The organism is Bacillus sp. RK1064 (genome assembly GCF_051488405.1).
GTDB lineage: Bacteria > Bacillota > Bacilli > Bacillales > Bacillaceae > Bacillus.
In genome coordinates this window covers 1,721,267-1,775,926 of record NZ_JBPSCZ010000001.1, presented here as the reverse complement: position 1 = coordinate 1,775,926, position 54,660 = coordinate 1,721,267, and the positions used below count along the sequence as shown (strand labels likewise).

Below are 54,660 nucleotides of genomic sequence, written 5' to 3'. Positions count from 1 at the left end.
GCAGCAGATACTAATCGAGTTGACTTCATCAGTTTGTAGATCATATCAATATATGTACGGTTATTCTAAAATCACAGCTCTCTTGCAGAAAGAAATGAAAATGAATCATAAGACAGTACAACGTATTATGCAAACCTACGGTTTACAATATCGTGTGAAAGTGAAAAAGCGTAAACAGACCGGTCAATCCTATTACATTGCAGATAATCAATTAAAACAAGATTTTTCTGCCTTGGCCTTTGAAGTTATTCTCTCTTTTGAGCTTAATCATAAAGCTGTTCCAGTTGGATCGGTGATGCGGTTTTCTTTAGATGTGTTCGACTTTGTTTTCAAAAATAAATCTTCTGGTAGTGAGAAAAGATTTTATTTTTGAATTTTTGTTCTGAAAAGAGAACTGCGGTATTTGGAGGAATTACCCTCAATCTACTATATAATGACCATTTAAAAGCTCTTTGCAGGTGTTAAAGAAAATTTTTCGTTCTGGAGGAGACGGGAAAGTTTTTAAAGACTATAGAGGAAAAGTTAGCAATGTTCTTATGAATATGACCTTCATATCTAAAATTGATTAATGACACAACCAAAAGATATAGAATTTTTAGTGATTTAATAATCCGTCGAAGAAAAGATTTAATTCTTTCGACTGTATTTTTATTTCAAATAAAGAAAATACAGTTCAAAAACACTCACTGATTAGGTGAGTGTTTTAAATATAAATACATCAAGACTAATAGCATGTTTAATTCAAAAGCTCTATTTTATATTTTTCATTATCTAAAATTTTATAACCGATAAAGTTAGTGTAATCTTCATTCTCAAAAAGGAATTCAATTCCTAAAAATATGGATGAGCTTTTTACAGGTTTATCAACTAATAAAAAATAATAGGAACCATCTATTTGTTTATACATTTGAGAAATATCACTATTTTTAATATAAATAGCTTCTTCCCCAAAAATTTCTAAACCAACTATCTTATTTTCTTTATCAATATCTAAAGCTATTAACTCATTAGCTTCTAACTCTTCTGTTTCCTTAATTTTATATTTATATTTTTTATTAAAGACATATATATATCCAAAGTTAGCTGCTTTATCAAAAGTTATCCTATTCTTCATAATCTTCATTATCTTCATTTTTTCCACCTCTTTTTAACTCCACTTTTATATGTTGTAGTCAAAGTATTGCCCTGTTTAGCTACAGCTACACCCTTATAATGATATACTGTAGAATTATATTTTGGATCATAATACTTTTTACCGTATTTCACCGCATCAAAGACTTGTTTAGGAGTAATTTGACGTTGAATCATTCTTAAACCTACATGCCAACTGACAGTTAAAACCCTAATGCCTGCTTTTCTTAATAAGAATACTGTTGCTGAAATAGCGCCTCTAATAAGTATAGGAGCTATTAAAGCGTCAACTTCACTTTCTAATGCTAGTTCTTCTTTAATTTGTTCTTCTTGGTCAATTAATAGTTGCACATCAATATCTGGATTAATGTTATCAATATAAGAGAGTGTCTCATCATCTAATTTAAAAGCACTTTCTTTTAAATTAGAAAACTTTTCTTGATACTGTTCTTTTTCTTTATCTGACATATTATGATCAATATCTTTTGCATCATTTATAATATTTTGATCATTAATCAAAAGAGAAATATCCTGTTTGAGTAACTTTTCGTCAGTGAAACTAGTGTTGTTTTGCGGTTCGGTAGTTTCTTCATACTCTGATTCTTGTGCGGTTACTGTTGTAATGGTCGGCCCTATAATAGTAAATAACATAATTAAGGCGATAGTACAACTAATTTCTTTTAAATTCTTCAAAAAATTCCCTCCTGTTAAATAAAATCATGTATATTATAATATGATAATAAAGTAATATCAACAATAATATGGAGGTAAAGGTAATAATGAACAAAAGGTGTTTTTGTACTATTTTAGTCACATTTATTTTTTTTGCGAATATGCCTATAGTTTCAGCAGATGATCCTCAGCATAGAATTAAAGCAATCGCTGATAAATACGGATTAACTGGAAAAGGAGTATCAATAGCTATATTAGATACTGGTTATAGTGGAAGTAATATTAATATTATAAAGAAGTACAATGTAGTTTATGAAGGGGATGATATAGAAGATAAGAACGGTCATGGCTCATTAACAGCGAATATCATTGGATCTAAAGAATTTGGTATCGCACCTGAAGCTGAATTCTATATTATTAAAGTTATGGAAAAAAATATTTCTGGTAAATATGATGCTGTTATTAAAGGTATTGAGAAAGCGATCCGGTATGATGTAGATATTATATTAATGAGCTTAGGAGGTACAAAGTATTCTGAAAAAATGGAAAGTATTATTAAAAAAGCACTAGAAAAGGATATTGTCTTAATATCTGCGGTGGGAAATGATGGTCTATCCAAAAAAGATACAATTAGATATCCTGCAAAATTAGATGGGGTAATAGGAGTTGGAGCAGTTAATCAAAGTGGGCGTAGGTGGTTTCAATCTAGTAAGGGAAGAGGTATTGATATTATGGCTCCAGGTGAAAATTTAAAAAGTGTTGATCAAAATAAGAATGAAACGAGAATAAGTGGAACTTCTGTAGCAGCTGCTTATTTAGCGGGTTTTTTATCACTGATGTTGCAAGAGAATAAAAATATAACTAATGAACAAATTCTTAATATGTTATCTAATTATAGTAAAAAAGAAAAAGACGTTATATCATATGGAAATGGTGTTCTTAATGAAAAGGAAACCTTAAAACACTTAAGGAGAGCTAATATATACTCCATTGTATTAAAAACTGTAATTATTCTATTTGTTTTATTGATTATTTACTTTTTGATATATAAGTTTAAAGGGAAGAGACGTTTCTAATATTAAGAGAATTTATTATTTTTAAGTGTAAGATAAAATTTAATCAAGATAAATCAGATTGATGATAATCCTTTTCTTCTTAACTAAATTTGTGAGGGAGAGAAGAACAAAATCATGCTCTTTTAAATCCTAAATTGCAATTATTTCCGATTCATGTTACAATAAGAATAATTATTTTTGTTCGGCGTAAAGGATAGCATGAAGAAAGACTTTTCGTCTTGAGGATACTTTGGGCAAGGATAGTATAATACATTGTGTGGTAACGCACTAGGAGGCAACAAACATGGAACAAGGTACAGTAAAATGGTTTAACGCAGAAAAAGGTTTTGGATTTATCGAACGTGAAGAAGGCGACGATGTATTCGTACATTTCTCAGCTATCCAAGGTGACGGATTCAAATCTTTAGACGAAGGTCAAAAAGTAACATTTGACGTAGAGCAAGGTTCTCGTGGAGCTCAAGCTGCTAACGTTCAAAAAACTGCTTAATCTTCATTTTTAAAAACAGGTTCTCTGTAGAGAGCCTGTTTTTTTGTGTTTCCAATTATTTCTTCAATAAAAAACCCTACTCAGCGTACAAGTAGGGAGATGTTACAAGGTAATCGTAAAAAAATTCATGCTTCAAAGGTTTATCAACAGTATAGCATATTGGATTTACAATATGCGGAATTTGCCTAAATAAATTCTTTTTTCTTTCATAAGTTGAAGGGTGGATAGGTTCTTAGAGAACATGTATTCAAAAATGGTGAGGGATGCCCAAAAGAGCGGCAGAGTTCTTAACAGAAACTTTTTATTTGCTTTTCTGTAATCCCTTTGATGACTTCTAATTCACTTAGCAAAAATTCATGGGCATCATCTAGCATTTTCTTTTCACTTGCATTTAGTGCTTTCTCTTTCTTCATACGCATCAGGTCACGTACAACTTCAGCACCGTCTTGGATGCTACCCGTTTTTATTTTGTTTGTATTAATTGTATGCCGTTCTTTCCATGTCAGTATTTGATCTGATTTGCCATGCTGGAAAATGTGTATCACACTGTTTAATGCCAGTATATCTGTAACAGGTCTAATACGTGAACCCGACATTTTCCGTGTTGGAATCATCACTTTCATATGACTGATTGACATATTAATCACATAATACTGTTGTTTTTCATCAGAAAATTCTTTTTCTTCTATGGCTTCAATTATACCTGCTCCATGCATTGGATACACAATGTTATCACCAATTTGAAACATATCATCCACCTCCATATTAAGTACCTACTATAAGGGTACCACAAATCGATCCGAAATAATCAAATTTTTAATAATAACATGTTTATTTATTTTTTGTCAATAAATTTAGTTCTAAAAAAGAGAGATTATTTTGAAGGAATTTTGGGTGTGATTTTTTTTTATTATCCATGATTTTTGAACATATCCTCTAGAATCCTCGCTATAAGAAAAACAGGATATCCACCATTAAAAAAGACCAGCCATTGAGCTAGTCTTTCAAAATAGAATCCGATCATAATGTCGAAATATCAATGACAAACCGATAACGCACATCACTTTTCAGCACACGTTCATACGCTTCATCAACTTGACTTGCGTTGATCACTTCAATTTGTGGTGCGATATTGTGAGCAGCTGCGAAATCGAGCATTTCTTGTGTTTCTTGTATGCCTCCAACGAGTGAACCGGCAATGCTGCGGCGGCCAGTAATCAATGAAAAGACGTGGAATTGATCTGGCTCAGGTGGTGCACCGACGTTCACCAAGGTTCCATCCACACGAAGTAGGGACAAATAGGCGTCTATATTGATATTGGCAGAAACTGTGTTGAGAATGAGGTCATACTGACCGGCTAGTGACTGAAAGGTATGAGGATCACTTGTAGCAAAATAATCTTTTGCACCAAATGACAGCGCCTCTTCTTTTTTATTCAAAGAGCGGCTCAATACCGTGACTTCAGCGCCAAGTGCACGTGCGAATTGAATGGCCACGTGACCGAGTCCGCCCATCCCGACGATGGCAACTTTTTTACCTGGCCCTGCTTTCCAGTGCTTTAACGGTGAATAAGTTGTGATTCCAGCGCAGAGAAGAGGACTTGCGGCATCAAGGGATAGTTGATCTGGAATGCTGACGACAAAGCGCTCTGTCACGACAATCTTCTGACTATAGCCGCCGTAAGTCGGTTCCCCGTCATAATCGAGGTTATTATAGGTTTGGACGACCCCTTTCGTGCAATATTGCTCGTCTCCATTTTGGCAATATTCACAGGTGCCGCAGGAATCAACAAAGCAGCCAACACCTACACGGTCTCCGATCTGAAATTTCGTCACATCATCACCAACAGCGGCAACGACTCCAGTGATCTCATGACCCGGAACCATTGGGAAAATACCGCCGCCCCATTCATCAAAGGCACTGTGGATATCTGAATGACAGATCCCGCTAAATTGAATATCGATTAAAATATCATGTGGACGAAGCGCTCTTCGTTCAATGGTTGTCCGTTCAAAGCTCGCTTTTGCATGTGAAACACTTAAAACGTTTGAATGGTGCGTCTGACACATTCTTGATCATCCTTTCAAAAGTAAGATTCTTTACTTCTATACTGTACGTCTTAAAGTGAACTCTAAGTCAATAGAGAACCCTCTTCAAGCTTTTCAACATCCTTAAATAAAGAATTGAGCCAAAAGCATCTTGCGTTCTCTATCAAATTGGAGATGATGAGAAGAAGGAATTTCATTTTTCATAAGGTGAGAGAAGAAGAGAAGGGTGAAAACAATGAAAATAGCACAAGCCGCCAAGCAGCTCGATTTATCTACTGCCACGCTCAGATACTACGAGAATATTGGTTTAATTCGACCGATCCGGCGTGATGAAAACGGTGTTCGTGATTATGCAGAAGAAGATATTCAGTGGATTGAATTTATCAAATGTATGAGAAATGCGGGTCTCTCAATTGATGCACTTAGAGAATATACGGCTTTATTTATCGAGGGCGAGGATCGTACCCTGTCCTCGCGGAAAAGTATTTTGGTCAATGAGAGAGAAAGACTTGTAGAAAAACAAAAGGAAATCGAAGAGACGATTAAGCGGTTAGATTACAAGATAGAAAGTTATGAAGATATTATCCACAGCTATGAACAAAAGCTGGTTCATCAACTAAAAACCAGCTTAATTTAAATGAAGAAAAACCTGTGACTTTTCACAGGTTTTGTGATGTGGTTATCTTTTTGTGTAACGCACCCAGTTATAATGTGCGTGGAGCGGTGTAACACCGTTATAGGAGCCGAGCCATTCATCGACACCTGCACCATTCCAGAGGTTCATCATAATCTTTCCTGGAGTTTGAGGGATTTGAGTAGTGGCAGTATGTTTTAATTGTCCATCTACATACCATTTAATCGAGTTAGGCTGCCAGTCAAATGCATACGTGTGATAAGAGTTTGCTGCATCAAAACCAAGGTTGACGATCTTTTCATGATTTCCTACACCATTGGTATAGTAGTTAAACTGAACCTTTGTCGTATCTTTTCCTAGAAATTCGATATCAATTTCATCCCAAGGCGTACCATCAGTCGGTCCCGTATAAGTAAAGAACGAAGACACGATCCCTACATTTTTGGCTGGTTTCATGCTGACTTCATATAGACCGTAGCCATATGTTTGAGTGGAGCGGTTTTCTCCGCAGTCAAACTTATTATAGGAGGGACTTGTGAGCGATAATCGCATTTCACCTAATGACGTCATGGAGACATTATTTGCACGCCACGTACAGTTAAACATGTTTCCATTCGAGTACCCATCGGCTTTTTGCCATAACCCCGTATTATAGTTGTTAAAAGGCTCGTAAAACGACCCGCCTGTTTGTGCCGAGGCACCCGCAGTAAATGTGGACAAACTCAAGACTATTCCAGTGACAAGCAGCATCAACATTCGTTTCACACGGTAAGACATGTAGGCATTCCCCTCTCCTTTTTTGAAAGCGTTTTCTTAATTGATCATACATGATTCTCTCAAAATGGAAAATCGGTCTAATATATGATATTAAAGAGGATTTTTTGCTAGATTCTTCTCTTATTTCATAGGAAGTTACTAAAGAAAATGGTATAAACAGCAAAAGGTCATCAAAAACTCATTCGTTAAAATTGAGTTTTTGATATTTTTCATGCCATTTAATAAAGAATGATTGACAAAGCGGACAGTTGTCCGTAAGATAATATCGGGACAATTGTCCTAATGAGAATCAAAAGAGATGAGATTTAACACATAGAGATAAGTGCAATATGGATGAAGGTAAAGAAGGTGAGGCATCATGGAAAAGGATATTGGAAAGGAAATTGAAGAGGTCGCTTTTTCTTTGTTTCAGGAATTTGGCGTGGAAAATGTCAGCATGCATAAAATTGCCAAAACAGCTGGTGTTGGGCAGGGCACTCTTTACCGCCGCTATGCCAATAAAAGTGATTTGTGCCTTTCTATCCTTGGAGAAAGATTTGAACAGCTGATCCCTGCTTTGCATCTTTACTTGAGCAAAATCAGTGACCAGCCGGTTCGTGAACGTTTGCGTTATGTGCTCGAAGAAATTCATCTCATCGTCGGTCATCATTTAGACTGGATTCGGATGCTTACAATCTCTGGGAATTTAGAACAGACAAGTAAAGTGTATGATTGTCATTACAGTCAATCGCTTAAACAAATCATTCGTGATTTGCTGGAGGAAGCAGAAGAAAAAGGGGAAGCGAACATACAGGATATTGAGCTGACGACATTATGTATGTCCTCTCCGATGACGCCTGAACTGATGTTTTATATTTGTGAATCTGGTTATTCAATCGAAAAAATCGCTCAATTCGCTGCAGAGAAACAGATTTTATCTGTTTTCAATAGACATTGAAGTGGCTCATTTCTGACCAGCCTGACTTCCTATGATTGATCTAAATTGAAAAAGAAAAGGAGCCAACCTACTATGAACAAACAGCAAGCAGCAGCTTCTCATATTCGAACGCTGCCCATTATTATCTCATTTATCACAGCTGGTTTTATTGGCCTGTTCAGTGAAACGGCACTAAATATGGCGCTGAGAAGCTTAACGTTAGACTTTGGTATTGAAGCAACGACAGCTCAGTGGCTGACAACAGGATATTTATTAACACTTGGTATTCTCGTACCAATTTCAGGACTCATTCTTCAATGGTTTACAACAAGACAGCTTTTCATTACGTCGCTCATCTTTTCGATCATTGGAACATTTATTGCGGCGGTTGCGCCAGTCTTTAGTATTTTAATGGTGGCACGTGTCGTGCAGGCAGTCGGTACAGCATTGCTTCTTCCATTGATGTTCAATACGATTTTGGTGATCATCCCGCCTCATAAACGAGGCAGATCAATGGGGATTATAGGTCTTGTGATCATGTTTGCACCAGCTGTTGGTCCAACAGTCTCTGGTCTTATTTTGAAATCGCTGACTTGGCATTGGATTTTCTGGATTTCACTTCCGTTATTAATAGCTGCACTCGTCTTTGGTTTTATCTTTATGCAAAATATTACGGAGCCAACAAGACCAAAAATCGACATTTTATCGATTGTGCTTTCAACCATTGGTTTCGGAGGAATTGTGTATGGCTTTAGCAGTGCCGGTGAAGGCGGCGGCTGGAGCAGTATGCATGTGATCGTTGCAATTGTAGTAGGTGTCATTGGGATTCTTGTATTCTCTCTCAGACAGTTGAATATGAAGGAACCGATGTTGAACTTAAGCCCGTTTAAATATCCGATGTTTGTCATTGGGTTACTGCTGATCTTAGTGTGTATGATGGTGATGCTGTCTGCTATGATGATTTTGCCATTGTATCTGCAAACATCCTTGGCACTAACTACATTTACAGCAGGTTTAATGCTATTGCCTGGTGGAATTATCAACGGTCTGCTATCTCCAATCATGGGTGGGCTATTTGATAAGTTTGGGCCAAAATGGCTTGTGATTCCAGGGCTTGTCATTGTCGCAGCGACGATGTTTGGCTTCACGAATTTAAGTGTGAATACATCGATTGGATACATTGTGACCCTTCATATTACGTTAATGGTCGGAATCGCGATGATCATGATGCCTGCACAAACAAATGGATTAAATCAGCTGCCGCCAGAGCTATATCCGCATGGTACAGCGATTATGAATACATTGCAGCAGGTGTCAGGAGCTATTGGCACTGCGGTCGGTATTTCGATCCTTTCATCAGGGACCCGCAGCTTTATGGAAAATGTGGCTGATCCCGCAAATCCGATGAACCAGCTGCTCGCCTTTACAAATGGCGTCCAGCATGCATTTATCTTTGCTGTGATCATGACCGTCATTGGTTTGATCATCGCTTTCTTCATTAAACGAGTGAAAGTAGAACAGCAAGTTTCATAAAATAGATTAAAAGCACTGAGGACCTAGCGCCGCAGTGCTTTTTTTATTTGCCCAATGCTTGTTTCAAAGAGAGCGAAAATGGGGAGATAGATAAAAAGTGAACCAATGAGAATGTGCTGCTGATTCAGTAGAAGGAAAAGAGGAAAAAGGAACGAATGAGTTAGAAGAAATGAATAAGATAGGAGACTGAGATCATGAACTTAGAAGAACAAATCAAAATCGCTGCGTCATTACGTCAACCAGCTGAAGGTTCATTACCGAGTCAATCGGAACTAAAACCAGTCCATCCTCCTGAAGTAAACAAAATGGAATATGACATTCCAACAAGTGCTGGCGAAACAAAGGTATGGGTATTTAAGCCGGTCAACACATCAAAGCAGCCGCTTCCTGTTTTTGTGAATTTACATGGCGGAGGATTTATCCTAGGCAGTGCTGAAATGGATAACCATTGGTGTCCGGTCATTGCAGACCGAGCGCAATGTATCGTCGTCAATGTGGAGTATCAGCTTGCCCCAGAGCACCCTTTCCCGGCCGCTCTTCATGAATGCTACGATGTGCTGAAGTGGCTGTATGAACACCCTGATGAGCTTCAAATAGATCCCAAAGCAATAGCCATTGGCGGACATAGCGCAGGAGGAAACTTGGCAACGGCTGCTTGTCTCTTAAATATTCAAAAAGGGCACCAACTTCCTATTGTCTATCAAGTGCTTGATTATCCGCCGCTTGATTTAGCCACTGATCCAGCACAAAAGCCAGCGTTTGAAGAAGCGATCCCAGTTGAAATGGCGAGACTCTTTAATGCCTTCTATCTGCAAGGCCAAGATCCGCACAATCCGCTCGTTTCTCCGATCTTTGCTGATCGTTCATCCTTGGCACAAATGCCACCAGCTCTCGTCATCACAGCTGAGAGAGATTCGCTAGCTCAAGAAGCCGAACAATATGCGGACAAGTTAAAAGAAGCAGGGGTAGACGTCACATACAGACAGTTTAAAGGAGTTCCTCACGCCTTCACGCATGCCGGAGATTTAGCAATAGCTGAAGAGGCTTGGCATCTGATGAGTGATCAATTGAAGAAGGCATTTGAATAAGAAAGGAACAGTGATGTTAAAGCACAGAGCCCAGCGGGACTGTGCTTTTATTGTTGCTTAAGAAAGAAGTGGGTTACAAAAGATCAGATATCTGCCTTCATTGTCGATATAATAGAAAGAATAGAAGACGACTTAAAAAAGGAGCGAATCTAATGGAAAAAGAGAAACTACAGGCATTTTGTCTTTCTTTAAAAGGAGTAACCCATGATTATCAGCCAGAATGGCAGGCAGATCGTTATCATATTGGTGGAAAGATGTTTGCTATGATGGGCGGAGATGCGAATCGAAAACCTGTCATCACTTTAAAATGTGACCCTCAACATGCTGAAGAACTAAGAGAGGCGCATGAGGGGATTATTCCGGGCTATTATATGAATAAGACTCATTGGAATTCGATTTACCTTGATGCGGACATTCCATCTTCATTTGTAGAGGAGTTAATCGAACATTCCTACCAATTGGTTTTTCACAAATTAACAAAAAAAACTCAACATGACATCCTCCAACATGATGAATGAAGTGAGACAAGTTAATAAACCCTGTGATTCTCTTCAAAATTGACTAGAGCGAAGTGCTGTCGTTATAATTTAACCAGTTAGAAGACGTTAATAGGGGGATATAATTGAGCTATACAGTCATTACAGGAGCAAGTTCAGGTATTGGGTATGAGGCGGCGCTAGCCTTTGCGGCACGAGGCAAAAACCTTATTTTAGCTGCACGACGGCTCGAGAAACTCCAAGAACTGAAGAAAGAGATTCTTGATCAATATCCCGAGATCAAAGTAAACATACAGTCTGTCGATTTAACCGACATGGAGCAAGTGTATTCATTTTATGAATCGTTGGCTGAATATGAGCTTGACACCTTCATTAATAATGCAGGGTTTGGCCATTTCGGTTCAATAGGAGAACAGGATGTAAGTAAAATTGGGGATATGCTTCATCTGAATATCGAAGCCTTAACGATTTTATCCACTTTATTTGTTCGTGATTATGAGCAAGTAGAAGGGGCTCAGCTGATCAACATTTCTTCAAGAGCGGGCTATACAGTCGTCGGCAATGCCGTCACCTATTCAGCCACGAAGTTTTACGTGAGTGCCTTTACAGAAGGACTGGCACTAGAGTTGAAAGAAAAAGGAGCTAACTTACAGGCAAAAGTATTAGCGCCTTCCGCGACAGAATCAGAATTTGCAAAGCGTTCATTAGATGTAGACCAATTTGAATATAAAGGCAATATCAAGAAATATCATACATCAAAAGAAATGGCAGGTTGTCTGCTCGAGCTTTATGATCATGAAAAAACAGTCGGTATTGTTGACGGCAAGACATTCGACTTTGAATTGAAAGACCCGATTTTTTCACATGCTGGTCCAAGTATGAAATAGAAATGACACATCACTGAGGGCAGATTTCCTCGGTGATTTTTTTATGGCATGATTGACTGTGTGGTAACCACATGGTTTAGAATGTGTACACAAGGAAGGAATCTAGTGACGTATGTAACAAGTGGAGAAGTATGTAAGCTATTAAACATCACAAAGTATACGCTTCGTCATTATATAGAACAGGATCTCGTACGCCCTGCGAAGGTCGCTCAAAATGGATACCAATTATTTGATGAAAAAGAGATTTACACCCTTTATCAAATCCTCTTCTTAAAAAAGGCGGGCTTCTCTTTAAAAGATATAAGCGAGACCTTTTCGAATGAACAAAGTATCACTCTGTCCTACCAAGAAATGCTGGATCAGGTCGAGAAGCAAATACAGGAACTAAGCGAAGTGAAACAGCGTCTGGAGCATATGCTGTCGATTCAAAACAGCCTTCACCTTAATAAAACAACCATCCAAGATCGGCCAATTCGGTATTTAAAACAGATCCCGCATCATCTTCTAAAGGGTGAAACAGAGCTGGACTTTAAACAAATCGTTCATCAAAAGGAGCTGGATCTGTCTCTTTTTGAGGAGAGATATTATGTGATCAATCTGCAAGATGACACAACAATTTCTTATTATGTATCAAATGAACGTGATTATGATGTGAGACTGGATGCAGGTTCTTACGCGGTCAAAAGCTTTTTAGCTGGAGATGAAGAGAAGGTCATTGAAGAAATTGAGGCTTTTCTACATGAAGTATCTTTTACACAAGAGAGTGCACAACCTTCGTCTATCATCTTATATGAGAATGTACCAGTCTCTGTCGCGTACCAAAATTCAATGGTGTACACAGTTGAACAAGGAGCGGGGAATAGAAGATGAAAAAAAGGATTTGGCTGATCATCGCAGCAGCAGTACTCATTTTCATCGCAGCATTTATATTTTATGAAAACAGCTTTGCTATGAATGAAAAGGAAGTCGTCATGAAGACTGAGAATGGGGCATTATCAGGTATCGTGACCACGCCTAAGAAAGCGCCAATCAAAGGAGTTGTGCTTTTTGTACACGGGGATGGTCCACAAAATGCCACATATGACGGAGGATACAGACCCTTAATGGAACGCTTTGCAAAGCAAGGCTATGTGTCTATATCATGGGATAAGCCCGGGGTGGGTCAATCAGAAGGAAACTGGCTGCAGACAATGTGATCAAATGGGCGAAAAAAGAGCCTGATCTTCAATCAAAACAAATCATCTTATGGGGAGCAAGCCAAGCAGGCTGGGTGATCCCAAAAGTAATGGCAGATCGAACAGATATCACAGCCTCCATTCTTGTCGGGCCTGCTGTCAATTGGATGAGACAGGGAAGGTATTATACACTTCAAACATTAAAAGAAGCGGATGCATCTAAAGAACAAATTCAAAAAACACTCAAAAAAGAAGATGAGCAAAACAAATTATTAGTAGAAGGCGCAGCATTTCGCACCTATCAAAAGAAAACGGACGTTCAAGAGATGACAAAAGATCGATTTGAATTCATTCAAAAGAACATGAAAGCCGATGCCACTTCAGATATCAAGCGCATCCAATCACCGACCTATTTGGTTTTGGCGCAGAATGATCGAAATGTAGATTCTGCTGAAACAAAAAGGATCTACGAAAAAGAAGTAGCACCTAAATGGTTGCATGTTCAAACAATTAGAGGCGTAGAGCATTCAATGCTGAATCCGCTCATTCATCATTCAAACACCCTGATCACATTAGCAGCGATCGCCGCAAAGAAAGACTTCCTGCTTAGCCAAGCGTACTTGGATCACTGTGAACACATACTAGAGGAGCTAAAAACACCTTCACATTAGGTGTTTTTTTCATGCGTTCTTTGATAAAACAAAGAATCAAAGATCCATTAGATGAGACTGCTCACAATGACGATAGGCACACATGTCGAGCTCTCAATACCAAAAGCATGACAACCATTGCAATCAGTAAATAAGCAGCTAAATAAAGAGGATGGAAAGCCTTTGGCTGCAAAGAAAACAACAACTGCAAAGGAACCGCAAAAACGAAATAATAAACAAAAAAGATGGGAATGTAAAATACCAGGAACGCAGGCTCTCCCTGAATCGGTGGATAGAAGCATACGAACAGACTGAGTAAAATCGAACTAAGGAATAGTGTTATTAGGATTTTGTGAAATGATTGAAGCATTTGCAATACGTATACTTCTTTTTTGTAAAATTTACTATATTTTATCATAAATTGATGATCTAGTATTGTTTACTTTTATTGATTGAACAACCTCAATATCTCCTCTTTTAAAAGTAAAGTTAGGTATTTAGATGTAAATAAATGATTGTGATAATGACCATTTTTCCTTTATTTGGTTCTGTATCTTTCGCCTCATGCCGATGAATGAAGGAATGGTATAAAGTAAACCCTATAGAAAGAGATCTAGCTTTGAATCCATCACATTTAAGAAGAGAGATGATCGAATGAACGTAACAAAATGGTTAGGTGCTGTCCTTCTTTCTGCTTTATTACTGTCGACAGCAGCTTGTGCCAATACAAGTACCCAAGAGAAAAATCAAAGCGAAAAAGAAAGCGCAACTAATGAATCAAAGGACAAAACGACAGCCGTAGAAACAGGGAATAAGTCCTTATCTAATATTAAGGTATTAGCGACAGGCGGGACGATTGCTGGCAGTTCGGACAGTGATACAGATACGACAGGATATAAATCCGGTTCACTTGGCATCGATAAAGTCATTGCTTCAGTTCCTCAGCTAAAGGATATTGCAAACGTTACCGGTGAGCAGGTAGCGAATGTTGGCAGTGAAAATGTTGATAATGCCCTTCTTTTAAAATTAGCCAAACGAGTGAATCAACTCTTAAATGATGATCAGGTGGATGGCATAGTCATCACGCATGGAACAGACACACTTGAAGAAACAGCTTACTTTCTACATCTGGTTGTCAAAAGTGATAAGCCAGTTGTGGTCGTTGGCTCAATGAGACCAGCGTCTGCTATCAGTGCGGATGGTCCGCTGAACTTGTATCATGCTGTCAAAATTGCCTCTATAAAAGAAGCAAAAGGCAAAGGTGTCATGGTCACGTTAAATGACCGAATTGCCTCAGCTCGATTTATTACAAAGACAAACACGACCACAACCGATTCCTTCAAGTCACTTGAGCAAGGCTACATTGGAGAAATTGCTGGTGAAGTTGTTTCCTTCTATAACGAAACGACAAGAAAACATACAACTGATAGTGAATTTGATGTATCGAAAATAAAAGAATTGCCACAAGTCGATATTTTATATGGCTATCAAAATGATCAAAAATATGTGTATGATGCAGCTGTAAAAGCAGGAGCGAAAGGCATTGTCGTTGCCGCAGCAGGAAATGGAACGATGTCAACAGAAGCCATCAAAGGGGCAACAGATGCAGTGAAGAAAGATGTGGTCCTCGTGAGGTCAAGCCGTGCGGGAAATGGAATTGTGACCCACGAAAAAATGGATGATGAACATCACTTTGTGTCATCGGATTCATTAAATCCACAAAAAGCGCGCATTCTGCTTATGCTCGCTCTAACGAAGACAAAAGATCCAGATAAAGTACAGACATATTATGAAAAATATTAATGAAGAAAGGGACCCGAAGCTTCGGGTCTTTTTTTATGCATGTTCCTGATGATACTTTTCAGCACGTGTTTTTAAAGAGAGTAAAATATCTCGCCATATATCGTCTACATCTGTAAGAAAATGTCCCGCTTGATCTATATAATAGGTTTTGACGTTTGGAATACTAGGAGCCATTTTTTCTATTTCTGCAAATGGAGCCATCGTATCCTCTTTTCCATGCCATACATCAACAGGGATTTGTATATCTTTCATATCGAATGCCCATGGCTGCGAGAGCAAATATGGTTCATGAATACATTCATCCACCGATTGACGAGTGGCTTCGTGTAAATGCGTCATCATCATCTCGAGCTGCTCATCGGTTTGAAGGAATTGACGGTCCCATGGATGTAAATGTTTGTTCCCATTTTTGGCCAGCTTCTTAAATTTCTCTGGTTTTTTCTCAATCATTTTTTTCTGGGAACGATAGCTTGCTTTCAATAGCCAAGGGAACTTCTTACTGAGGAAAAAAGCCAGTTTGTTCTCTTTGAGCATACTCTTAGGCGGTTTTCCGTCCTGAAATGGCGTTGTACTTGAGATCAGAGCGGCTGAAAGGACTCGATTCGGCAATTGATAAGCACAGCCAGCAGCGAATGCGCCGCCTCCAGATACACCCATCACTGAAAAATGCTGAATGCCTAAATGATCTGCTACTTCCAGCATGTCTTTTGCCCAGTCTAAAATCGTGCGGTCAGGTTGAGGGGTAGATAAACCAAATCCAGGTCTGTCTAAACAGATGAGGCGAACACCGAGCTCTTTAGAGATTGGGTCATCATCTAAAAACATGACTCTTGATCCAGGTGTTCCGTGAAAAAAGAATACTGGAAACCCTTCAAGATCACCGTATTCACACAAACCAATATGACGTCCATCTTGTAAATGAATCCTACCCATATTTTCATCCCCTTAATAGTTTATCTAACTTAAATGTTGGAGAAAAACACCGGATTAAGGCGCTTCTTTCGCAATCTGATAGATTTTTTCGTATAGAGATAATAATGTTTTTAAATCTTCTTTTGGAAGCTTTGCATAGTATTTTTGAATAAGGTGCAATTGAATTTCTTCCGTATTCTTGTGATAGTCATGACCCTTTTGAGCAAAATCAACAATGATTTCTCTTCGGTTATGTGGATTAATTTCTCGTTTGACATAGCCAAGCTGCTCAAGCTTTGAGACAAGCTGGCTAGCGGCACTTGCCGAAATTGAAAAGTAATCAGCTAGTTCGTTGATTGTTCTCGTTTTTGTCCGTAATAATTCAAGTGTCAGCTCTTGTTTGGCTGATAAATCTGCATACTCATGTTTTAAAAATCGTTGATACTCTTCTACATAGATAGAGCCTAGTGCATTCGAGTATTCAATGATTTTTTTACCGTAATGAATGATTTCCTCATCCAATGACATCACCTCTATTCTATTATAGGCAATCCTTATTGTTAAGTGAAGTTAAATATTAAGAATTATTAAATGATGAGAGGGCATAAATGACCGTATTGTTTGTTTTCACATGATTCACTCCTTATGAATTCGATGACTTTTTCATTGTATTTTGAAAAAGATCCATTTATAATAAAAAAATAAACCAACTGGTCGGTTTTGATTTGTCCTTGCAAAGAAAAGCAAGGTAGAAGGGATTGTAAAAAAGATGACAAGTACACAAAGCGGGGCTGGAAAGAGCGAGAAGACGAAGCAAAAAATCGTCACCGCTTCTCGTGATTTATTTGCGAAAAAAGGATATTCAGAAACATCCGTGCGGGATATTCTAGAGGCTGCTGAGGTTAGTAAAGGCAATCTCTATCACCATTTTAAAGGAAAAGAGTTCTTGTTCCTTCATATCATGGAAGAGGATCACCGTTTGATGATGGAGACGTGGCATCAGGAGAAACAAACGATGCACCGGGCCATTGATAAGCTCGCCGGATTTGCAGAGCTGCTCAGTCAAATGGGGATTAATTACCCATTAATGAGAGCGAGTGAGGAATTCTGTGCAAGTGCCTTTACATCAGACGAGGTCATGGAACGGCTGAACAAGATTGATGCCGACTTTGATGATGTGATGAGAGACATCTTACTTGAAGGAAACGAAGATGGCAGCTGGTCAATTCAGCATGTGGAGTCAAAAGTGAAAATATTACTTTCCGTTTTTTACGGATTAGACGTGTTATATAAAAGTGACACCATCCAACAGAAGAAAGAGTTACAAAAAGAGGCGATCTCATTGTTTATTCACGGAATCAACCATCATGAGTAACAAGTGAGTCAGTAAAGGAGAAACAAACATCATGCAAAAACCGATTCGTGAGCAAAAAGCTGTACTCGTTATTTTATTAAGTAATATATTTATTGCGTTTTTAGGCATCGGTCTCATCATTCCTGTCATGCCGCTATTCATGAACGTGATGCATCTAACAGGAAGTACGATGGGATACCTTGTGGCGGCGTTTGCTGTGGCTCAGCTCATTGCTTCACCTATTGCAGGGAGATGGGTAGACCGCTACGGAAGAAAGATTATGATTGTGTCAGGGCTGTTTCTATTTGCGTTATCAGAACTCGTCTTCGGTCTTGGGACACACGTGTATGTGCTGTATTTTGCAAGGCTGCTAGGCGGCATTAGTGCGGCATTTATCATGCCGGCTGTCACTGCTTATGTCGCAGATATCACGACCGTTCAAGAAAGATCAAAGGCAATGGGCTATGTGTCAGCGGCCATTAGTACCGGTTTTATTATTGGCCCGGGCATTGGCGGATTTATCGCAGAATATGGCGTACGCCTGCCATTCTTCTTTGCAGCAGGGATTGCGTTTATTGCCGTCATTTCGTCTATGTTTATGCTGAAGGAGCCATTAACAAAAGAAGAGCGAGCGAAACAAATGGGTCAAGTGAAGGAATCTACTTTCTTTAAAGATTTGAAAAAATCGATTCATCCAAGCTACCTCATCGCCTTTATCATTGTGTTTGTCCTCGCTTTTGGACTATCTGCGTATGAAACAGTCTTTAGCTTGTTTACAAATCATAAGTTTGGATTTGGACCAAAAGATATTGCCGTCATCATTACCGTCAGCTCGATTGTGGCGGTCATCATCCAAGTACTTGTGTTTGGTAAACTGGTTAATGCCCTAGGGGAGAAAAGAGTCATTCAGCTATGCCTGATTGTCGGAGCGGTCCTTGCTTTCGTTTCGACAGTCGTTTCAGGCTTTTTGGTTGTACTGATTGTCACATGTGTCATTTTCCTTGCGTTTGATTTATTGCGACCAGCATTAACGACCTTCTTATCCAAAATCGCTGGAAACCAGCAAGGATTTGTCGCAGGGATGAACTCCACCTACACAAGCCTAGGTACGATTTTCGGCCCAGCACTTGGCGGCATTTTATTCGATCAAAATATACATTTCCCATTTCTATTCGCAGGTGTTGTCTTATTTCTTGGGTTAGGCTTAACCCTTATTTGGAAGGGGAAGGCAGAAGAGCCTGCGGCAGAATAACAGACAAGAGACCTTTATTGAGGTCTCTTTTTTTATGACTGTGGCTTCAGACGATTCAATGCTTCTGCCATTTTTTGATTTTGATGCTTTTTGTAAAACAGAAAGGCGATGATATGACCAGTCAGTGTCAGAAAGGCAATGCCGATGAAATAACATAATCAATTGCAGTAAAGCAGTCGAATATAACGCGGCCGCCCCTAATTGAAAGGCTAAATTGATGGCGGTGGAGATGAGAATGTTGACAGGTGCAGGGATGGTCAAGTAGTTCCACAGTAAAGGGTAAAAAGAGTCACTGCATGCGCGCAGCTTTTTATTTATAATGGAAGGAAAGAACATGTTCGTGAAAGGAGGGAGCACTGTGCATCTCTTGGAGAAGCAAAGGTCACCATCGATGAAAGAAGGAATTCGCCAGATCGACCCGGCATATCCAGTGTTTGTAGATGCGGTCATGGATGGTTTCATACAAGGACATCTGTATGTAGATGATGCAGTGCACCCTCTTGTTTTTTTTCTTGAAGCTGCATGCGGCATTTATTATGTTGCAGGCAAGAGAGAAGCGGAGCTGTCACGCTGCTTGGCCTTCATTGTGGATGTTTACGAAAGACAGAGAAGACAAAACGGCCGGTTTACCGTATTTTCAGCGAATCAATCAACAGATGTGATGATGAAAAAATGTCTTGGTTCACATCTGAATGAGATGGAAAGACATGCGTACGTTTTTCCGCAGGCACATTCTTATGTCGATGTGCCTCATCCGGGCTATAGAGTAGAGCGGACAAATGAACAGGTGATCAATGCAAGCAGGGCTTTTCCTCCTAGCTATTACGAAGCCTATTGGGGGAGAGCGGCGCGCTTTCTATCAAAAGGAATCGGAGTTGCCATCTTAGATGGAGAGAACGTGGTGAGTGAATGTGTCTCCATTTTTTCAAGTGAAGATCGTGTGGAGATAGATATTTGGACAGAAGAAGCCTGCCGGGGGAAAGGTTTGGCGCAGCTGGCAGGTCAGCATATGATCAGGAGCTGTCTTGAAAATAAGAGGACACCGCATTGGGATTGCGATGTCCATCACCTAACTTCGATCAAACTGGCAGAGAAGCTAGGCTTTCAGCGGACAAAAACCTATCGAGTGTTTTATGGCTCATGATGAGAAGGTTTTGAGATACCAAGCATCCATCGCAGAATGCTCAGAGCCATCAATCGGTTCAGAGAGAAGAGAAAAGCCATATCGCTGATAAAGGCCGGTGGCTGCAGTTAATTCCTGGCGGGTTTCTAAATAACATGCTTCGTAGTATGTAGAGGCATATTGCAGCGCCGTATCCATCAGTTTTTTGCCCGCACCTTTTCCTTGTGCCTTTGGACTTAAATAAAGCTTTTGTAATTCACAGATGTCGTTTGTAAATGGAGCAATGCCTACGCCGCCTACAATGTCACCATTCTCTTCAGCAATCCAATAGGCTGCATGAGTCAATGATTGATAGTATTCGAAAAGCTGGTCAAGGTGGGGATCAGTGTAGGCAGTTCCTTCAATCGCCAAATTCGCCGATTCTAGTGACTGGCGGATAATCGCTGCGATATACGGATTGTCTTTTTGCTCAATGGGTCTAATGTTCATTGGAAGTACCTCCATTGTTATAAGATAAAAAAGAGAATGGGAGTTGAAACAACATGTTTTGGCTGCAAACCGCTATTTTTACAATCGTTGTATTGTGTCTCTCATGGTGGGCAGGGAAAAGACGCAGACACCGTCATGCGGGGCTAATCCTCCCTATATGCTTCATTCTATTTGGATTGGTTTTATTGATATCCAGTTTCTTCATTGGCAGATGGGAAGGCATGGCGCTTAGTATATCAAGCATCTCTATCGTTCTCTCTTCCATGATTTGTTTGATCATCGTCACAGCGATTCAATTTTTTAAAAAAGATGACCCTTCTTAAGCGGGGCATCTCCACTGTTCATCTGATTGTATTCTTCACGAAGGATGCCCATGATGATCACATCTGAGTAGGTTCCATTGAAATAGAGTGCTTGGCGTCTTTTCCCTTCATATTGAAATCCGGCTTTCTCATAGCTTCTGAAGGCTCTTGGATTATGGGAAAAGACTTCGAGCTCAAGACGATTGAGTTCTAATGTATCAAAGGCGAATGCTTGAACCATCCGGACAGCTTCTGTACCATAGCCCTTTTGGAAATGTTCTGGTCCATGAAGCGCAATGCGGAAGCTTGCCGTATGATTAATTGGATCAATGTCCACAATCGCCGCATCCCCAATCATTTCTTTCGTGTCTAGCAGACAAATGGCGAAATCTCGTCTGCTGTCATCTTGTGAAAATCGGGTATAGGCTGAACGAATCTCTTCTAGTGTGAACGTTTTGCGTGTGCCAGTCATATAAAGAGTTTCTGCATGCTGGCATCCTCTTTGAATACCAGGATAATCCTGCTCTTCAATCGGTCTCAAAAATAAGCGGGTCATGACGGATCACCCTCCTCTATATATCGAGAAATTTCAATTAAATTCAGATCAGGATCACGGATATAAACAGATTCAATCGGACCTAATGTACCTGTGCGCCTGACTGGCCCTTCTTCAATAGGAACCACTTGCTTGCGAAGGTGCAGCAGCAGACTATCCATATCTAAATCGGTGATAAAGCACAAATCACTAGAGCCAGGAAGTGGGTGAGCCGCTGCCCGTTCAAATTCATGACCAGCTTCATGAAGGTTGATCTTCTGTAAACCAAAACGAAGCGCTTTACGGCCTTCTCCAAAGGTTTCTTCCTTCATTCCTAATACGTTTGTATAAAAGCGAATGGTGTCCTCCATATGTTGTACAGTCAACACGATATGATCAAGTCGTCGTATCATCAGTCTCTCCTCCAAGTATGATCATTGATTGAACTGATTTTATTATATCATTACCTGAAGAGGATACCTTATTGAATCACGGTTTTGAAGACATGAAAATGGAAGATGGCAAACCCATGTATCCTTTGTCTTTCCTTTCTGATACAATGGGGATGGAATATATGTTCTTATTTAGGGTAAGGAGTGATGGGATTGAGTCAGAAAAGGAAGCTGCTTTTTTATGGGGCGATGAGTATCGATGGCTATTTAGCGAGAGAGGATCACCGGCTCGATTGGCTAATAGGAACAGAGGGCGAGGAAGAAACGAGCTATGATGACTTTTATGCGTCAGTTGATACGCTGATCATGGGGCGAAATACATATGAGCAGGTTCTTCAGCTGTCACCAGATGAGTTTCCTTATGAAGGAAAGACTTGTTATATCATGTCACGTACTTTACAAGACAGTCTGAAAGGAACTCATATCATTCGAGAAGATATCTTATCATTTGTGAAAAAATTAAAAGATGTACCAGGTCAGCATATCTGGATTGTCGGCGGCGGGGAACTGCTTCAGTCTTTCATAAAAGCAGGATTGGTTGATGAGCTTTACCTTCAAATCGCACCTGTCATGATTGGGAGAGGCATTCCTCTGTTTTCCCCAGCGGATATGGAATCCAGGTTTTCATTAAAAGAAGTACAACAATACAAGCAGATAGCTGAAATGCATTTTGTCTTAAAAGAAGAGGATCACTGACCTGAGGTGGTCTTTTTTTTATGAAACAAACTCGTTGACAATAAAATATCCTAGTGTTAGGATAAATTTATCCTAGTTTTAGGATTTCTTGAAAAAAGGAGTAGTTGCCATGGTGCAGCATGAACATGAATTAGACTTAAGGCTATTCCGCGTGTGGATGAAAGCCTATCAAGCTCTTTTTACAAATATCCAAAAAGACATTGAACGTTATGATATCGGATTTGAGAACTTTCAGATCCTTGAATTGCTCTATAGTAAGGGGCCGCATCCTGTCCAAAAGATCAGCGACATCCTGTCAATCCCAAGTGGAAGCATGACATATGTCGTGAACAAACTAGAAAAACAAGAGCTGGTGAAAAGGCAATGTGCACCCTCTGATAAACGTGTATTTCATGTATTGCTGACGGAAAAAGGAAAGCAATTGTTTGATGACATTTTTCCTAAACACACAGATGTCATTTCGCAAAACCTATCCTTTATTGAAAAAGAAGAAAAAGAACAGCTCATTGAATTACTAAAAAAAGTCGGTTTAGGTGCAAAACAACTTCACGAAAAGGGGAAACAAGATGACACTCAGCTTTGATACATTGGTACGTGAAAGACGATCCGCATCAAATTTTTTGCCAAATATCTCGATTTCGAGAGAAGAGCTTAACAGCATATTTGAAGAAGTCAAAATGGCACCATCTGCTTTTAACTTACAGCACACACAATATGTCGTCGTCCAAACAGAAGGTCTCAAAGAACAAGTAAGAGAAGCTGCATTTGGACAATATAAAGTTCATTCCGCCTCAGCATCAATTATTGTACTTGGAGACCCAAATGCTTATCAGCAAGCGGGGAACATCTATGAAGGTCTGAAAATGCTTGGCATTTTAAACACGCAGCAATACGAAGAAATGGTCAGAGAGACGATGACCTTTTATGAACAGAGAGGAGCGGATTTTCAGAAAGAAGAGGCGATCCGCAATGCTTCATTATCTGCGATGCTGTTTATGCTCTCCGCCAAAAACAAGGGATGGGACACGTGCCCAATGATCGGTTTTGACCCTGATGTCATGAAAAAGGTGTTAAATATCGAGTCGGATTTGGTTCCTGTGTTAATGATCACACTCGGAAAAGAAAAAGTAGAGAGCAGACAAGCGAGAGGCTACAGAAAGCCAGTCTCTGAATTCGTAACATACTTATAAGATAGGGGGTTCCACTCATGGAACTAGGAATAAGTACATTTGTAGAAACAACACCTGATTTTCAAACAGGAAAAACAGTCAGTCACGCACAGCGTATTCGAGAAGTAGTCGAAGAAATTATTTTAGCAGATCAAGTCGGCCTTGATGTATTTGGAGTGGGTGAGCATCATCGACAAGATTTCGCTGCATCGAATCCAGCTGTCGTCTTAGCGGCTGCGGCAACACAAACAAAGAATATCCGCCTGACAAGTGCAGTGACAGTCCTTTCATCAGCAGATCCTGTTCGTGTCTTTCAGGATTTTGCAACATTAGATGGACTATCCAACGGGCGTGCAGAGATCATGGCAGGCCGTGGTTCATTTATTGAATCATTCCCGCTGTTTGGCTATGACTTAAATGATTATGAAGAATTATTTGAAGAAAAGCTTGATTTGCTGCTCAAATTACAGCAGTCCGAGCGTGTCACATGGAGCGGAAAGCATCGCCCATCTATTCAAGATGTTGGGGTATATCCAAGACCTGTTCAAGATCCGCTTCCAATTTGGATCGGCAGTGGGGGAAACCGTGAATCTGTTGTACGCGCTGGATTATTGGGGCTGCCGCTAGTACTTGCCATCATTGGCGGGAGTCCTAGACAGTTCGCACCGCTTGTACAGCTGTATAAGCAAGCGGCAGTGCACGCTGGACATGACCCAGAGAAATTAACCGTAGCGTCACATTCGCATGGATTTGTTGCGGAAGAAACAGATCTTGCAGCAGACCAATTCTTCCCTTCCACACAGCATGTGATGAACACGTTAGCAAGAGAGCGAGGCTGGGGTCCATATACTCGTTCTACATTTGATGCAGCGAGAACGTTAGAAGGCGCGCTGTATGTAGGAGATCCAGATGCAGTGGCAGAGAAAGTGATTCACCTTAGAAAAAATGTAGGAATCACGCGCTTTATGCTTCATGTACCGGTTGGTTCAATGCCGCATGATCAAGTATTAAAAGCCATTGAGTTATTTGGAAAAGAAGTCGCTCCTAAAGTAAGAGAAGAGGTTGCTCGCTGGGAAGCAGAGCAAGCATAACGAAAAAGGTCGATCAAGTGCATAGGCTTGATCGACCTTTCTTATGCTTAAGGATCAATGACACAAGGTTTCACTGTAGGGCATGAAGCAGCAGAAGCAAGTGGTGTGGTCGTCAAGGTGAAGAGGAAAACAAGTTGAAAACAGATGAGCCATTTTTTCATGAAATCACCTCCGTTCACAATTGTTTGACGGAATGAGATGAGGATAAAAGCACAGAAGTATAGAACACTCTCTATCCAACATAAGACAATCATATCATAATTTTCAAAAAAATGAAAAAATATCTTATAGAAGTACTAATATATGGTATGGTTAATATGTTCAACAAAAAAAGGGAGGGATTTTTTATGAAAAAGGTCATGTCTTCAGTTTTGGTTGGAGCAATTGTCTTAACAGGTGCCGGGGTCACAGCTGCTCCAGTGGAAGCAAAGGAGCAAACAAAAAGTGAAATAACCGTTCAGGCGAGTCGAACTGTCTCAGAAACAAGAACGTATACGACCTCGAACATCCCAGAAAGTATTGTCTATGCAAAGGATGGCTGGGTCGGTATTTTAAAACAAACCTCTATTGAAGAATTAGGATTAGGAAAATACAGAGTCACATTTACTGGAACGGTTGTACGTGATCCGGGATTTAATTAAATAAAACGCAAAGCTGACAGGTGGACAAGCCTGTCAGCTTTTTTCATGAGGATAATAAAGAATCATTTGCAGCCGGACCATTTGTTCTCCGGTTTGTTTATATGCATGCGAACGGTCCGCTTTAAAACGAATGGAGTCGCCGGCCTTTAAGCTGTATTGCTCATCACCAATGGATATATCAAGCGCTCCCTCAAAAACAGTGATCAATTCCTCTGTTCCGCCAATATGTTCATTCGCATGCAGCGACCCGCCAGGATCAATTTCTACTCGGTACACTTCAAATTTTCCCCGGTCATCAAAGGGAAAAGTCGTATACACACGATATCTCCCGTCATCTTCCGTTAAAATCTGTGCATCTTCCTTGCGTACCACCTTGATTTCAGGCTGTGGTGCGTAAATAAGCTCACTAAAAGACACCTTTAATCCGTTGGCGATTTTCCACAAAGTCGTGATGGTAGGGGTTGATTCTCCTCTTTCAATTTGTCCAATCATGGTTTTACTGACACCAGTTAATTCTGCCATCTTTTCTAGGCTTAATTTTTTTTGATCTCTAAGAAGCCTCACATTTTTAGAAATAATCGATTGTACATCTTCCATGAAAAAACTCCTTTCTCTATTTACTTTATAAAGACCAAACGTTACAATAAAACGTAACATACGCAATAAAGTAATTAAAGTCTTAATAACGCACGAGGGAGGCGGCAACTTGATTCTTTCTATGTTGATCTATGCTTTTGTGAGCAGCTTTACCCCGGGGCCAAACAACATCATGGCCATGGTCTTTACGAATAAGTATGGGGTCAAGCAAACATTTCGATTTTGTTTAGGTGTGGGTATCGGATTTCTCGTCATTTTGTGTTTGAGTTGCTTCTTTAATATCATTCTTTATCAAGTGATGCCGAAAATAGGCTGGGTCATGGCGTTCATCGGAGCCGCATACATGATTTATTTAGCTGTCAAAATCATGAAAAGTAAAGGCGGGGATGACGAAACCCTTGACCGCTACAATCATTTTGTTCCTGGTATGATGCTGCAATTTATCAACCCAAAAGCGATCTTGTATGGGTTGACCGTGATTTCAACCTTTGTTTTGCCATATGGACAATCTAATATGCATTATGTGATATGGACATTGATTCTCGCACTTATTGGCTTTCTCGGTACATTCAGCTGGAGCCTATTTGGCTCTTTATATAAGCGCTTTTTGACTGCTTACGAAAAACCGTTCCAGTTTGTCATGGGGCTGCTTCTGATATACAGTGCGATTTCAATGGTATGGGGCTATGTGATGTAAGTAGTCAGAAGCTTGGCCTCTGCCTGCCCATCACAACAGTATTGTAATAAAGTCCATCTGCCAGCCGTTTATCATTTTTTAATACCCCTTCAATCAGAAAGCCATGGCGCTCATATAACCGAATGGCTTTTTGGTTGGTTTCCAGCACGTGAAGTGACATCTTCGACATCTTCTGGATGCCTTGCTGATCAGCCCAGTCAATAGAAGCGGCTAAAAGCTCTTTGCCAATGTGATAGCCCCAGGCATCCTTTTGTATGGCGATGCCAAATGTCACTTTGTGAGCAGAGCGCTTGAGTGAATGTCCCTCACATCTAGAGAAACCGACAATCTCTCCTTCAATATCAGCGACCAAAAATATATGCCTGCTTTGTTTGGCATCCTCTTGAATCAAAACCTCAAAATCTTTTTCATGAAGAAAGGCTTCGCCTGGTTCACGGTCTAAATATTCTGTTTCACCATCAATTTTCAGTCTGAGAGCTGATAACTGCTTGGCATCGCCAATTGCAGCAGAACGAATACGATAGGTCAAGTCACGAACGGTGAATAAGTTTTCAGAGATGATCATTGAACAGAGCACCAACCTTTCTTTCCATTATGTCTATCATACCTGAAACGTGTACATAGCAGGTTAAAGCTTTTAAGCCTGTCTTATAGATAAGTATTTTTTAATCCAGCTGACCCTGGCTGGATCTTCATGATTTAGACTGAGAACTTAAATAAGCTTCTCTCACAACTGTTAAAAAGTGGTCAGCGACGGTTGATGTATCATCTTGTCTCCATGAAACATATAAATTTACTTTTGGTGTAGTTTCTTGGATTTTTCTATAAACAACCCCTGCGCGTTTTACGCTTTCTACTGAGGATGGAACCACAGAGATTCCCATTCCTGCAGCAACTAAATTAACAATCGTATGCATTTGAATAGCTTCCTGAACTACGTTTAAACTTATGCTATTTTCCCAAAAGTAGCTGATAATTAAATCATAAAATGCTGGACCTAGATGACGTGGAAACATGATAAATGGTTCATTGGCTAATAAATGAATTGGAACTTTGGGAAATGAAGCTAAAGGATGATTTTCTGGCAAAACCAAGCTTAATGATTCCTCACAACAAATTTCTGAGGTAAGTATCTTATTATTTTGGTTAGAACGAATAAATCCTATTTGAATTTCTTTCTTATATAGTGCTTTTAACTGCTGTTCTGTAGCCATTTCACATAAGACAAGATGGATGTTAGGGAAATTTTCTCGAAACCTTTTAATAATATCGATCACAATATCAGTAGAATCTACGAAACCGATCGTTAACTGACCGATCCTTCCGTCATCTGCAAGTTGTGTTGCTTTAATCGTTCTATCTACTTGAAGAAGCGTACGGCGGGCTTCTTCTAAAAATACTCTCCCAGAATCTGAAAGTTTAACCTGTCTTTTCGTTCTATGAAAAAGCGTAACACCTAACTCTTCTTCTAATTTACGAATTTCTTGACTTAATGGAGGCTGTGCCATTTTAAGACGTTCAGCTGCCCGGCTAAAATTTAGTTCTTCAGCAACCATGATAAAATAACGTATTTGTCTCAGATCCATTTTTTATGCCCCCCTATAAATTTCATACTTGCTTATTGTGTAAAATGATTACGAAGGATTGTTATTAAACAGTTTTGCGCTTTTTTAATGGAAATATTTTTAATTATATAAAATATATATATATTTATCTGGATATATATATTATACATATTAACGACCTCTTTTTATAATGAAAGTATTCTTTCAAAAGGAGGGCATTGTTATGGAATATAGTAAACTTGGATCTAGTGGATTAACAATTAGTAAACTTGCTTACGGAAACTGGATTAATCATGGTGGTAAGATAAATGAAGAAACTGCCCATGATTGTGTGAAAGCTGCTCTTGATGTTGGTATTACGACGTTTGATACGGCTGATGTTTATTCAGACACCAAGGCTGAAGAGATACTAGGCAGGTCTTTAAAAGGGATCCGGCGGGAGAGTATTGAACTTTGTACAAAAGTATGTCATCCAACTGGTACTGGGAAAAACGATAGAGGATTATCACGCAAGCATATTTTGGAAAACTGTCATGCCTCTTTGCGACGTTTACAAACGGATTATATTGATATTTACTATGCACACAGGTTTGACCCAACTACACCTCTGGAAGAAACGATGTTAGCTTTCGCAGATCTAGTAAGACAGGGTAAAGTGAACTATATTGGTGTAAGTGAGTGGACAGCAGAACAAATTACTCGAGGGGCAGCGCTTGCACGAGAGCTAAATGTCCCCCTTATCGCCAGCCAACCTCAATACTCCATGTTATGGAGAATAATTGAAAGTGATGTAATACCGGCCTGCCAGCGTGAAGGACTTGGCCAGGTAGTATGGTCGCCTTTGGCCCAGGGGATCCTTACTGGAAAGTATCTCCCAGGAAAATCACTTCCGACTAATTCGCGTGCTAACTCATCTGCTGGAAAACCTTTTTTTAAAAACCTTGCTCAACGCTGGATGAATAATAACACCTTAGAGGCGATACAAAAGCTTAAGCCCGTCGCACAAGAGGTTGATCTTACTCTCGCTCAGCTTGCGATAGCATGGGTACTGCAAAACCAGAACGTTTCTGCAGCAATTATCGGTGCTTCTAGTCCAGAACAGGTGAGGGAGAATGCTTTAGCATCTGAGGTGAAAATTGAAACTGCGATGATGAATCAGATTGACGAAATTCTAGGTGATCTGGTTGAATACGATCAGAGTAAAACAGGTTAAAGCTTTTAAGTCTATCTTATAGATCATTATTTTTAATCCAGCCGACCTTGGCTGGATTTTCATGTTGCTGTAGTTTCTTGGATCGCACACTCAGATGTTTTGTATCTCTCAAAAAGGCTAAATGAATAGTATCAAACGTGGAGGTGGAACAAATGAGTGAAGAAAAAGGACATATGGATAAAGCGAAAGGAAAAACAAATCAAGTCAAAGGTCAAGTGAAAGAAAAGCTTGGCGAAGCAACAGATCATCAAAACCTGAAAGCAGAAGGGAAAAAGGATCAAGCCAAAGGAAAGCTTCAAGATAAAAAAGGGGATGTGAAGAATAAACTAAACGAGTAGCTTTCAGAAAGCTACATAAACCATTTAAGGCATGCCCTGATGATGAATTCCTGATAAGAAAAAAGCTTAACCACATGCGGTTAAGCTTTTTCTTTTAGAAAAACCATCTAGCAGTTCCCATCAGCATGACGCCTACAAGAACAGTAAGTGACAAGCTTTTTGTCCAAATAGCGATCAGTACGGTCGGAACTAAGACAGCAAGGTACATCCAGTGAATGGTGACGCCTGTTGTGGTATGAATGAACAGATGCTCTGCAATCAAAGCTGTAAAGATACAAATGGGAATAAACGATAACCACTTAAGCACCACTTCAGGCAGCTCGATACTTCGTACAAATAAAAAGGGAACGACCCTTGGAATGACGGTTACAATCATACAGCCGAGAATCAGCCATATCATAAAACTGCTGATCATTTATCTGTCACCACCCCAATGGTTGCGACAATCATGGTGGCTAACAGAACAGCCACGTGTGAGGGAACAAAATGAAGCAGAACAAACATTGCAACGACCATATACAAAACAAGTGACAGGCGATGGGTTAACTTACTTTTAGGCACAGTTTGCAAAGAAAGAACCAACAGCGCAGCAAACATAGCGGAAAGGGCAAAATCAAGACCAAGGGCTTCAGGATTTGAAATCCAGTGTCCAAAAATGCCGCCAAGTATACAGGCAGCAATCCAGCACAAATAAGCCGTTATGTTTAGCCCATGCATCCACCGATTATTCAGCTTTCCTTGCTGAGCTAATTTATTCATGGCTACGCCAAAGGATTCATCAGTCAGCAATAGACCGAATCCAATGTTTTGTTTCACAGAGTAGTGTGTAAAATGAGGAGCCAGCGTCAGGCTGAGCAATAAATGACGCAGATTCACAATAAATGTAGTGAGAATAATAGCGGAAAGGGGACTTCCCGTGACAAGCAGTGCACAGATAATAAACTGTGAAGCACCTGCATAAATAAAGATTGATAGAAGCGCAATGTCCCATAAGCTCAACTGTGCGCTAATTCCAACAATTCCGAAGGCAAACCCAATACTCATATAACCAAGCAGGGTTGGCACACAATCTTTTATTCCCTCGAGAAATGGTTCATGTTCCGTGCTGGGAATGTGTTTTCTAGCTTCAATATCCAACGACCTCTACTCCTTTTCTGCGTGACCACCTATAGTTTTACTTACTATATGAAAACGAATTCAGCATGTCAATAGCCGCTTATCTTCTATTATATGAAGAAAAAAGGTGACAAAAAAGGATTGAAGTCAACCAGAATTTGTTATAAAGTATCAGAAAATAAAAATAATTGGAGTGACGGCAATGCTATGGAAGCCTTTGTTTGAACATGATGTTCCAAATGCCCTCCGTCCATAACGGAGAGTGATCTCCGTTTGTGGATATGGTCATCAAAATATCCAGTAACGGAGGGAAAAAGATGAATGAAAAATATATAGGCGCCCTTTACCTAGCAATCGCTGCAAGTATTTGGGGCGGCATGTACGTTGTTGTCAAAGTAACAGTAGCGGTTGTTCCACCACTTGAGCTCGTTTGGATGAGATATGCTGTAGCAGGAGTCGTTTTGGTGTTCACCATTTGGCGCTTGGGCTATTCCTTTCGATTAGATAAAAAAGATATCCCGCTTATAGTGGTGATTGGGCTGATCGGAAATTTTCTTTCAATCGTGACCCAAGAAATCGGGACGATGTATACGTCTGCACAAATGGGGGCCGTTATCACATCTGCAACACCTGCGTTTATGGTGCTGTTTGCGTTCTTTCTATTAAAAGAAGCCATGACTGTTCGAAAGTGCGCATCCATCCTGCTTGCTACAGCAGGTGTATTGCTCATGATTGGACCAGTCGCAGTGCAAACAGATGAATTTGTTGGCGGTCTTTCATTGGTCATCGCTGCTTTAACATGGGCGCTTATGTCTGTTTTGCTAAAACGAGTTCCAGGAAAATACCCTCAGGTGGTGACAACCACATATGCGATCATCATTGCATTCATTGTTTTAACACCGCCAGTATTATTTCGTTTACCTCACCTAGATGTGGAGCAGATGGCAAGGCCAGAGATTTGGGGCGGTATTCTTTATCTAGGCATCATTTCAACAGCTTTAGCATTCTTTTTGTGGAATAGAGGGCTTCAATTGATGGATGCCTCAAGCGGAGGTCTATTCTTTTTCTTTCAACCGATCGTAGGTGCCATTCTTGGATGGCTGCTTTTGGGAGAAGATATGGGATTACGCTCATTCATTGGAATTCTATGTATATTTGCAGGTGTCTATACTGTGCTGCGTCAAAAGGAATAAGAGAAGATGTCCCTTGTAAAAGGGGCATCTTCTTTAAAATGGGTAGGCTTGAGAGATTGAGAGAGGATGGGGGAAACAGAATGATACAATTTCCGCATTTACAAAAAGGACAAACGATTGGTGTCACAGCACCTTCCTCAGGTGTACAGCCATCCTTGCATGACATGTTTCAGCTCTCATGCGAACGAATGAAAAAAAGAGGCTATGATGTCATATGTGGAGAGACGGTATGGCACCAGGAAAAGGCAAAATCAGCGCCTGCCATAGAACGAGCAAACGAGCTTCAGTATATGATGACGTGCAATGAGATTGACCACATCATCCCGCCATGGGGAGGACAGCTTTTGATGGAAGTGCTAGAGCACCTTGATTTCTCAACGATGCACAAAAAGTGGATTCTTGGTTACTCAGATACGAGTGCACTCTTGCTGGCATTTACATTAAAAACAGGCATTGCTACAGCACATGGCCCAAACTTAGTGGATTTACGAGGGGAAGAGTCTGATCAAACGACTGCTATGTGGGAAAAAGTGCTTTCCACAGAAGAGGAGATGGACATTACTCAGTTTTCTTCATATAAGTATCAAAAGGAATGGCAGCATGACACCCCGAGTCAACATGTCTTTCATTTAACAGAGCCTACAAGATGGCGCACGGTTCATCCGCAGGAGAAGGCGGTGAAGGGGAGACTGATGGGAGGCTGCATTGATATCATACGTCACTTAGCGGGGACACCTTTTGGAGACGTTAAAGCTTTTCAGGAAACATTCATAAAAGGTGAACCGATTCTCTGGTACTTCGAAAACTGCGCATTAAATGCTACCAGCATGAAGAGATCACTTGTTCAATTAAAACTAGCAGGGTGGTTTGACCACTGTTCAGGTATCATGTTTGGGCGAAGTGCAGTTGATGTGCCTGTAGAAGGGTATCAATATCGGGACGTATATGAAGAATTACAAAAGGAATTACAAATCCCCATTTTCTACGATATAGATTGTGGGCATGTCCCGCCACAAATGACGCTGATTAATGGCGCATATGCAGAAGTGCAGCTGCAACCTCAAGGCAAAGCGGTCCTAAAGCAAGCATTTTTATTATAAGAAAAGGAAAGGGGAACCCCTTTCCTTCATATAACATTACATCCCTTTTGTTTCCTCACCTGCTTTTGGAACTTCCCATGCGGACTCACGGAATACTTTTTCCCATTTCGATACGACAATACATGCAACGGCATGCCCTGGAACATTCACACCTGTTCGTGCCATATCCATAATTCGATCAACACCGGCTATAATGGCGACGCCTTCTGCTGGAAGACCTACTGCATGGGCGGTTGCTAAAAGAACGACGAGTGAACCGGATGGCACTGCTGCAATCCCTTTACTCGTTAACACAAGAACAAGCATCATCAAAAGCTGCTGTGACAGACTCATGTCGACACCAAACGCTTGTGCAAGAAACACACAGGATACCGATAAATATAAACTGGACCCATCACAATTGAGAGAAAGACCAGATGGAATGACAAAGGAGACGATTCTTTTTGGACACCCGTATTTTTCCATTCGTGACATAAGCTGAGGAAGGACAGTTTCTGTACTTGTAGTAGAGAAGGCAACTAAGAACAAATCCCAAATCATTTTTAAAACTTCGAAGTAGTTAAAACGGAAGATCAGTGCGACCAGAGGGAACAAAGCAAAGAGAATAATGAATAATCCTAAAAATACAGTCCCGACAAGCTTCATCATTGGGATTAATAAAACAATGCCATATTGGCCAACGGAAGCGGCCATTAATGCAAGAACTCCAATAGGTGCTGTCACCATGACCATCTGCGTTAGCTTAAACATAATTTGTGCCACTGATTCAAAGAAGGTGAGAACAGGAGCGGATGCTTTACCGATGCCGCTTGCGGCTACACCAAATAATATGGCGAAGAAAATGACAGCAAGTAAATCATTCTGAGCCATGACATCGACGATATTCGTTGGAATGATATCGAGTACCATTTGTTTAAAGTCAACGACTTTCTGCGTATAGCCATCTAATTCACCAATATCTTTCTTAGCTAATTTAGAGAAATCAAGGCCAACGCCAGGCTTTAGAACATTAGCCAGCAATAGACCAATTCCTAGAACGATGGTTGTGATGACCTCAAACCAAATGATCGTCTTTAATCCTAGGCTGCCCATTTTCTTCATACCGCCACTGCCAGCTGCACCAATAACAATGGTAGAGAAAACGATAGGAACAACGATCATTTTAATCAATCTGATGAATCCATCTCCAATTGGCCGCAGTGCCATCCCGAAGTCAGGAAAGAAATGGCCGATAAGAGCTCCTATCACCAAAGCGATCATGATTTGAAAAGCGACGAACTTTTTCATCATCTCCTACCTCCTTTAAATGCTTGGAAAATATTAAGAATTTTCCAATAAATAAAAATTCTATGTGACCATGTTTTGTCCTCCTTTGGATTTAGAAATATTTTATTTAAGAATCATTAGAATTATGAAGAAAGAGAAGAAAATAGGGCTATTGCATCTCTATTTATCTAAGAAAAAACCACTTCTTAAAAAACATGAAACTTTTTTAGAAAAATGTATTGACCCATTTATGTGATCCATGGTATATTTTTATTCGTCGCTGATGACGTATTTGAAACAAAGACATTCAAACACATGCGACAAACAAATTTTAAAAAGATGTTGACTTGATAAAAACGATATGTTAAGATAATTAAGTCGCCTGATTAAGCGCCCGTAGCTCAATTGGATAGAGCGTTTGACTACGGATCAAAAGGTTAGGGGTTCGACTCCTCTCGGGCGCGCCAATACAAATCACGCGGGTGTAGTTTAGTGGTAAAACCTCAGCCTTCCAAGCTGATGTCGTGAGTTCGATTCTCATCACCCGCTCCATTTTGAAACGTGATCTTTGAAAACTAAACAAGACAAAACGTACCTGTTAATTCGAGTTTTTATAAAAAATCCTATGATATATCATAGGTAGTCAGTCAAACACTGACGAGGCAGGAAATGATCACATGCTAAGTTCGCTACATCGTGTAGCAACGCATGTGTGATATGCATCCTGCATACCTCGGAGAGTTTGATCCTGGCTCAGGACGAACGCTGGCGGCGTGCCTAATACATGCAAGTCGAGCGGACAGAAGGGAGCTTGCTCCCGGATGTTAGCGGCGGACGGGTGAGTAACACGTGGGTAACCTGCCTGTAAGACTGGGATAACTCCGGGAAACCGGAGCTAATACCGGATAGTTCCTTGAACCGCATGGTTCAAGGATGAAAGACGGTTTCGGCTGTCACTTACAGATGGACCCGCGGCGCATTAGCTAGTTGGTGGGGTAATGGCTCACCAAGGCGACGATGCGTAGCCGACCTGAGAGGGTGATCGGCCACACTGGGACTGAGACACGGCCCAGACTCCTACGGGAGGCAGCAGTAGGGAATCTTCCGCAATGGACGAAAGTCTGACGGAGCAACGCCGCGTGAGTGATGAAGGTTTTCGGATCGTAAAGCTCTGTTGTTAGGGAAGAACAAGTGCGAGAGTAACTGCTCGCACCTTGACGGTACCTAACCAGAAAGCCACGGCTAACTACGTGCCAGCAGCCGCGGTAATACGTAGGTGGCAAGCGTTGTCCGGAATTATTGGGCGTAAAGGGCTCGCAGGCGGTTTCTTAAGTCTGATGTGAAAGCCCCCGGCTCAACCGGGGAGGGTCATTGGAAACTGGGAAACTTGAGTGCAGAAGAGGAGAGTGGAATTCCACGTGTAGCGGTGAAATGCGTAGAGATGTGGAGGAACACCAGTGGCGAAGGCGACTCTCTGGTCTGTAACTGACGCTGAGGAGCGAAAGCGTGGGGAGCGAACAGGATTAGATACCCTGGTAGTCCACGCCGTAAACGATGAGTGCTAAGTGTTAGGGGGTTTCCGCCCCTTAGTGCTGCAGCTAACGCATTAAGCACTCCGCCTGGGGAGTACGGTCGCAAGACTGAAACTCAAAGGAATTGACGGGGGCCCGCACAAGCGGTGGAGCATGTGGTTTAATTCGAAGCAACGCGAAGAACCTTACCAGGTCTTGACATCCTCTGACAACCCTAGAGATAGGGCTTTCCCTTCGGGGACAGAGTGACAGGTGGTGCATGGTTGTCGTCAGCTCGTGTCGTGAGATGTTGGGTTAAGTCCCGCAACGAGCGCAACCCTTGATCTTAGTTGCCAGCATTTAGTTGGGCACTCTAAGGTGACTGCCGGTGACAAACCGGAGGAAGGTGGGGATGACGTCAAATCATCATGCCCCTTATGACCTGGGCTACACACGTGCTACAATGGACAGAACAAAGGGCTGCGAGACCGCAAGGTTTAGCCAATCCCATAAATCTGTTCTCAGTTCGGATCGCAGTCTGCAACTCGACTGCGTGAAGCTGGAATCGCTAGTAATCGCGGATCAGCATGCCGCGGTGAATACGTTCCCGGGCCTTGTACACACCGCCCGTCACACCACGAGAGTTTGCAACACCCGAAGTCGGTGAGGTAACCTTTATGGAGCCAGCCGCCGAAGGTGGGGCAGATGATTGGGGTGAAGTCGTAACAAGGTAGCCGTATCGGAAGGTGCGGCTGGATCACCTCCTTTCTAAGGATATATGGAGCAGTGTGCGTTTTCGTCTTGTTTAGTTTTGAAGGATCATTCCTTCAAGATATGTCTCTAGCGAGACAGGATTGTTCTTTGAAAACTAGATAACAATAAGTAATACATTCACATTGAATGCAATGCAAAGTTCATCACACATAGTGATTCTTTCTAAAGTAAGAAATGGTTAAGTTAGAAAGGGCGCACGGTGGATGCCTTGGCACTAGGAGCCGATGAAGGACGGGACGAACACCGATATGCTTCGGGGAGCTGTAAGCAAGCTTTGATCCGGAGATCTCCGAATGGGGAAACCCACTGCTCGTAATGGAGTAGTATCCATACTTGAATACATAGAGTATGAGAAGGCATACCCGGGGAACTGAAACATCTAAGTACCCGGAGGAAGAGAAAGCAAATGCGATTCCCTGAGTAGCGGCGAGCGAAACGGGAACAGCCCAAACCAAGAGGCTTGCCTCTTGGGGTTGTAGGACACTCTATACGGAGTTACAAAGGAATGATATAAGCGAAGAGGTCTGGAAAGGCCCGCCAAAGAAGGTAACAGCCCTGTAACTGAAATGTTGTTCTCTCCAGAGTGGATCCTGAGTACGGCGGAACACGTGAAATTCCGTCGGAATCCGGGAGGACCATCTCCCAAGGCTAAATACTCCCTAGTGACCGATAGTGAACCAGTACCGTGAGGGAAAGGTGAAAAGCACCCCGGAAGGGGAGTGAAATAGATCCTGAAACCGTGTGCCTACAAGTAGTCAGAGCCCGTTAAAGGGTGATGGCGTGCCTTTTGTAGAATGAACCGGCGAGTTACGATCCCGTGCAAGGTTAAGCAGAAGATGCGGAGCCGCAGCGAAAGCGAGTCTGAATAGGGCGCATGAGTACGTGGTCGTAGACCCGAAACCAGGTGATCTACCCATGTCCAGGGTGAAGTTCAGGTAACACTGAATGGAGGCCCGAACCCACGCACGTTGAAAAGTGCGGGGATGAGGTGTGGGTAGGGGTGAAATGCCAATCGAACCTGGAGATAGCTGGTTCTCTCCGAAATAGCTTTAGGGCTAGCCTCAAGGTAAGAGTCTCGGAGGTAGAGCACTGATTGGACTAGGGGCCCCTACCGGGTTACCGAATTCAGTCAAACTCCGAATGCCGATGACTTATCCTTGGGAGTCAGACTGCGAGTGATAAGATCCGTAGTCGAAAGGGAAACAGCCCAGACCGCCAGCTAAGGTCCCAAAGTATACGTTAAGTGGAAAAGGATGTGGAGTTGCTTAGACAACCAGGATGTTGGCTTAGAAGCAGCCACCATTTAAAGAGTGCGTAATAGCTCACTGGTCGAGTGACTCTGCGCCGAAAATGTACCGGGGCTAAACGTATCACCGAAGCTGCGGACTGTTCTTACGAACAGTGGTAGGAGAGCGTTCTAAGTGCTGTGAAGTCAGACCGGAAGGACTGGTGGAGCGCTTAGAAGTGAGAATGCCGGTATGAGTAGCGAAAGACGGGTGAGAATCCCGTCCACCGAATGCCTAAGGTTTCCTGAGGAAGGCTCGTCCGCTCAGGGTTAGTCGGGACCTAAGCCGAGGCCGAAAGGCGTAGGCGATGGACAACAGGTTGATATTCCTGTACCACCTCCTCACCATTTGAGCAATGGGGGGACGCAGGAGGATAGGGTAAGCGCGGTATTGGATATCCGCGTCCAAGCAGTTAGGCTGGGAAATAGGCAAATCCGTTTCCCGTAAAGGCTGAGCTGTGATGGCGAGCGAAATTTAGTAGCGAAGTTCCTGATTCCACACTGCCAAGAAAAGCCTCTAGCGAGGTGAGAGGTGCCCGTACCGCAAACCGACACAGGTAGGCGAGGAGAGAATCCTAAGGTGATCGAGAGAACTCTCGTTAAGGAACTCGGCAAAATGACCCCGTAACTTCGGGAGAAGGGGTGCTTCTTAGGGTGTTAAAGCCCCGAGAAGCCGCAGTGAATAGGCCCAGGCGACTGTTTAGCAAAAACACAGGTCTCTGCGAAGCCGTAAGGCGAAGTATAGGGGCTGACGCCTGCCCGGTGCTGGAAGGTTAAGAGGAGCGCTTAGCGTAAGCGAAGGTGCGAATTGAAGCCCCAGTAAACGGCGGCCGTAACTATAACGGTCCTAAGGTAGCGAAATTCCTTGTCGGGTAAGTTCCGACCCGCACGAAAGGCGCAACGATCTGGGCACTGTCTCAACGAGAGACTCGGTGAAATTATAGTACCTGTGAAGATGCAGGTTACCCGCGACAGGACGGAAAGACCCCGTGGAGCTTTACTGCAGCCTGATATTGAATGTTGGTACAGCTTGTACAGGATAGGTAGGAGCCTTGGAAACCGGAGCGCTAGCTTCGGTGGAGGCATCGGTGGGATACTACCCTGGCTGTATTGACCTTCTAACCCGCTGCCCTTATCGGGCAGGGAGACAGTGTCAGGTGGGCAGTTTGACTGGGGCGGTCGCCTCCTAAAATGTAACGGAGGCGCCCAAAGGTTCCCTCAGAATGGTTGGAAATCATTCGCAGAGTGTAAAGGCACAAGGGAGCTTGACTGCGAGACCTACAAGTCGAGCAGGGACGAAAGTCGGGCTTAGTGATCCGGTGGTTCCGCATGGAAGGGCCATCGCTCAACGGATAAAAGCTACCCCGGGGATAACAGGCTTATCTCCCCCAAGAGTCCACATCGACGGGGAGGTTTGGCACCTCGATGTCGGCTCATCGCATCCTGGGGCTGTAGTCGGTCCCAAGGGTTGGGCTGTTCGCCCATTAAAGCGGTACGCGAGCTGGGTTCAGAACGTCGTGAGACAGTTCGGTCCCTATCCGTCGCGGGCGCAGGAAATTTGAGAGGAGCTGTCCTTAGTACGAGAGGACCGGGATGGACGCACCGCTGGTGTACCAGTTGTTCTGCCAAGGGCATCGCTGGGTAGCTATGTGCGGACGGGATAAGTGCTGAAAGCATCTAAGCATGAAGCCCCCCTCAAGATGAGATTTCCCATTCCGCAAGGAAGTAAGATCCCTGAAAGATGATCAGGTTGATAGGTCTGAGGTGGAAGCGTGGTGACACGTGGAGCTGACAGATACTAATAGATCGAGGACTTAACCTATATTCTAATGTGAAGCATGAACATTGTTATCTAGTTTTGAGAGAACATTCTCTCCATCAGGTTTGGTGGCGATAGCGAAGAGGTCACACCCGTTCCCATACCGAACACGGAAGTTAAGCTCTTCAGCGCCGATGGTAGTTGGGGGTCTCCCCCTGTGAGAGTAGGACGCCGCCAAGCTTGTCATATTTATATCATCGCGGGGTGGAGCAGTTCGGTAGCTCGTCGGGCTCATAACCCGAAGGTCGCAGGTTCAAATCCTGCCCCCGCAACCAAAATGGTCCGGTAGTTCAGTTGGTTAGAATGCCTGCCTGTCACGCAGGAGGTCGCGGGTTCGAGTCCCGTCCGGACCGCCATTTTTATGACTTGTAAACGAAAACGTATAGTTTCGTTTTTTTTTATGTCTTTTTCTTTTCGTACGTATCCAAGATGCAATGAATTGGTTTGTGTTTGGCTACACGTTATGTGAAAAGAAAAAGATAGATCACTTCAACCCAGCCTGGTTTTTTCATACCAGGCTTTCTTTATATCATTTTTAATTGGAATTGAAACTCATATTGGCTTACACTAATACTAATTATGTCTGACATCGTGTCTACTCAATCAATTGATTGCATGAAGGGGCTGCTTTTTATGGATGAATTTGATCTTATTCGCCGAATTACACCAAAAGAAACACATCAGCGTTCTTTGGTTATGGGCATCGGTGATGATGCAAGTGTTTATCAACCTCATTCACATTGTGAAGAGGTCGTTTGTGTTGATACAATGGTGGAGTATGTTCATTTTCGTTTTGATTTTTCCACACCTTTTGAGATTGGCTTTAAAGCACTAGCGGTCAATGTCAGTGATATTGCCGCAATGGGAGGAACCCCAAAGTATTATCTTGTATCGATTGCGATCCCCCCTCATGGTGATGAGACGATCGTCTCAGCTCTTTACGAGGGAATGAAAGCATTGGCTGACACCTATCATATGGATTTAATTGGTGGAGATACGGTCGCCACTCGCAGTGACTTTGTCATTACAGTGACGGTCATTGGCGAGGTTCCCAAGGGAACAGCTTGTTATCGTCACAGTGCTCAGACAGGAGACGTCGTCTTTGTCACAGGTGAGCTTGGTTCATCAGCTGCTGGCTTATCACTTTTAATGAACGAAGTAACCCCTACCAAGGCAGTCGACAAAGCCTTTTTTCTTGAGCGTCATAAAAAGCCTCAGCCTCACATTGCTGCTGGACATATTTGCTCAAGCTTCCCACGGGTCACCTTGAATGATGTGAGTGATGGATTAGCGAGTGAGCTGAATGAGATAGCCGAAGCGAGTCATGTGACGATTGAGATAGAAGCAAACAAGCTCCCCGCACATCCAGATTTACCAGTGCTGCGTAAAGACTGGCTGGAATGGGTGTTATTTGGCGGGGAAGACTTTGTATTAACTGGTACGATTCCAGAGGCTGATTGGGAAAGCTTTGACATGCAATGTAGAAAAGAAGACATTCAAGTCAAACGCATTGGACAAGTCAAAGGTGATCAAGCAGCAAGCGTTATATTAAAAGACAATGAACAGCAAACAATGTTAATGAAAAAAGGATATAATCATTTTAAGAAATGAGGTGACATAACTGTGAAATTAACATGGACGACAAAAGGTGCGGATGAGACGAAACGAATTGCCGCTGCTTTGGCCAAACTTGTGATGCCAGGCGATGTTTTGACATTAGAAGGGGATTTAGGTGCAGGCAAAACTACTTTTTCAAAAGGTTTTGCAGAAGGCTTAGGGATTACCCGTATCGTCAACAGCCCTACCTTTACGATTATTAAAGAATATACCGATGGCAGACTGCCACTTTATCATATGGACGTGTACCGCATGGAAGATGGGGAAGAAGACATTGGGCTCGAAGAATATTTTGAGGGCGAAGGTGTATGCTTGGTTGAGTGGGCACATCTCATTGGACCTCAATTGCCTTCCACCTATTTGAAAATAGAAATGCTGAGAACAGAACGTGAAGAAGAACGTCATCTCACGTTTAGTGCAAAAGGGGAACGCTATAAGACCCTTTGTAAGGAGATGAAAGAATTTGACCATACTGGCAATTGATACGTCTAACCATACACTAGGAATTGCCCTTGTAAAAGATTCCACAGTGATTGGTGAGAGCATCACGTATTTAAAAAAGAACCATTCCGTCCGAGCGATGCCGACTGTTGAGGCATTAATGAAAGAATGTGGTGTAGCGCCAAGTGAACTAAGTAAAATCGTTGTAGCGAAAGGACCTGGTTCCTACACTGGTGTCCGAATTGGTGTGACCATTGCAAAAACACTCGCGTGGACGCTGTCTATCCCGATATCGGCTGTTTCAAGTTTAGAAACACTTGCGGCAAATGGTCAATACTTTGATGGATGGATCTCGCCACTATTTGATGCGAGAAGAGGACAAGTTTATACTGGGCTATATACGTTTGAAGAAGGAAAAATCAAAGAGATCAAACCAGACCAAAATATCTTGCTCACGGATTGGCTTCATGAGCTGAAGCAGACAGGAAAGCCTGTCCTATTTCTTGGGCAGGATGTGCATCTTCATGAAGAGAGCATTCGCTCCATTTTAGGAGAAACTGCTGTGATAGCAGAGGGAGCTTTTCATAACCCAAGACCTTCAATGCTTGCGTTTTTAGGGACAGATCGTCCTGCTGAAGATGTTCATCAGCTTGTTCCTAACTATATTCGTTTGGCAGAAGCGGAAGTGAAATGGCTTGAAGGACAAAAATAATCTCAACATAACAGAGATTCGAAAAATGACGGTAACGGACATTCCAGAGGTGTATACGATTGAAGTGCATTCGTTTACTGCACCTTGGAAAAAAGAATCATTTGTCTATGAGATTCTCCATAACCAGTACAGCCATTATTTCCTCATTGAAGAAGATAAACAGCCTGTTGGGTATTGCGGGGTCTGGATCGTCATGGACGATGCACAAATTACGAACATTGCGATTCTCCCTGAGCATAGAGGAAAGGGCTACGGGGAAGCATTGCTGCGATATGTCATGGAATTTTGCAAAGAAAAAAAGACAGATCATCTTTCTTTAGAGGTGCGGGTTTCGAATACACCTGCACAATCCCTTTATGAAAAGCTTGGTTTCAGACCAGCTTCTATTCGAAAGAATTATTATACGGATAATGGGGAAGATGCATTGGTCATGTGGGTGAATATAAATGAGTGAACAAACAGATCGATTCATATTAGGTATAGAGACAAGCTGTGATGAAACAGCTGCATCCATTGTAAAAAATGGGAAAGAAATTGTGGCGAATGTTGTGGCCTCGCAAATAGAAAGTCATAAACGATTTGGCGGTGTTGTACCAGAAATCGCTTCAAGACATCACGTGGAACAAGTTACCATCGTATTGGAAGAAGTGATGACACAGGCCAATATGAGCTTTCAGGATTTAGATGCCATTGCTGTCACAGAAGGACCGGGCTTAGTCGGTGCCCTTCTGATCGGTGTCAACGCAGCCAAGGCACTGAGCTTTGCTCATCAGATTCCTCTTGTTGGTGTACATCATATTGCTGGGCATATTTATGCAAACCAGCTTGTAGATGAATTACAGTTTCCATGTTTGGCTCTTGTTGTCTCTGGTGGACATACTGAGCTTGTGCTAATGAAGGAGCATGGATCTTTTGAGGTCATCGGAGAAACATTAGATGATGCGGCTGGAGAAGCCTACGATAAAGTGGCTCGGACGATGGGTCTCCCGTATCCAGGTGGACCTCATATTGATCGGTTAGCACATGAAGGAGAGCCAACGATTAAACTTCCTCGTGCATGGCTTGAAGAAGGTTCCTATCACTTTAGCTTTAGTGGATTAAAATCAGCTGTAATTAACACATTACACAATGCATCTCAAAAGGGAGAAACAATTGCTCCAGAGAATTTGGCAGCAAGTTTTCAAGCAAGCGTCATTGAGGTGCTTGTTGGGAAAACATTAAAAGCGGCTGAGGCCTATGGCGTAAAGCAGGTTGTCCTAGCTGGTGGAGTCGCTGCCAATAAAGGACTGAGAGAAGCTTTGACGACAGCATTCACAAAGCTACCTGACGTGAAGGTCATTATTCCGCCGTTATCTCTTTGCACAGACAATGCAGCCATGATCGCTGCTGCTGGAACCATTGCGTTTGAAAAGGGAATAAGAGGCGATATGGCGATGAATGGCCAGCCGGGCTTACCGCTTGTCTCATATGAATGAAAACTCCTGTGGATACACAGGTTTTTTTCATTTTCAATGAAAGCGATTTATTCACATGTAAACGTTATATATCCACAATTATTCGAAAATTTTGTTTTAAAATGAAGAGAATGTGTATAAAAAAGAAATTTTGTGTGGATATGTGATTAAAAACCTGTGAATAAAGTGGATAAGTCCAAAATTTTTAAGAATAACAAAGAAGTTTTTGTGGATATTAATGTGGATAATAAATTTTCACTGAAAGAAAAAAGAGCACCCGTTTGGGCACTCTTTAAGATTCGGATAGCTCTTCCCAATCCGCGAAAAGTGATTCAAGCTCTTGATTAAGCGTATCATTTTCTGTTTGAATGTCTTGGACCTTCTCATGATTTTGGAAAATAGCAGGATCACATAGAAGCTCTTCATTTTCACCAAGTTTCTCTTCAATGACAGCAATCCGCTTTTCAATTTCCTCGATTCTGCGCTGCTTTTGTCTTTCTTTCTTTTTCAGTTCTTTTTCTTCCGCATAAGAAAGCTTTGCTGTTTCTACTGGCTTTGCTGCTTGTTTTTTAAGCGGCTCATTTTCTTGAAGCGCCTCAAGCTCTAATTGTTCATTTTTCTTTTCAAGGTAGTAGTCATAGTCACCAAGGTATTCTTTTGTTTCCGCTCGCGACAGCTCGAATACTTTCGTTGCTAGTCGATTAATAAAATAACGGTCATGCGAGACAAATAAGATGGTTCCTGGATAATCGATCAGCGAATTCTCTAAAATTTCCTTACTATCTAAGTCCAAATGGTTCGTAGGCTCATCAAGTATCAGGAAATTGGCTTTTTGGAGCATCAGCTTTGCCAGGGCAAGCCGGGCTTTTTCTCCACCGCTTAATGCATGAACGGGCTTTAAGACGTCATCACCAGAAAAAAGGAAATTCCCTAAACATGTCCGAATTTCTTTTTCATTCATATGAGGATAGTCATCCCAAAGCTCATTGAGCACTTTTTTGGATGATGTCAGTTTGGCTTGTTCTTGGTCATAGTAGCCGATCGTGACATGAGATCCAAAGGTGATGTCGCCTTTTACAGGCGTTAATGTGTTCGTTAACGTTTTTAAAAGGGTTGATTTCCCGATCCCGTTAGGACCAATGAGTGCCACGCTATCCTCACGTTTGATCTGAAAAGAAAGGGAGGATAGGAGCGGTGTTTTTTCATCATAACGAATGTCGAGATCATGTACCTTCAGCACATCATTGCCGCTTTGTCTCGTAATATCAAAATGAAAGTTTGCGGATTTTTCATCACCTAATGGCTTATCTAAACGATCCATCCGTTCCAGCTGCTTGCGTCTGCTCTGAGCGCGCTTTGTGGTTGAGGCTCTTGCCAGGTTGCGATCTACGAAGTCTTGGAGCTTTGAGATTTCTTCTTGCTGCTTTTCGTAGAGCTTCATATCACGCTCTAGCTGCTCAGCTTTCAGTTCAAGATACTTACTATAGTTGCCTGCGAACTTTTTCATGGCAGTTCTTGAGACTTCATATACATGGTTCACCACTTTGTCTAAGAAGTAGCGGTCATGGGACACGATCAGAATGGCGCCTGTATAATTTTGCAAATACTGCTCCAGCCATGATAAGGTATCAATATCTAAATGGTTGGTCGGCTCGTCCAGAATTAAGAGTTCTGGTTTCATTAATAAGAGCTTTCCAAGCGCTAGACGGGTTTTCTGGCCGCCGCTTAAGGATTGAACGGTTGTCTCATCTTCAAAGTGACTAAAGCCCAGCCCATGAAGAATGGAGCGGACATCAGCTTCGTATTGATAGCCGCCTTGATCTTTAAATTCCTGCTGCAGTCTGTCATAGGTTTTCATGAGGGAATCCAGCTCAGAACCTGTGGAGGAAGCCATTTTCTCCTCAATGGTTCTCATCTCTTGTTCCATCCTTTTTAAATGATCAAAAACCGATAATAATTCGTCTTTTAACTTACGTGTAGACGTCACATCGGTATGCTGTGCTAAATAGCCGATCGATAGGTCTTTCGGTTTGATGATCTCACCTTGCTCGTAAGATAATTGACCGGCAATGATTTTCAAAAGGGTGGATTTGCCTGCGCCGTTACGACCTACAATGGCAATCCGATCCCTTGCTTTGACTTCCAATTTTATATTCGTTAAAACGGTATCAGCACCATATGATTTGGACAGCTGATTCACTTGTAGAATCATCATGTAACTTCACCTCTGCTATAATATGTTAAGTGTAGCTTATCAGCAGTAAACCGGCAAATGTTACATACAATCGCCATATTCAAATGAAAGACAGATAGGAAAAAATAGTGTATCATTTGAGTGAGGGAGAGTTGAAAGATGAGTCCATTTAGCCACTTTAACGAACAGGGAAGAGCAAAGATGGTCGACATTAGTGACAAATCGTCTACAGTGAGAACCGCCGTTGCTGCTTCAAGCGTTCGTATGATAAAAGAAGTGTTTCATAAAATACAACAACGTGAAATTGGAAAAGGGGATGTGCTGTCTGTTGCACAGGTTGCTGGCATCATGGCAGCAAAGCAAACATCTACCATCATTCCAATGTGTCATCCGCTTGCACTAAAAGGCGTGGATATCTCCTTTGATTGGGAGGAAGACGGAAATGCGCACATTCTGAACATACAAGTACAGGTGAAAACAAAAGGAAGTACGGGTGTGGAGATGGAAGCGCTCACTTCTGCTTCAGTATGTGCACTGACCGTTTACGACATGTGCAAAGCGATTGATAAAGGCATGATCATCGGTCCTACCTATTTAATTGAAAAGACAGGCGGGAAAAACGGTGATTTTCACAGAGCATCTGATATTTAAGTTGGAGGACCTTATATGAATATAGATCAGTCAAAAATTCCACAAGCGACAGCCAAACGTTTGCCGCTATATTACCGTTTTTTAAAAAATCTGCATGCATCAGGAAAACAAAGGGTGTCATCGGCAGAGCTTAGTGATGCAGTCAAAGTGGATTCTGCCACCATTCGCCGAGATTTTTCGTACTTTGGTGCACTCGGGAAGAAAGGGTATGGCTATAATGTCGATTACCTCTTGACCTTCTTCAGAAAGACACTTGACCAAGATGAAATGACCAATGTCATGCTCATCGGTGTCGGGAATTTAGGGACTGCTTTTCTACACTATAATTTCATCAAAAATAATAATACAAAAATTTCAATGGCTTTTGACGTCAATGAGAGTAAAATAGGAAGTGAGATAGGCGGCGTGCCTGTCTATGATTTGGATAAGCTTGAAGAGCATGTTCAAGAGGTAGGAGATATTCCTGTTGCCATTTTGACAGTACCTGCCGTAGCAGCTCAATCCATTACAGATCGTTTGATTGCCCTTGGCATCAAAGGAATCCTTAACTTTACGCCGGCTCGATTGAATGTGCCGGAACACATTCGAATTCATCATATAGATTTGGCGGTTGAACTTCAGTCTCTTGTGTATTTCTTAAAGCATTACTCTGTTACACAGGAGGATTGACGAAAAGGGGTAAAGGGGGTGGAGCAAATGGGTCCGATCGGTCCTGGAAGTTTGGTTCTGATTGCGATTGTTGCGCTCATTATTTTTGGGCCGAAAAAGCTTCCTGAATTAGGAAGAGCAGCAGGAGATACATTACGTGAATTCAAAAATGCCACAAAAGGTTTAGCTGATGATCAGGAAGAAAAAAAGAAAAAAGAAGATCAGTAGAATAGGATGAGCTTCATGAATGTCAAAGATATGCCGCTTATGGAGCATATTGTGGAACTGCGAAAACGTTTAGTGATCATTGCGATGTTTTTTGTCGCCTTTATGGTGGCTGGTTTTTTTCTTGCTAAGCCGGTCATTGTGTATTTACAAAATACCGATGAAGCGGCCACACTGACACTGAATGCATTTAAGCTCACAGATCCGCTGTACGTGTTTATGCAGTTCGCATTTGTCATTGCTTTGGTTTTGACGTGTCCCGTGATTTTATATCAGCTTTGGGCGTTTGTCAGCCCCGGCTTATATGAAAAAGAGAGAAAGGTGACACTTGCTTATATTCCGATTGCACTGCTTTTATTTTTGAGCGGTGTGGCTTTCTCTTATTTTATTTTGTTTCCGTTTGTCGTTGATTTTATGATGCGGATGTCGAATGATTTAAATGTAGAGCAAGTCATTGGGATTCATGAGTATTTTACATTTCTGATGCAGTTAACACTTCCATTTGGCTTTTTGTTTCAGATGCCCGTTGTGTTGATGTTTCTCACAAGACTTGGCATCATCACACCGATGTTTTTATCAAAAATACGGAAGTATGCCTATTTTGTCCTCCTTGTCATTGCCGCACTCATTACACCGCCAGAGCTTGTTTCTCACCTCATGGTCACCTTGCCGATGCTCGTTTTGTATGAAGTGAGTATTGTCATTTCAAGAGTGACCTATCGCAAAATGCAGCAAACAGAGACAGAGGAGAAAAAAAATTATGATGTCTCATAAAAAAGCATCGTGATCCGAATAAGGGTCACGATGCTTTTTCTATTGTAAAAGGAATTGATTGATCGCTTGAAATAGATGCTGATAATAGGCAGGCTCATGCGGTACAAAATCTTGTATACAGACTACTCTGCTTTCTTCACATCGTTCTCCGGATTCATCAACTTCAAAGCCATCAAGCTGCATGTTTTCACATTTTCTTGTGAAAAGCTGCTGTGCATCCATTAGCTTTGCTCTGTAAAGTCCAGCGACTTCTTCTTTTTGTAATTGAATGTTCATCTGCTCTTCTTGATGGACGTAAAGATAGACATGGCAAAATTCACGATCAGTAAAATCGGGTAGATGAATTTCATCCTGTATAACACCTGCAAAGGATAGATCTTCAAAAGGGACAGTAAGACCAAGCTCTTCTTCTACCTCTCTCACACCGTCAGAAGGCTGTTCATTTGCTAGAAGGTGACCTGCCGCGGTGATATCAAAAAGAGAAGGGAAATCCTTTTTTGCGGGGCTTCTTAGCTGAAAATAGAGATACACGGTGTCAAGTTCCTTTTTGAGAAGCCAGAAATGAAAGGTTTCATGCCAAAGGCCTTGCGCGTGGACATCTGAACGGGGTGCAACTCCAATCGCTTCATGCTGCTCATTTAAGATGTTCAGTTTTTCTTGTTCCATGAAAACTTGTCCTCCATAAAAAAACCATTTTCCAGAGATTAGAAAATGGTTTTTGATTTATTTTTGCTGCTGTTTTTTGAGTTTGACAGAGAAGGCAAACATTTTAAACGCGATATTGATATTATAGGCCGCAAACACCATCAGCAAAATGCTGTAAAATGACCACATGTCACCTGGATTTTGAATGGCCATATAGGTGAAAGCAACACCTACGGCAAAATAAATGACGCCCCATACGACAGGGTTTCTCATGAGAAAAAGCCTCCAATAATCATTTGCATTGTTTGAGATTGTTCTTCAATCATTTTTCTTACTGGCTCAATCTGCACAAGAATGACGAGCGAGTTCATCAGCATATGTGCACCGATTGGAACGATGATACGTTTTGTTTTCGCATATAAAAAGGCAAAGGTAAAGCCCATTGCGGTATAGAGAAAGAAGTGGTCAAAATCAGAGTGTGCAGCAGCGAAAAATACTGAACTAACAAGTGCCGCAATAAAAAAATTCGACCTTTCATAAATTACACCAAAAACGATTTTTCGGAAAATAATCTCCTCAAGTATCGGTCCAATTAGTGCAATAATAACAACCAGAAAAGGAAAAGCATCCATAATAGATAAGATATTTTGCGTGTTTTCTGACTCACGTCCAATGCCGAATGCATATTGTTCAATCATTCCTACAATCGATTGGGTGAGAAGCGAAAGAAAGAAACCGCCAATGATCCAAGCGATTGCCGCGCCGACTGAAGCCGGTGCTTCATTTCGAAGTGAAGCTTTTGGCACAGTCCGAAGGATGAGCAGAATAATGATTAGTCCAATACAGAAGCTAATGATTGTCCATGTACCTGACAATTTAGAGAGCTCTGCTTGTGTCATCGGTGTCTGAATATAACCTAACCACTTCATGATGAACACATACGGAAACGCAGAAACCTGCACCAATATATACGTTAAGATGATGTACCAATATTGTTTTTTCAAGTAACGAAAACCCCTTTACTAAAAGAACTAGATTTATTGTAACACAAGTCTTCTTTTTCGATGAAAAGGAAAGAATCTGAGTTGAAAAAAGATCATGAAAGCGTAAAAATTTTTAAAGGTTTTTACTTGAAATTACAGAAGACATTCTTTATTATAATAAATGTGTTAGCACTCACTGGTGATGAGTGCTAAAAAAGACTACATATAAAAATTGAGGAGGTTGTTTCTTATGTTAAAGCCATTAGGCGATCGCGTAATCATTGAACTCGTTGAATCTGAGGAAAAAACCGCTAGCGGTATTGTGTTACCGGATTCTGCAAAAGAAAAACCGCAAGAAGGTAAAATTGTTGCAGCAGGTTCAGGCCGTGTACTTGAAAGTGGTGAGCGCGTTGCGTTAGAAGTAAACACAGGCGACCGCATTATCTTCTCAAAATATGCAGGCACTGAAGTGAAATATGAAGGCAAAGAATATTTAATCCTTCGTGAGAGCGACATTTTAGCTGTTATTGGTTAATCACATAAAAAAACATTGAGATATATTTTTAAAAAGACTGAGGAGGTTTCGTTATTATGGCAAAAGATATTAAGTTCAGTGAAGAAGCACGTCGTGCGATGTTACGTGGTGTAGATGCACTTGCAGATGCTGTAAAAGTAACTTTAGGACCTAAAGGACGTAACGTGGTTCTTGAGAAAAAATTCGGTTCTCCACTTATCACAAATGATGGTGTAACGATTGCAAAAGAAATCGAATTAGAAGATGCATTTGAAAACATGGGTGCAAAACTTGTGGCTGAAGTTGCAAGCAAAACAAACGACGTAGCTGGTGATGGTACAACAACTGCAACGGTTCTAGCTCAGGCAATGATCCGTGAAGGTCTTAAAAACGTAACAGCTGGTGCAAACCCTGTTGGCGTTCGTAAAGGGATCGAAGAAGCAGTGAAAGTAGCACTTGAAGGCTTGCACGAGATTTCTAAACCAATCGAAGGCAAAGAATCAATTGCTCAAGTTGCGTCTATTTCTGCAGCAGATGAAGAAGTAGGCAGCCTAATCGCTGAAGCAATGGAGCGTGTAGGTAACGACGGCGTTATCACAATCGAAGAATCTAAAGGGTTCACAACTGAGCTTGAAGTGGTTGAAGGAATGCAATTTGACCGCGGATATGCTTCACCATACATGGTGACTGATTCTGATAAGATGGAAGCGGTTCTTGAAAATCCTTACATCTTAATCACTGATAAAAAGATCACAAACATTCAAGAAATCCTTCCTGTACTTGAGCAAGTTGTACAACAAGGAAAACCATTGTTGATCATTGCTGAAGATGTAGAAGGCGAAGCACTTGCAACACTTGTTGTGAACAAACTTCGTGGAACATTCAACGCAGTGGCAGTCAAAGCACCTGGATTCGGTGACCGTCGTAAAGCAATGCTTGAAGACATCTCTGTTCTAACTGGCGGAGAGTTAATCACAGAAGACCTAGGACTTGACCTGAAATCAACTGAAATCGGTCAGCTTGGCCGCGCGTCTAAAGTTGTTGTGACAAAAGAAAACACAACCATCGTAGAAGGCTCAGGAGATTCTGCTCAAATCGCAGCACGCGTCAACCAAATCCGTGCGCAAGTAGAAGAAACAACTTCTGAATTCGATAAAGAAAAATTACAAGAACGTCTTGCAAAACTAGCTGGCGGCGTCGCTGTCATCAAAGTTGGGGCTGCAACGGAAACAGAACTAAAAGAGCGCAAACTGCGCATCGAGGATGCACTGAACTCAACTCGTGCAGCAGTTGAAGAAGGTATCGTATCCGGTGGTGGTACAGCACTTGTGAATGTATACAAAAAAGTCGCTTCAATCGAAGCAGATGGTGACGTTCAAACAGGTGTAAACATCGTTCTACGTTCTCTTGAAGAGCCAATCCGTCAAATCGCTCACAACGCAGGTCTTGAAGGATCCGTCATCGTTGAGCGCTTGAAAAACGAAGAAATTGGCGTAGGCTTCAACGCAGCAACAAACGAATGGGTAAACATGATCGAAAAAGGAATCGTTGACCCAACAAAAGTAACTCGCTCTGCACTTCAAAACGCAGCTTCTGTTGCAGCAATGCTTCTAACAACTGAAGCAGTCGTTGCTGACAAACCAGAAGAAGGCGGCTCAGGCGGCGGAATGCCAGACATGGGCGGCATGGGTGGTATGGGCGGCATGATGTAATCAGGGTTTCAAAACCTTATTATATCAACGTCTGAAATAATAATATGCTTTTCTTGTCGTCGTATTTGTCCTTGTGTTATTAAACACAAGGCAACCTGTGACAAATAAGCTAACTATAGAAGAAGGCCTTTCATCAGTTTGCAAAACTGTTGGGAGGCCTTTTCTTCCATATTAACAGTCATATGAGCATAGATATTCCTTGTAGTATGACTAATCTTATGTCCACTATGCTATTGTTTTTCATTAATGACGATTCGACCTCAAGCAGTATGGTATGACCAACCTTGTTGATTAAATGGAACCTCGGAACGGGCCCGACTTTATGCTGCAATTGCAAGGACTATAATAGAGAAAGGTTACTCTCGAAGTTTTTACCACTGGTTAGTTGCTATCAATGTTTAAAGAACCTATAGTAATAGGAGCTTTTAAATCTGAGGAAGATATTTTTAGGTATATTAAAGGAATTGATCTTCTAGTGCTGATGATGTTGGCTCAGAGGCAATCGATGGGAATGGCAAAATATAGTGACTGTAAAGAGAGTGAAGGAGAGTTTTCAATTTGTAGAAAGTTTAAAGCTTAGCAAGAAAAGAGTAAACCCTAAAGGTCTACTCTTTAATGTTTAATCATCTTATGATTAGCAATCTTCTGCTTGGCTATGATGAAGAGGTGGTGGAATTAACCATCCTTTTTCTTTGTTAAGTCTAAGGACTTTTGCTCCAAGTGCTGTCTTTTGAACATGAAACTGTCCAAACATCATAGCTATGTCTTCTCGAATGGATTGCCCCATAATTGTGCTACACGATACTAAGCCTGCCGCAATGTTCGCCGAAAGACCAGCGGCTATTTCTGGATCTTGAAAACGTGCCCCTACTGGAATATCGTCTATACAAGCTTTAGGTCGTTCAGGAGGTGTTGGAGGTAAGCCAATTCCATTTTCTTTTAATAAAGTTTCAATTTCTTTGATTTCTTGTTGCCCACCCTGAATAGCTTCTTCAATTAATTTTTGTAAGTCTTCGTCACCTGCATGGTTTAAGTGGGTTTGATAACCAGCAACTAAACCTTTAGCTACCATCAAGTAAGACCATGTACCAAACACTTCACCATAGTGCATAGGTTCATCCGTTGGATTTCCACTTAAAATTCCCATTGTCATCCTCCCTAATTGTAAAATATTCATTAAGCGACCTTCCTTTCTTGACGATTGGTCACCTTTTTATAGTTCCTAAATTAAACCATTATATTCATCATTTTAATGATGGTTGTTAAAGGTAAAATTCTAATTTTAATCTATGTGGACTCTAACGAATAATGGCTAATAAAACTGGAGAGATTATGTTATAAAAAGAGCGGTTGCATAAAGGGAAATTATCTTCTAGCAACGAATATATATGATAAAATGTAGTGGCATATTATGAGGCTCTCTTCTTCTTTTTCCCATTGCCTAACCACCTTCGTTCGCGATGATCAGAGATCGTTATTTTTTGTAACGATTACCACTATTAAAGAAACGAGCGAAATAAAGAAAATGAAAAAAACACTTTCTCAATGAAGGTGTTTTTTTGTTGTGTTTACAACAAAAATAAACTATAATGTTGTTATGTTTTATGTTGTAAATGCAACAAAAGGAGTCGTGATAAATGAGAGAGATTTTGCGAGAGATTGGCGTCATCGCTCGGGCGCTTGATTCTATAAGTAATATTGAATTTAAAGAGTACGATTTAACGAAGGGGCAGTATTTGTATCTTGTGCGTATCTGTGAAGAGCCTGGCATCATTCAGGAAAAGCTGGCGGAAATGATCAAGGTGGATCGAACAACGGCTGCTCGTGCTATCAAAAAATTAGAACTGCATGGTTTTATTGAGAAGAAAGATGATCGAGTGAATAAAAAAATCAAAAAGCTGTTTCCCACTGATAAAGGGGAAGCGGTATATCCAATGATCAAACGAGAAAATGATTATTCGAATCAAGTAGCGCTGGATGGATTTTCTGAAGAGGAAGCAGAACAGATATATGAGTATCTTCTAAGGGTGAGAAAAAATATCGAAAAAGATTGGGATTATGTGAAAAAAGGAAATAAGAGACGCTACTAAATGATAAGGAGAGATGACTTCAATGACCTTCACTTTTATTCCATGCAATGAACAGCATATAGAAGAGCTGCAAAAAGTCGGTATCGACACATTTATAGAAACCTTTCAGAATCAAAACAAAGCGGAACATATCGA

The 54,660-nt window shown here is 41.4% G+C and carries 61 protein-coding genes, 4 tRNA genes and 3 rRNA genes (2 of these 68 only partly in view); 47 read left to right on the top strand and 21 right to left on the bottom strand.

Annotation, left to right across the window (positions count from 1 at the left end):
- Nucleotides 1-373 carry the 3' portion of an IS3 family transposase gene (locus ACSSTM_RS09240; protein WP_161937192.1) on the top strand. It extends 47 nt beyond the left edge of the window, so the window shows 373 of its 420 coding nt (coding positions 48-420); its start codon lies off the left edge, out of view; its stop codon occupies nt 371-373.
- Between the two features lie 363 nt (nt 374-736).
- Here ACSSTM_RS09240 and ACSSTM_RS09235 read toward each other — a convergent pair whose 3' ends face one another.
- Together ACSSTM_RS09235 and ACSSTM_RS09230 are read right to left on the bottom strand one after the other, a co-directional pair.
- On the bottom strand, nt 737-1,132 hold the full coding sequence (locus ACSSTM_RS09235) for a DUF2283 domain-containing protein (protein ID WP_052004397.1): 396 nt from the start codon (nt 1,130-1,132) through the stop codon (nt 737-739).
- Nucleotides 1,129-1,824 (bottom strand): hypothetical protein, encoded by a 696-nt coding sequence (locus ACSSTM_RS09230; RefSeq protein WP_034666060.1) that lies wholly within the window; start codon nt 1,822-1,824, stop codon nt 1,129-1,131. Before ACSSTM_RS09230 ends, ACSSTM_RS09235 begins: the two co-directional genes overlap by 4 nt.
- 86 nt (nt 1,825-1,910) lie before the next feature.
- Between ACSSTM_RS09230 and ACSSTM_RS09225 the strand changes: the two genes are divergently transcribed.
- Nucleotides 1,911-2,879: a S8 family serine peptidase gene (locus ACSSTM_RS09225; protein ID WP_052004396.1), complete on the top strand. Its 969-nt coding sequence runs from the start codon at nt 1,911-1,913 to the stop codon at nt 2,877-2,879.
- 283 nt (nt 2,880-3,162) lie between these two features.
- Entirely contained in the window at nt 3,163-3,366 is a 204-nt protein-coding gene (locus tag ACSSTM_RS09220; RefSeq protein WP_003214229.1) for a cold-shock protein, read from the top strand.
- Between the two features lie 287 nt (nt 3,367-3,653).
- Here the strand turns inward: ACSSTM_RS09220 and ACSSTM_RS09215 are convergent, their stop codons facing one another.
- Nucleotides 3,654-4,115: a CarD family transcriptional regulator gene (locus ACSSTM_RS09215; protein ID WP_095286254.1), complete on the bottom strand. Its 462-nt coding sequence runs from the start codon at nt 4,113-4,115 to the stop codon at nt 3,654-3,656.
- Between the two features lie 271 nt (nt 4,116-4,386).
- Nucleotides 4,387-5,436 carry an NAD(P)-dependent alcohol dehydrogenase gene (locus tag ACSSTM_RS09210; RefSeq protein WP_034666054.1) on the bottom strand — a complete coding sequence of 350 codons (1,050 nt, stop codon included), beginning with the start codon at nt 5,434-5,436 and terminating at the stop codon, nt 4,387-4,389.
- A 214-nt stretch (nt 5,437-5,650) separates the two neighbouring features.
- Between ACSSTM_RS09210 and ACSSTM_RS09205 the strand changes: the two genes are divergently transcribed.
- The gene (locus ACSSTM_RS09205; RefSeq protein WP_034666051.1) at nt 5,651-6,052 is read left to right on the top strand and encodes a MerR family transcriptional regulator; all 402 of its coding nucleotides are present in this window, start codon (nt 5,651-5,653) and stop codon (nt 6,050-6,052) included.
- A gap of 42 nt (nt 6,053-6,094) precedes the next feature.
- Here ACSSTM_RS09205 and bglS read toward each other — a convergent pair whose 3' ends face one another.
- Nucleotides 6,095-6,826, bottom strand: a complete 732-nt coding sequence (gene bglS, locus ACSSTM_RS09200; RefSeq protein ID WP_003214284.1) for a beta-glucanase — start codon at nt 6,824-6,826, stop codon at nt 6,095-6,097.
- 358 nt (nt 6,827-7,184) lie between these two features.
- On the opposite strand from bglS, the gene ACSSTM_RS09195 reads away from it, so the two are divergent.
- The 9 genes from ACSSTM_RS09195 to ACSSTM_RS09155 all read left to right on the top strand — a co-directional run bounded on the left by ACSSTM_RS09195 (nt 7,185) and on the right by ACSSTM_RS09155 (nt 15,375).
- Nucleotides 7,185-7,763 (top strand): TetR/AcrR family transcriptional regulator, encoded by a 579-nt coding sequence (locus ACSSTM_RS09195; protein WP_034666049.1) that lies wholly within the window; start codon nt 7,185-7,187, stop codon nt 7,761-7,763.
- A 72-nt stretch (nt 7,764-7,835) separates the two neighbouring features.
- Nucleotides 7,836-9,275 carry a DHA2 family efflux MFS transporter permease subunit gene (locus ACSSTM_RS09190; RefSeq protein WP_034666046.1) on the top strand — a complete coding sequence of 480 codons (1,440 nt, stop codon included), beginning with the start codon at nt 7,836-7,838 and terminating at the stop codon, nt 9,273-9,275.
- Nucleotides 9,276-9,469: 194 nt separating this feature from the next.
- The gene (locus ACSSTM_RS09185; RefSeq protein WP_095286256.1) at nt 9,470-10,363 is read left to right on the top strand and encodes an alpha/beta hydrolase; all 894 of its coding nucleotides are present in this window, start codon (nt 9,470-9,472) and stop codon (nt 10,361-10,363) included.
- 152 nt (nt 10,364-10,515) lie between these two features.
- On the top strand, nt 10,516-10,881 hold the full coding sequence (locus tag ACSSTM_RS09180; RefSeq protein WP_420735097.1) for an MmcQ/YjbR family DNA-binding protein: 366 nt from the start codon (nt 10,516-10,518) through the stop codon (nt 10,879-10,881).
- A gap of 104 nt (nt 10,882-10,985) precedes the next feature.
- The gene (locus ACSSTM_RS09175; protein ID WP_420735096.1) at nt 10,986-11,747 is read left to right on the top strand and encodes an SDR family NAD(P)-dependent oxidoreductase; all 762 of its coding nucleotides are present in this window, start codon (nt 10,986-10,988) and stop codon (nt 11,745-11,747) included.
- A gap of 105 nt (nt 11,748-11,852) precedes the next feature.
- Nucleotides 11,853-12,617 (top strand): MerR family transcriptional regulator, encoded by a 765-nt coding sequence (locus tag ACSSTM_RS09170; RefSeq protein WP_309416143.1) that lies wholly within the window; start codon nt 11,853-11,855, stop codon nt 12,615-12,617.
- Nucleotides 12,614-12,943 (top strand): alpha/beta hydrolase, encoded by a 330-nt coding sequence (locus ACSSTM_RS09165; RefSeq protein ID WP_095286266.1) that lies wholly within the window; start codon nt 12,614-12,616, stop codon nt 12,941-12,943. The genes ACSSTM_RS09170 and ACSSTM_RS09165 overlap by 4 nt, the downstream gene beginning before the upstream one ends.
- Nucleotides 12,940-13,593: an alpha/beta hydrolase family protein gene (locus ACSSTM_RS09160; protein WP_420735095.1), complete on the top strand. Its 654-nt coding sequence runs from the start codon at nt 12,940-12,942 to the stop codon at nt 13,591-13,593. The genes ACSSTM_RS09165 and ACSSTM_RS09160 overlap by 4 nt, the downstream gene beginning before the upstream one ends.
- A gap of 633 nt (nt 13,594-14,226) precedes the next feature.
- Nucleotides 14,227-15,375 carry a type II asparaginase gene (locus ACSSTM_RS09155; RefSeq protein WP_034666034.1) on the top strand — a complete coding sequence of 383 codons (1,149 nt, stop codon included), beginning with the start codon at nt 14,227-14,229 and terminating at the stop codon, nt 15,373-15,375.
- A 33-nt stretch (nt 15,376-15,408) separates the two neighbouring features.
- Here the strand turns inward: ACSSTM_RS09155 and ACSSTM_RS09150 are convergent, their stop codons facing one another.
- Both ACSSTM_RS09150 and ACSSTM_RS09145 read right to left on the bottom strand, forming a co-directional pair.
- Nucleotides 15,409-16,308, bottom strand: coding sequence for an alpha/beta fold hydrolase (locus ACSSTM_RS09150; RefSeq protein WP_095286272.1), 900 nt, complete (start codon nt 16,306-16,308; stop codon nt 15,409-15,411).
- Nucleotides 16,309-16,362: 54 nt separating this feature from the next.
- A complete protein-coding gene (locus ACSSTM_RS09145; protein WP_034666030.1) occupies nt 16,363-16,815 on the bottom strand; it encodes a MarR family winged helix-turn-helix transcriptional regulator in 453 nt (150 codons plus the stop codon).
- Nucleotides 16,816-17,056: 241 nt separating this feature from the next.
- Between ACSSTM_RS09145 and ACSSTM_RS09140 the strand changes: the two genes are divergently transcribed.
- The 3 genes from ACSSTM_RS09140 (at nt 17,057) to ACSSTM_RS09130 (ending at nt 20,037) form a co-directional block, all read left to right on the top strand.
- A complete protein-coding gene (locus ACSSTM_RS09140) occupies nt 17,057-17,662 on the top strand; it encodes a TetR/AcrR family transcriptional regulator (protein WP_060595616.1) in 606 nt (201 codons plus the stop codon).
- A gap of 31 nt (nt 17,663-17,693) precedes the next feature.
- Nucleotides 17,694-18,893: an MFS transporter gene (locus ACSSTM_RS09135; protein WP_060595617.1), complete on the top strand. Its 1,200-nt coding sequence runs from the start codon at nt 17,694-17,696 to the stop codon at nt 18,891-18,893.
- Between the two features lie 358 nt (nt 18,894-19,251).
- Complete coding sequence (locus ACSSTM_RS09130) at nt 19,252-20,037, top strand: GNAT family N-acetyltransferase (protein WP_437404145.1); 786 nt, start codon at nt 19,252-19,254, stop codon at nt 20,035-20,037.
- Here ACSSTM_RS09130 and ACSSTM_RS09125 read toward each other — a convergent pair.
- Nucleotides 20,032-20,505 carry a GNAT family N-acetyltransferase gene (locus tag ACSSTM_RS09125; protein WP_034666017.1) on the bottom strand — a complete coding sequence of 158 codons (474 nt, stop codon included), beginning with the start codon at nt 20,503-20,505 and terminating at the stop codon, nt 20,032-20,034. The genes ACSSTM_RS09130 and ACSSTM_RS09125 overlap by 6 nt on opposite strands.
- Nucleotides 20,506-20,558: 53 nt before the next feature.
- On the opposite strand from ACSSTM_RS09125, the gene ACSSTM_RS09120 reads away from it, so the two are divergent.
- A complete protein-coding gene (locus ACSSTM_RS09120; protein ID WP_060595619.1) occupies nt 20,559-20,828 on the top strand; it encodes a YesK-like family protein in 270 nt (89 codons plus the stop codon).
- On the opposite strand, the gene ACSSTM_RS09115 is transcribed toward ACSSTM_RS09120, so the two are convergent.
- Nucleotides 20,806-21,363, bottom strand: a complete 558-nt coding sequence (locus tag ACSSTM_RS09115; protein ID WP_420735094.1) for a GNAT family N-acetyltransferase — start codon at nt 21,361-21,363, stop codon at nt 20,806-20,808. The two genes, ACSSTM_RS09120 and ACSSTM_RS09115, sit on opposite strands and share 23 nt — an antisense overlap.
- Entirely contained in the window at nt 21,360-21,755 is a 396-nt protein-coding gene (locus ACSSTM_RS09110) for a VOC family protein (RefSeq protein WP_034666005.1), read from the bottom strand. Before ACSSTM_RS09110 ends, ACSSTM_RS09115 begins: the two co-directional genes overlap by 4 nt.
- Nucleotides 21,756-21,947: 192 nt before the next feature.
- Here ACSSTM_RS09110 and ACSSTM_RS09105 point away from each other — a divergent pair, with 192 nt between their 5' ends.
- From ACSSTM_RS09105 to ACSSTM_RS09085, 5 genes are all read left to right on the top strand, one after another.
- Nucleotides 21,948-22,490 carry a dihydrofolate reductase family protein gene (locus ACSSTM_RS09105; protein WP_052004395.1) on the top strand — a complete coding sequence of 181 codons (543 nt, stop codon included), beginning with the start codon at nt 21,948-21,950 and terminating at the stop codon, nt 22,488-22,490.
- A 109-nt stretch (nt 22,491-22,599) separates the two neighbouring features.
- On the top strand, nt 22,600-23,073 hold the full coding sequence (locus tag ACSSTM_RS09100; RefSeq protein ID WP_034665998.1) for a MarR family winged helix-turn-helix transcriptional regulator: 474 nt from the start codon (nt 22,600-22,602) through the stop codon (nt 23,071-23,073).
- Entirely contained in the window at nt 23,057-23,680 is a 624-nt protein-coding gene (locus ACSSTM_RS09095; protein ID WP_106038569.1) for a nitroreductase family protein, read from the top strand. Before ACSSTM_RS09100 ends, ACSSTM_RS09095 begins: the two co-directional genes overlap by 17 nt.
- A gap of 17 nt (nt 23,681-23,697) precedes the next feature.
- A complete protein-coding gene (locus tag ACSSTM_RS09090; RefSeq protein ID WP_095286274.1) occupies nt 23,698-24,750 on the top strand; it encodes an LLM class flavin-dependent oxidoreductase in 1,053 nt (350 codons plus the stop codon).
- A gap of 347 nt (nt 24,751-25,097) precedes the next feature.
- Nucleotides 25,098-25,391, top strand: coding sequence for a hypothetical protein (locus ACSSTM_RS09085; RefSeq protein WP_034665989.1), 294 nt, complete (start codon nt 25,098-25,100; stop codon nt 25,389-25,391).
- A gap of 33 nt (nt 25,392-25,424) precedes the next feature.
- Here ACSSTM_RS09085 and ACSSTM_RS09080 read toward each other — a convergent pair whose 3' ends face one another.
- A complete protein-coding gene (locus ACSSTM_RS09080) occupies nt 25,425-25,988 on the bottom strand; it encodes a helix-turn-helix domain-containing protein (RefSeq protein WP_034665985.1) in 564 nt (187 codons plus the stop codon).
- Nucleotides 25,989-26,097: 109 nt separating this feature from the next.
- Between ACSSTM_RS09080 and ACSSTM_RS09075 the strand changes: the two genes are divergently transcribed.
- Complete coding sequence (locus ACSSTM_RS09075; protein ID WP_095286277.1) at nt 26,098-26,685, top strand: LysE family transporter; 588 nt, start codon at nt 26,098-26,100, stop codon at nt 26,683-26,685.
- A gap of 4 nt (nt 26,686-26,689) precedes the next feature.
- On the opposite strand, the gene ACSSTM_RS09070 is transcribed toward ACSSTM_RS09075, so the two are convergent.
- Both ACSSTM_RS09070 and ACSSTM_RS09065 read right to left on the bottom strand, forming a co-directional pair.
- Entirely contained in the window at nt 26,690-27,250 is a 561-nt protein-coding gene (locus ACSSTM_RS09070) for an N-acetyltransferase family protein (RefSeq protein WP_437404144.1), read from the bottom strand.
- 127 nt (nt 27,251-27,377) lie between these two features.
- Nucleotides 27,378-28,271, bottom strand: coding sequence for a LysR substrate-binding domain-containing protein (locus ACSSTM_RS09065; protein ID WP_095286278.1), 894 nt, complete (start codon nt 28,269-28,271; stop codon nt 27,378-27,380).
- Between the two features lie 202 nt (nt 28,272-28,473).
- Here ACSSTM_RS09065 and ACSSTM_RS09060 point away from each other — a divergent pair, with 202 nt between their 5' ends.
- Together ACSSTM_RS09060 and ACSSTM_RS09055 are read left to right on the top strand one after the other, a co-directional pair.
- Complete coding sequence (locus ACSSTM_RS09060) at nt 28,474-29,463, top strand: aldo/keto reductase family protein (RefSeq protein ID WP_420735092.1); 990 nt, start codon at nt 28,474-28,476, stop codon at nt 29,461-29,463.
- 152 nt (nt 29,464-29,615) lie between these two features.
- The gene (locus ACSSTM_RS09055) at nt 29,616-29,801 is read left to right on the top strand and encodes a CsbD family protein (RefSeq protein WP_034665964.1); all 186 of its coding nucleotides are present in this window, start codon (nt 29,616-29,618) and stop codon (nt 29,799-29,801) included.
- 94 nt (nt 29,802-29,895) lie between these two features.
- On the opposite strand, the gene ACSSTM_RS09050 is transcribed toward ACSSTM_RS09055, so the two are convergent.
- Nucleotides 29,896-30,216 (bottom strand): AzlD domain-containing protein, encoded by a 321-nt coding sequence (locus tag ACSSTM_RS09050; RefSeq protein ID WP_034665961.1) that lies wholly within the window; start codon nt 30,214-30,216, stop codon nt 29,896-29,898.
- Nucleotides 30,213-30,938: an AzlC family ABC transporter permease gene (locus tag ACSSTM_RS09045; protein WP_034665957.1), complete on the bottom strand. Its 726-nt coding sequence runs from the start codon at nt 30,936-30,938 to the stop codon at nt 30,213-30,215. Before ACSSTM_RS09045 ends, ACSSTM_RS09050 begins: the two co-directional genes overlap by 4 nt.
- A gap of 296 nt (nt 30,939-31,234) precedes the next feature.
- Here ACSSTM_RS09045 and ACSSTM_RS09040 point away from each other — a divergent pair, with 296 nt between their 5' ends.
- Nucleotides 31,235-32,110 carry a DMT family transporter gene (locus ACSSTM_RS09040; RefSeq protein ID WP_095286283.1) on the top strand — a complete coding sequence of 292 codons (876 nt, stop codon included), beginning with the start codon at nt 31,235-31,237 and terminating at the stop codon, nt 32,108-32,110.
- An 80-nt stretch (nt 32,111-32,190) separates the two neighbouring features.
- Entirely contained in the window at nt 32,191-33,210 is a 1,020-nt protein-coding gene (locus ACSSTM_RS09035) for a S66 family peptidase (protein ID WP_034665949.1), read from the top strand.
- Nucleotides 33,211-33,246: 36 nt separating this feature from the next.
- On the opposite strand, the gene gltP is transcribed toward ACSSTM_RS09035, so the two are convergent.
- Nucleotides 33,247-34,497 (bottom strand): glutamate-aspartate/proton symporter GltP, encoded by a 1,251-nt coding sequence (gene gltP, locus ACSSTM_RS09030; protein WP_034666069.1) that lies wholly within the window; start codon nt 34,495-34,497, stop codon nt 33,247-33,249.
- A gap of 369 nt (nt 34,498-34,866) precedes the next feature.
- On the opposite strand from gltP, the gene ACSSTM_RS09025 reads away from it, so the two are divergent.
- The 12 genes from ACSSTM_RS09025 to tsaD all read left to right on the top strand — a co-directional run bounded on the left by ACSSTM_RS09025 (nt 34,867) and on the right by tsaD (nt 44,110).
- Nucleotides 34,867-34,943, top strand: a tRNA-Arg gene (locus ACSSTM_RS09025).
- Nucleotides 34,944-34,954: 11 nt separating this feature from the next.
- Nucleotides 34,955-35,028, top strand: a tRNA-Gly gene (locus ACSSTM_RS09020).
- A 178-nt stretch (nt 35,029-35,206) separates the two neighbouring features.
- Nucleotides 35,207-36,755 (top strand): 16S ribosomal RNA (locus tag ACSSTM_RS09015).
- 182 nt (nt 36,756-36,937) lie between these two features.
- Nucleotides 36,938-39,868, top strand: a 23S ribosomal RNA gene (locus ACSSTM_RS09010).
- Between the two features lie 61 nt (nt 39,869-39,929).
- Nucleotides 39,930-40,045, top strand: a 5S ribosomal RNA gene (gene rrf / locus ACSSTM_RS09005).
- Together the 16S, 23S and 5S rRNA genes with 4 tRNA genes alongside form the textbook arrangement of a ribosomal RNA operon.
- Before the next feature lie 18 nt (nt 40,046-40,063).
- Nucleotides 40,064-40,140 (top strand) — tRNA-Met (locus tag ACSSTM_RS09000).
- Between the two features lie 4 nt (nt 40,141-40,144).
- Nucleotides 40,145-40,221 (top strand) — tRNA-Asp (locus tag ACSSTM_RS08995).
- A gap of 277 nt (nt 40,222-40,498) precedes the next feature.
- A complete protein-coding gene (gene thiL / locus ACSSTM_RS08990; RefSeq protein ID WP_106038356.1) occupies nt 40,499-41,476 on the top strand; it encodes a thiamine-phosphate kinase in 978 nt (325 codons plus the stop codon).
- Between the two features lie 12 nt (nt 41,477-41,488).
- Entirely contained in the window at nt 41,489-41,965 is a 477-nt protein-coding gene (tsaE, locus tag ACSSTM_RS08985) for a tRNA (adenosine(37)-N6)-threonylcarbamoyltransferase complex ATPase subunit type 1 TsaE (protein WP_034664911.1), read from the top strand.
- Nucleotides 41,946-42,635, top strand: coding sequence for a tRNA (adenosine(37)-N6)-threonylcarbamoyltransferase complex dimerization subunit type 1 TsaB (gene tsaB / locus ACSSTM_RS08980; protein ID WP_034664907.1), 690 nt, complete (start codon nt 41,946-41,948; stop codon nt 42,633-42,635). Before tsaE ends, tsaB begins: the two co-directional genes overlap by 20 nt.
- A gap of 25 nt (nt 42,636-42,660) precedes the next feature.
- Nucleotides 42,661-43,089: a ribosomal protein S18-alanine N-acetyltransferase gene (gene rimI, locus ACSSTM_RS08975; protein ID WP_095286066.1), complete on the top strand. Its 429-nt coding sequence runs from the start codon at nt 42,661-42,663 to the stop codon at nt 43,087-43,089.
- Nucleotides 43,082-44,110: a tRNA (adenosine(37)-N6)-threonylcarbamoyltransferase complex transferase subunit TsaD gene (gene tsaD, locus ACSSTM_RS08970; RefSeq protein WP_034664904.1), complete on the top strand. Its 1,029-nt coding sequence runs from the start codon at nt 43,082-43,084 to the stop codon at nt 44,108-44,110. Before rimI ends, tsaD begins: the two co-directional genes overlap by 8 nt.
- A 271-nt stretch (nt 44,111-44,381) precedes the next feature.
- Here the strand turns inward: tsaD and ACSSTM_RS08965 are convergent, their stop codons facing one another.
- Nucleotides 44,382-46,304 (bottom strand): ABC transporter ATP-binding protein, encoded by a 1,923-nt coding sequence (locus ACSSTM_RS08965; protein ID WP_437404143.1) that lies wholly within the window; start codon nt 46,302-46,304, stop codon nt 44,382-44,384.
- A gap of 138 nt (nt 46,305-46,442) precedes the next feature.
- On the opposite strand from ACSSTM_RS08965, the gene moaC reads away from it, so the two are divergent.
- From moaC to tatC, 4 genes are read left to right on the top strand one after another with little or no spacing between them, the layout of a single operon-like run.
- Complete coding sequence (moaC, locus tag ACSSTM_RS08960; RefSeq protein WP_187704356.1) at nt 46,443-46,934, top strand: cyclic pyranopterin monophosphate synthase MoaC; 492 nt, start codon at nt 46,443-46,445, stop codon at nt 46,932-46,934.
- Between the two features lie 15 nt (nt 46,935-46,949).
- Nucleotides 46,950-47,603: a redox-sensing transcriptional repressor Rex gene (locus ACSSTM_RS08955; protein ID WP_008355687.1), complete on the top strand. Its 654-nt coding sequence runs from the start codon at nt 46,950-46,952 to the stop codon at nt 47,601-47,603.
- Nucleotides 47,604-47,630: 27 nt separating this feature from the next.
- Entirely contained in the window at nt 47,631-47,810 is a 180-nt protein-coding gene (locus ACSSTM_RS08950; RefSeq protein ID WP_003214302.1) for a twin-arginine translocase TatA/TatE family subunit, read from the top strand.
- A 6-nt stretch (nt 47,811-47,816) separates the two neighbouring features.
- Entirely contained in the window at nt 47,817-48,581 is a 765-nt protein-coding gene (gene tatC / locus ACSSTM_RS08945; RefSeq protein WP_034666769.1) for a twin-arginine translocase subunit TatC, read from the top strand.
- A 39-nt stretch (nt 48,582-48,620) separates the two neighbouring features.
- On the opposite strand, the gene ACSSTM_RS08940 is transcribed toward tatC, so the two are convergent.
- The 3 genes from ACSSTM_RS08940 to ACSSTM_RS08930 are packed head-to-tail and all read right to left on the bottom strand — an operon-like array spanning nt 48,621 to nt 50,230.
- A complete protein-coding gene (locus ACSSTM_RS08940; protein WP_034664892.1) occupies nt 48,621-49,247 on the bottom strand; it encodes an NUDIX hydrolase in 627 nt (208 codons plus the stop codon).
- Nucleotides 49,248-49,304: 57 nt separating this feature from the next.
- A complete protein-coding gene (locus tag ACSSTM_RS08935; protein WP_034664886.1) occupies nt 49,305-49,499 on the bottom strand; it encodes a YdiK family protein in 195 nt (64 codons plus the stop codon).
- The gene (locus tag ACSSTM_RS08930) at nt 49,496-50,230 is read right to left on the bottom strand and encodes a CPBP family intramembrane glutamic endopeptidase (protein WP_034664883.1); all 735 of its coding nucleotides are present in this window, start codon (nt 50,228-50,230) and stop codon (nt 49,496-49,498) included. The genes ACSSTM_RS08935 and ACSSTM_RS08930 overlap by 4 nt, the downstream gene beginning before the upstream one ends.
- Nucleotides 50,231-50,459: 229 nt before the next feature.
- Between ACSSTM_RS08930 and groES the strand changes: the two genes are divergently transcribed.
- A complete protein-coding gene (groES, locus tag ACSSTM_RS08925; protein WP_003214120.1) occupies nt 50,460-50,744 on the top strand; it encodes a co-chaperone GroES in 285 nt (94 codons plus the stop codon).
- Between the two features lie 56 nt (nt 50,745-50,800).
- Complete coding sequence (groL, locus tag ACSSTM_RS08920; RefSeq protein WP_034320371.1) at nt 50,801-52,435, top strand: chaperonin GroEL; 1,635 nt, start codon at nt 50,801-50,803, stop codon at nt 52,433-52,435.
- A 634-nt stretch (nt 52,436-53,069) separates the two neighbouring features.
- Here the strand turns inward: groL and ACSSTM_RS08915 are convergent.
- Nucleotides 53,070-53,582: a DUF3231 family protein gene (locus tag ACSSTM_RS08915; protein WP_106037236.1), complete on the bottom strand. Its 513-nt coding sequence runs from the start codon at nt 53,580-53,582 to the stop codon at nt 53,070-53,072.
- A gap of 490 nt (nt 53,583-54,072) precedes the next feature.
- Between ACSSTM_RS08915 and ACSSTM_RS08910 the strand changes: the two genes are divergently transcribed.
- Together ACSSTM_RS08910 and ACSSTM_RS08905 are read left to right on the top strand one after the other, a co-directional pair.
- Nucleotides 54,073-54,525 (top strand): MarR family winged helix-turn-helix transcriptional regulator, encoded by a 453-nt coding sequence (locus tag ACSSTM_RS08910; protein WP_034664870.1) that lies wholly within the window; start codon nt 54,073-54,075, stop codon nt 54,523-54,525.
- A gap of 22 nt (nt 54,526-54,547) precedes the next feature.
- Nucleotides 54,548-54,660 carry the start of a GNAT family N-acetyltransferase gene (locus ACSSTM_RS08905; protein ID WP_106037235.1) on the top strand. 406 nt of this gene lie beyond the right edge of the window, so 113 of the gene's 519 nt are visible here — the first part of the coding sequence; the start codon lies at nt 54,548-54,550; the stop codon falls past the right edge of the window.

Excerpts from the sequence above, each read along its gene's own strand:
- ACSSTM_RS08915 (WP_106037236.1), bottom strand. The coding sequence starts at position 53,582 with ATGGGAATTTTAAGTGGAAATCCAACGGATGAACCTATGCACTATGGT.
- gltP (WP_034666069.1), bottom strand. The coding sequence starts at position 34,497 with ATGAAAAAGTTCGTCGCTTTTCAAATCATGATCGCTTTGGTGATAGGA.
- ACSSTM_RS09100 (WP_034665998.1), top strand. The coding sequence starts at position 22,600 with ATGGTGCAGCATGAACATGAATTAGACTTAAGGCTATTCCGCGTGTGG.
- rimI (WP_095286066.1), top strand. The coding sequence starts at position 42,661 with ATGACGGTAACGGACATTCCAGAGGTGTATACGATTGAAGTGCATTCG.
- ACSSTM_RS09235 (WP_052004397.1), bottom strand. The coding sequence starts at position 1,132 with ATGAAGATAATGAAGATTATGAAGAATAGGATAACTTTTGATAAAGCA.
- tatC (WP_034666769.1), top strand. The coding sequence starts at position 47,817 with ATGAGCTTCATGAATGTCAAAGATATGCCGCTTATGGAGCATATTGTG.
- ACSSTM_RS09180 (WP_420735097.1), top strand. The coding sequence starts at position 10,516 with ATGGAAAAAGAGAAACTACAGGCATTTTGTCTTTCTTTAAAAGGAGTA.
- thiL (WP_106038356.1), top strand. The coding sequence starts at position 40,499 with ATGGATGAATTTGATCTTATTCGCCGAATTACACCAAAAGAAACACAT.
- ACSSTM_RS09060 (WP_420735092.1), top strand. The coding sequence starts at position 28,474 with ATGGAATATAGTAAACTTGGATCTAGTGGATTAACAATTAGTAAACTT.
- ACSSTM_RS09095 (WP_106038569.1), top strand. The coding sequence starts at position 23,057 with ATGACACTCAGCTTTGATACATTGGTACGTGAAAGACGATCCGCATCA.
- ACSSTM_RS09125 (WP_034666017.1), bottom strand. The coding sequence starts at position 20,505 with ATGAACATTAGACCCATTGAGCAAAAAGACAATCCGTATATCGCAGCG.
- groL (WP_034320371.1), top strand. The coding sequence starts at position 50,801 with ATGGCAAAAGATATTAAGTTCAGTGAAGAAGCACGTCGTGCGATGTTA.
- ACSSTM_RS09120 (WP_060595619.1), top strand. The coding sequence starts at position 20,559 with ATGTTTTGGCTGCAAACCGCTATTTTTACAATCGTTGTATTGTGTCTC.
- ACSSTM_RS09115 (WP_420735094.1), bottom strand. The coding sequence starts at position 21,363 with ATGACCCGCTTATTTTTGAGACCGATTGAAGAGCAGGATTATCCTGGT.
- groES (WP_003214120.1), top strand. The coding sequence starts at position 50,460 with ATGTTAAAGCCATTAGGCGATCGCGTAATCATTGAACTCGTTGAATCT.
- ACSSTM_RS09070 (WP_437404144.1), bottom strand. The coding sequence starts at position 27,250 with ATGATCATCTCTGAAAACTTATTCACCGTTCGTGACTTGACCTATCGT.
- moaC (WP_187704356.1), top strand. The coding sequence starts at position 46,443 with ATGAGTCCATTTAGCCACTTTAACGAACAGGGAAGAGCAAAGATGGTC.
- ACSSTM_RS09225 (WP_052004396.1), top strand. The coding sequence starts at position 1,911 with ATGAACAAAAGGTGTTTTTGTACTATTTTAGTCACATTTATTTTTTTT.
- ACSSTM_RS09050 (WP_034665961.1), bottom strand. The coding sequence starts at position 30,216 with ATGATCAGCAGTTTTATGATATGGCTGATTCTCGGCTGTATGATTGTA.
- ACSSTM_RS09065 (WP_095286278.1), bottom strand. The coding sequence starts at position 28,271 with ATGGATCTGAGACAAATACGTTATTTTATCATGGTTGCTGAAGAACTA.
- ACSSTM_RS09155 (WP_034666034.1), top strand. The coding sequence starts at position 14,227 with ATGAACGTAACAAAATGGTTAGGTGCTGTCCTTCTTTCTGCTTTATTA.
- ACSSTM_RS09215 (WP_095286254.1), bottom strand. The coding sequence starts at position 4,115 with ATGTTTCAAATTGGTGATAACATTGTGTATCCAATGCATGGAGCAGGT.
- ACSSTM_RS08910 (WP_034664870.1), top strand. The coding sequence starts at position 54,073 with ATGAGAGAGATTTTGCGAGAGATTGGCGTCATCGCTCGGGCGCTTGAT.
- ACSSTM_RS08935 (WP_034664886.1), bottom strand. The coding sequence starts at position 49,499 with ATGAGAAACCCTGTCGTATGGGGCGTCATTTATTTTGCCGTAGGTGTT.
- ACSSTM_RS09090 (WP_095286274.1), top strand. The coding sequence starts at position 23,698 with ATGGAACTAGGAATAAGTACATTTGTAGAAACAACACCTGATTTTCAA.
- ACSSTM_RS09195 (WP_034666049.1), top strand. The coding sequence starts at position 7,185 with ATGGAAAAGGATATTGGAAAGGAAATTGAAGAGGTCGCTTTTTCTTTG.
- ACSSTM_RS09040 (WP_095286283.1), top strand. The coding sequence starts at position 31,235 with ATGAATGAAAAATATATAGGCGCCCTTTACCTAGCAATCGCTGCAAGT.
- ACSSTM_RS08940 (WP_034664892.1), bottom strand. The coding sequence starts at position 49,247 with ATGGAACAAGAAAAACTGAACATCTTAAATGAGCAGCATGAAGCGATT.
- ACSSTM_RS09080 (WP_034665985.1), bottom strand. The coding sequence starts at position 25,988 with ATGGAAGATGTACAATCGATTATTTCTAAAAATGTGAGGCTTCTTAGA.
- ACSSTM_RS09110 (WP_034666005.1), bottom strand. The coding sequence starts at position 21,755 with ATGATACGACGACTTGATCATATCGTGTTGACTGTACAACATATGGAG.
- ACSSTM_RS09210 (WP_034666054.1), bottom strand. The coding sequence starts at position 5,436 with ATGTGTCAGACGCACCATTCAAACGTTTTAAGTGTTTCACATGCAAAA.
- ACSSTM_RS09165 (WP_095286266.1), top strand. The coding sequence starts at position 12,614 with ATGAAAAAAAGGATTTGGCTGATCATCGCAGCAGCAGTACTCATTTTC.
- ACSSTM_RS09055 (WP_034665964.1), top strand. The coding sequence starts at position 29,616 with ATGAGTGAAGAAAAAGGACATATGGATAAAGCGAAAGGAAAAACAAAT.
- ACSSTM_RS09220 (WP_003214229.1), top strand. The coding sequence starts at position 3,163 with ATGGAACAAGGTACAGTAAAATGGTTTAACGCAGAAAAAGGTTTTGGA.
- ACSSTM_RS09135 (WP_060595617.1), top strand. The coding sequence starts at position 17,694 with ATGCAAAAACCGATTCGTGAGCAAAAAGCTGTACTCGTTATTTTATTA.
- ACSSTM_RS09150 (WP_095286272.1), bottom strand. The coding sequence starts at position 16,308 with ATGGGTAGGATTCATTTACAAGATGGACGTCATATTGGTTTGTGTGAA.
- tsaD (WP_034664904.1), top strand. The coding sequence starts at position 43,082 with ATGAGTGAACAAACAGATCGATTCATATTAGGTATAGAGACAAGCTGT.
- ACSSTM_RS09185 (WP_095286256.1), top strand. The coding sequence starts at position 9,470 with ATGAACTTAGAAGAACAAATCAAAATCGCTGCGTCATTACGTCAACCA.
- ACSSTM_RS08955 (WP_008355687.1), top strand. The coding sequence starts at position 46,950 with ATGAATATAGATCAGTCAAAAATTCCACAAGCGACAGCCAAACGTTTG.
- ACSSTM_RS09140 (WP_060595616.1), top strand. The coding sequence starts at position 17,057 with ATGACAAGTACACAAAGCGGGGCTGGAAAGAGCGAGAAGACGAAGCAA.
- ACSSTM_RS09035 (WP_034665949.1), top strand. The coding sequence starts at position 32,191 with ATGATACAATTTCCGCATTTACAAAAAGGACAAACGATTGGTGTCACA.
- ACSSTM_RS08950 (WP_003214302.1), top strand. The coding sequence starts at position 47,631 with ATGGGTCCGATCGGTCCTGGAAGTTTGGTTCTGATTGCGATTGTTGCG.
- ACSSTM_RS08965 (WP_437404143.1), bottom strand. The coding sequence starts at position 46,304 with ATGATGATTCTACAAGTGAATCAGCTGTCCAAATCATATGGTGCTGAT.
- ACSSTM_RS09190 (WP_034666046.1), top strand. The coding sequence starts at position 7,836 with ATGAACAAACAGCAAGCAGCAGCTTCTCATATTCGAACGCTGCCCATT.
- ACSSTM_RS09205 (WP_034666051.1), top strand. The coding sequence starts at position 5,651 with ATGAAAATAGCACAAGCCGCCAAGCAGCTCGATTTATCTACTGCCACG.
- ACSSTM_RS09085 (WP_034665989.1), top strand. The coding sequence starts at position 25,098 with ATGAAAAAGGTCATGTCTTCAGTTTTGGTTGGAGCAATTGTCTTAACA.
- ACSSTM_RS09145 (WP_034666030.1), bottom strand. The coding sequence starts at position 16,815 with ATGTCATTGGATGAGGAAATCATTCATTACGGTAAAAAAATCATTGAA.
- bglS (WP_003214284.1), bottom strand. The coding sequence starts at position 6,826 with ATGTCTTACCGTGTGAAACGAATGTTGATGCTGCTTGTCACTGGAATA.